General features: G+C 69.3%; 55 protein-coding genes, 1 tRNA gene and 1 pseudogene (2 of these 57 only partly in view). 47 read left to right on the top strand and 10 right to left on the bottom strand.

All coding sequences use genetic code 11. From position 1 onward, the window contains the following. From DAA40_RS02740 to DAA40_RS02710, 7 genes are all read left to right on the top strand, one after another. Positions 1-39, top strand: the 3' end of a protein-coding gene (locus tag DAA40_RS02740; protein WP_106848183.1) for a peroxidase-related enzyme. Its footprint begins 561 nt before the window's first position; only the last 39 of its 600 coding nucleotides appear in the window; its start codon lies off the left edge, out of view; it ends in the stop codon at positions 37-39. Positions 40-251: 212 nt separating this feature from the next. Then, positions 252-1604, top strand: a complete 1353-nt coding sequence (gene ftsZ / locus DAA40_RS02735; RefSeq protein ID WP_106848182.1) for a cell division protein FtsZ — start codon at positions 252-254, stop codon at positions 1602-1604. Positions 1605-1614: 10 nt separating this feature from the next. Beyond that, a complete protein-coding gene (gene pgeF / locus DAA40_RS02730; RefSeq protein WP_106848181.1) occupies positions 1615-2352 on the top strand; it encodes a peptidoglycan editing factor PgeF in 738 nt (245 codons plus the stop codon). Further along, positions 2349-3113, top strand: coding sequence for a YggS family pyridoxal phosphate-dependent enzyme (locus tag DAA40_RS02725; protein ID WP_106848180.1), 765 nt, complete (start codon positions 2349-2351; stop codon positions 3111-3113). Before pgeF ends, DAA40_RS02725 begins: the two co-directional genes overlap by 4 nt. 68 nt (positions 3114-3181) lie before the next feature. Beyond that, the gene (locus DAA40_RS16880; protein ID WP_106848179.1) at positions 3182-3763 is read left to right on the top strand and encodes a cell division protein SepF; all 582 of its coding nucleotides are present in this window, start codon (positions 3182-3184) and stop codon (positions 3761-3763) included. 18 nt (positions 3764-3781) lie between these two features. Further along, the gene (locus DAA40_RS02715; RefSeq protein WP_106848178.1) at positions 3782-4060 is read left to right on the top strand and encodes a YggT family protein; all 279 of its coding nucleotides are present in this window, start codon (positions 3782-3784) and stop codon (positions 4058-4060) included. 79 nt (positions 4061-4139) lie between these two features. Next, entirely contained in the window at positions 4140-5054 is a 915-nt protein-coding gene (locus DAA40_RS02710) for a DivIVA domain-containing protein (RefSeq protein WP_106848177.1), read from the top strand. 81 nt (positions 5055-5135) lie between these two features. Here the strand turns inward: DAA40_RS02710 and ileS are convergent, their stop codons facing one another. Then, positions 5136-8297 carry an isoleucine--tRNA ligase gene (gene ileS / locus DAA40_RS02705; protein WP_106848176.1) on the bottom strand — a complete coding sequence of 1054 codons (3162 nt, stop codon included), beginning with the start codon at positions 8295-8297 and terminating at the stop codon, positions 5136-5138. A 317-nt stretch (positions 8298-8614) separates the two neighbouring features. On the opposite strand from ileS, the gene DAA40_RS02700 reads away from it, so the two are divergent. The 7 genes from DAA40_RS02700 to DAA40_RS02675 all read left to right on the top strand — a co-directional run bounded on the left by DAA40_RS02700 (position 8615) and on the right by DAA40_RS02675 (position 14058). Continuing rightward, positions 8615-9451, top strand: a complete 837-nt coding sequence (locus DAA40_RS02700; protein ID WP_255413442.1) for a cation:proton antiporter — start codon at positions 8615-8617, stop codon at positions 9449-9451. Beyond that, positions 9451-10107, top strand: a complete 657-nt coding sequence (locus DAA40_RS16820; RefSeq protein ID WP_255413467.1) for a cation:proton antiporter — start codon at positions 9451-9453, stop codon at positions 10105-10107. The genes DAA40_RS02700 and DAA40_RS16820 overlap by 1 nt, the downstream gene beginning before the upstream one ends. Positions 10108-10279: 172 nt before the next feature. Then, entirely contained in the window at positions 10280-10942 is a 663-nt protein-coding gene (locus DAA40_RS02695) for a TraR/DksA C4-type zinc finger protein (protein WP_199849473.1), read from the top strand. Positions 10943-10986: 44 nt separating this feature from the next. Beyond that, positions 10987-11550 carry a signal peptidase II gene (gene lspA, locus DAA40_RS02690; RefSeq protein WP_234356212.1) on the top strand — a complete coding sequence of 188 codons (564 nt, stop codon included), beginning with the start codon at positions 10987-10989 and terminating at the stop codon, positions 11548-11550. After that, positions 11547-12470, top strand: a complete 924-nt coding sequence (locus tag DAA40_RS02685) for an RluA family pseudouridine synthase (protein WP_106848174.1) — start codon at positions 11547-11549, stop codon at positions 12468-12470. Before lspA ends, DAA40_RS02685 begins: the two co-directional genes overlap by 4 nt. Continuing rightward, positions 12471-13250 (top strand): CPBP family intramembrane glutamic endopeptidase, encoded by a 780-nt coding sequence (locus DAA40_RS02680; RefSeq protein WP_106848173.1) that lies wholly within the window; start codon positions 12471-12473, stop codon positions 13248-13250. A gap of 76 nt (positions 13251-13326) precedes the next feature. Beyond that, on the top strand, positions 13327-14058 hold the full coding sequence (locus DAA40_RS02675) for an EcsC family protein (protein WP_106848172.1): 732 nt from the start codon (positions 13327-13329) through the stop codon (positions 14056-14058). Positions 14059-14061: 3 nt separating this feature from the next. On the opposite strand, the gene DAA40_RS02670 is transcribed toward DAA40_RS02675, so the two are convergent. Then, the gene (locus tag DAA40_RS02670; RefSeq protein ID WP_106848171.1) at positions 14062-14754 is read right to left on the bottom strand and encodes a DUF6882 domain-containing protein; all 693 of its coding nucleotides are present in this window, start codon (positions 14752-14754) and stop codon (positions 14062-14064) included. A 65-nt stretch (positions 14755-14819) separates the two neighbouring features. On the opposite strand from DAA40_RS02670, the gene DAA40_RS02665 reads away from it, so the two are divergent. From DAA40_RS02665 to DAA40_RS16060, 3 genes are all read left to right on the top strand, one after another. Further along, positions 14820-15491 (top strand): GPP34 family phosphoprotein, encoded by a 672-nt coding sequence (locus DAA40_RS02665; RefSeq protein ID WP_106848170.1) that lies wholly within the window; start codon positions 14820-14822, stop codon positions 15489-15491. Between the two features lie 61 nt (positions 15492-15552). Next, entirely contained in the window at positions 15553-19119 is a 3567-nt protein-coding gene (gene dnaE / locus DAA40_RS02660) for a DNA polymerase III subunit alpha (protein ID WP_234356211.1), read from the top strand. A gap of 13 nt (positions 19120-19132) precedes the next feature. Next, complete coding sequence (locus DAA40_RS16060) at positions 19133-19672, top strand: hypothetical protein (protein ID WP_158716190.1); 540 nt, start codon at positions 19133-19135, stop codon at positions 19670-19672. Between the two features lie 11 nt (positions 19673-19683). Here DAA40_RS16060 and DAA40_RS02650 read toward each other — a convergent pair whose 3' ends face one another. Together DAA40_RS02650 and DAA40_RS16925 are read right to left on the bottom strand one after the other, a co-directional pair. Further along, positions 19684-19986, bottom strand: a complete 303-nt coding sequence (locus DAA40_RS02650) for an HNH endonuclease signature motif containing protein (RefSeq protein WP_158716189.1) — start codon at positions 19984-19986, stop codon at positions 19684-19686. Positions 19987-20146: 160 nt separating this feature from the next. After that, positions 20147-20647: pseudogene (locus DAA40_RS16925) on the bottom strand (DUF222 domain-containing protein); the annotation flags it as partial. Positions 20648-21161: 514 nt separating this feature from the next. On the opposite strand from DAA40_RS16925, the gene hisD reads away from it, so the two are divergent. The 10 genes from hisD to DAA40_RS02595 all read left to right on the top strand — a co-directional run bounded on the left by hisD (position 21162) and on the right by DAA40_RS02595 (position 30105). Then, complete coding sequence (hisD, locus tag DAA40_RS02640; protein WP_199849472.1) at positions 21162-22475, top strand: histidinol dehydrogenase; 1314 nt, start codon at positions 21162-21164, stop codon at positions 22473-22475. Further along, entirely contained in the window at positions 22472-23602 is a 1131-nt protein-coding gene (locus tag DAA40_RS02635) for a histidinol-phosphate transaminase (protein ID WP_106848167.1), read from the top strand. Before hisD ends, DAA40_RS02635 begins: the two co-directional genes overlap by 4 nt. Before the next feature lie 208 nt (positions 23603-23810). Further along, positions 23811-24419, top strand: a complete 609-nt coding sequence (gene hisB, locus DAA40_RS02630) for an imidazoleglycerol-phosphate dehydratase HisB (RefSeq protein WP_106848166.1) — start codon at positions 23811-23813, stop codon at positions 24417-24419. Beyond that, entirely contained in the window at positions 24416-25030 is a 615-nt protein-coding gene (gene hisH / locus DAA40_RS02625) for an imidazole glycerol phosphate synthase subunit HisH (protein ID WP_106848165.1), read from the top strand. The genes hisB and hisH overlap by 4 nt, the downstream gene beginning before the upstream one ends. Next, complete coding sequence (gene priA / locus DAA40_RS02620) at positions 25027-25773, top strand: bifunctional 1-(5-phosphoribosyl)-5-((5-phosphoribosylamino)methylideneamino)imidazole-4-carboxamide isomerase/phosphoribosylanthranilate isomerase PriA (protein WP_106848164.1); 747 nt, start codon at positions 25027-25029, stop codon at positions 25771-25773. The genes hisH and priA overlap by 4 nt, the downstream gene beginning before the upstream one ends. Continuing rightward, entirely contained in the window at positions 25773-26537 is a 765-nt protein-coding gene (gene hisF, locus DAA40_RS02615; protein ID WP_106848163.1) for an imidazole glycerol phosphate synthase subunit HisF, read from the top strand. The genes priA and hisF overlap by 1 nt, the downstream gene beginning before the upstream one ends. 195 nt (positions 26538-26732) lie before the next feature. Further along, entirely contained in the window at positions 26733-27518 is a 786-nt protein-coding gene (locus DAA40_RS16310; protein WP_199849471.1) for a hypothetical protein, read from the top strand. Positions 27519-27602: 84 nt separating this feature from the next. After that, positions 27603-27974 carry a phosphoribosyl-AMP cyclohydrolase gene (gene hisI / locus DAA40_RS02605; RefSeq protein ID WP_106849219.1) on the top strand — a complete coding sequence of 124 codons (372 nt, stop codon included), beginning with the start codon at positions 27603-27605 and terminating at the stop codon, positions 27972-27974. Further along, positions 27971-29488 carry an anthranilate synthase component I gene (locus DAA40_RS02600; protein WP_199849470.1) on the top strand — a complete coding sequence of 506 codons (1518 nt, stop codon included), beginning with the start codon at positions 27971-27973 and terminating at the stop codon, positions 29486-29488. The genes hisI and DAA40_RS02600 overlap by 4 nt, the downstream gene beginning before the upstream one ends. Continuing rightward, positions 29485-30105 carry a Trp biosynthesis-associated membrane protein gene (locus DAA40_RS02595; RefSeq protein WP_106848162.1) on the top strand — a complete coding sequence of 207 codons (621 nt, stop codon included), beginning with the start codon at positions 29485-29487 and terminating at the stop codon, positions 30103-30105. The genes DAA40_RS02600 and DAA40_RS02595 overlap by 4 nt, the downstream gene beginning before the upstream one ends. A gap of 12 nt (positions 30106-30117) precedes the next feature. On the opposite strand, the gene DAA40_RS16555 is transcribed toward DAA40_RS02595, so the two are convergent. Continuing rightward, positions 30118-30999, bottom strand: a complete 882-nt coding sequence (locus DAA40_RS16555; RefSeq protein ID WP_106848161.1) for an NUDIX domain-containing protein — start codon at positions 30997-30999, stop codon at positions 30118-30120. Positions 31000-31124: 125 nt separating this feature from the next. Between DAA40_RS16555 and trpC the strand changes: the two genes are divergently transcribed. The 7 genes from trpC to DAA40_RS02555 all read left to right on the top strand — a co-directional run bounded on the left by trpC (position 31125) and on the right by DAA40_RS02555 (position 38105). Beyond that, positions 31125-31934, top strand: a complete 810-nt coding sequence (gene trpC, locus DAA40_RS02585) for an indole-3-glycerol phosphate synthase TrpC (RefSeq protein WP_106848160.1) — start codon at positions 31125-31127, stop codon at positions 31932-31934. After that, a complete protein-coding gene (gene trpB / locus DAA40_RS02580) occupies positions 31931-33145 on the top strand; it encodes a tryptophan synthase subunit beta (RefSeq protein ID WP_106848159.1) in 1215 nt (404 codons plus the stop codon). The genes trpC and trpB overlap by 4 nt, the downstream gene beginning before the upstream one ends. Beyond that, positions 33142-33930: a tryptophan synthase subunit alpha gene (gene trpA, locus DAA40_RS02575; protein WP_106848158.1), complete on the top strand. Its 789-nt coding sequence runs from the start codon at positions 33142-33144 to the stop codon at positions 33928-33930. The genes trpB and trpA overlap by 4 nt, the downstream gene beginning before the upstream one ends. After that, positions 33927-34904, top strand: a complete 978-nt coding sequence (gene lgt / locus DAA40_RS02570; RefSeq protein ID WP_106848157.1) for a prolipoprotein diacylglyceryl transferase — start codon at positions 33927-33929, stop codon at positions 34902-34904. Before trpA ends, lgt begins: the two co-directional genes overlap by 4 nt. Next, entirely contained in the window at positions 34901-35587 is a 687-nt protein-coding gene (locus DAA40_RS02565) for a class I SAM-dependent methyltransferase (protein ID WP_106848156.1), read from the top strand. The genes lgt and DAA40_RS02565 overlap by 4 nt, the downstream gene beginning before the upstream one ends. A gap of 52 nt (positions 35588-35639) precedes the next feature. After that, on the top strand, positions 35640-37052 hold the full coding sequence (gene pyk, locus DAA40_RS02560) for a pyruvate kinase (RefSeq protein ID WP_106848155.1): 1413 nt from the start codon (positions 35640-35642) through the stop codon (positions 37050-37052). Between the two features lie 144 nt (positions 37053-37196). Next, positions 37197-38105, top strand: a complete 909-nt coding sequence (locus tag DAA40_RS02555; RefSeq protein WP_106848154.1) for an acyl-CoA thioesterase II — start codon at positions 37197-37199, stop codon at positions 38103-38105. Between the two features lie 45 nt (positions 38106-38150). Here the strand turns inward: DAA40_RS02555 and DAA40_RS02550 are convergent, their stop codons facing one another. The 4 genes from DAA40_RS02550 to DAA40_RS02535 all read right to left on the bottom strand — a co-directional run bounded on the left by DAA40_RS02550 (position 38151) and on the right by DAA40_RS02535 (position 41920). Continuing rightward, positions 38151-39113, bottom strand: coding sequence for an NAD(P)/FAD-dependent oxidoreductase (locus DAA40_RS02550; RefSeq protein ID WP_158716188.1), 963 nt, complete (start codon positions 39111-39113; stop codon positions 38151-38153). Next, entirely contained in the window at positions 39113-40576 is a 1464-nt protein-coding gene (locus DAA40_RS02545; protein WP_199849469.1) for a pyridoxal-dependent decarboxylase, read from the bottom strand. Before DAA40_RS02545 ends, DAA40_RS02550 begins: the two co-directional genes overlap by 1 nt. Before the next feature lie 20 nt (positions 40577-40596). Next, positions 40597-41823, bottom strand: a complete 1227-nt coding sequence (locus tag DAA40_RS02540; RefSeq protein ID WP_199849468.1) for an LCP family protein — start codon at positions 41821-41823, stop codon at positions 40597-40599. Between the two features lie 21 nt (positions 41824-41844). After that, positions 41845-41920 (bottom strand) — tRNA-Leu (locus DAA40_RS02535). 104 nt (positions 41921-42024) lie between these two features. Between DAA40_RS02535 and DAA40_RS02530 the strand changes: the two genes are divergently transcribed. The 7 genes from DAA40_RS02530 (at position 42025) to DAA40_RS02500 (ending at position 48706) form a co-directional block, all read left to right on the top strand. Next, on the top strand, positions 42025-42630 hold the full coding sequence (locus DAA40_RS02530) for an ANTAR domain-containing response regulator (protein WP_234356209.1): 606 nt from the start codon (positions 42025-42027) through the stop codon (positions 42628-42630). Between the two features lie 180 nt (positions 42631-42810). Further along, positions 42811-44031, top strand: a complete 1221-nt coding sequence (locus DAA40_RS02525; protein WP_106848151.1) for a branched-chain amino acid ABC transporter substrate-binding protein — start codon at positions 42811-42813, stop codon at positions 44029-44031. A gap of 101 nt (positions 44032-44132) precedes the next feature. Continuing rightward, positions 44133-45140: a branched-chain amino acid ABC transporter permease gene (locus DAA40_RS02520; protein WP_234356208.1), complete on the top strand. Its 1008-nt coding sequence runs from the start codon at positions 44133-44135 to the stop codon at positions 45138-45140. After that, complete coding sequence (locus DAA40_RS02515; RefSeq protein ID WP_106848149.1) at positions 45137-46429, top strand: branched-chain amino acid ABC transporter permease; 1293 nt, start codon at positions 45137-45139, stop codon at positions 46427-46429. The genes DAA40_RS02520 and DAA40_RS02515 overlap by 4 nt, the downstream gene beginning before the upstream one ends. After that, positions 46429-47334: an ABC transporter ATP-binding protein gene (locus tag DAA40_RS02510; protein WP_234356207.1), complete on the top strand. Its 906-nt coding sequence runs from the start codon at positions 46429-46431 to the stop codon at positions 47332-47334. Before DAA40_RS02515 ends, DAA40_RS02510 begins: the two co-directional genes overlap by 1 nt. A 2-nt stretch (positions 47335-47336) precedes the next feature. Next, on the top strand, positions 47337-48053 hold the full coding sequence (locus tag DAA40_RS02505; RefSeq protein ID WP_106848148.1) for an ABC transporter ATP-binding protein: 717 nt from the start codon (positions 47337-47339) through the stop codon (positions 48051-48053). A gap of 77 nt (positions 48054-48130) precedes the next feature. Then, positions 48131-48706: a GNAT family N-acetyltransferase gene (locus DAA40_RS02500; RefSeq protein WP_106848147.1), complete on the top strand. Its 576-nt coding sequence runs from the start codon at positions 48131-48133 to the stop codon at positions 48704-48706. On the opposite strand, the gene DAA40_RS02495 is transcribed toward DAA40_RS02500, so the two are convergent. Next, a complete protein-coding gene (locus tag DAA40_RS02495; RefSeq protein WP_106848146.1) occupies positions 48703-49158 on the bottom strand; it encodes a PaaI family thioesterase in 456 nt (151 codons plus the stop codon). The genes DAA40_RS02500 and DAA40_RS02495 overlap by 4 nt on opposite strands. 23 nt (positions 49159-49181) lie before the next feature. Here DAA40_RS02495 and polA point away from each other — a divergent pair, with 23 nt between their 5' ends. The 6 genes from polA to DAA40_RS02465 form a co-directional block, all read left to right on the top strand. Further along, the gene (polA, locus tag DAA40_RS02490) at positions 49182-51872 is read left to right on the top strand and encodes a DNA polymerase I (RefSeq protein WP_199849665.1); all 2691 of its coding nucleotides are present in this window, start codon (positions 49182-49184) and stop codon (positions 51870-51872) included. 44 nt (positions 51873-51916) lie between these two features. Continuing rightward, positions 51917-53188 carry an alpha/beta fold hydrolase gene (locus DAA40_RS02485; RefSeq protein WP_199849467.1) on the top strand — a complete coding sequence of 424 codons (1272 nt, stop codon included), beginning with the start codon at positions 51917-51919 and terminating at the stop codon, positions 53186-53188. Next, the gene (locus tag DAA40_RS02480; protein ID WP_106848145.1) at positions 53185-54369 is read left to right on the top strand and encodes a cysteine desulfurase family protein; all 1185 of its coding nucleotides are present in this window, start codon (positions 53185-53187) and stop codon (positions 54367-54369) included. The genes DAA40_RS02485 and DAA40_RS02480 overlap by 4 nt, the downstream gene beginning before the upstream one ends. 12 nt (positions 54370-54381) lie before the next feature. Then, complete coding sequence (gene mnmA / locus DAA40_RS02475; protein WP_106848144.1) at positions 54382-55467, top strand: tRNA 2-thiouridine(34) synthase MnmA; 1086 nt, start codon at positions 54382-54384, stop codon at positions 55465-55467. After that, a complete protein-coding gene (locus DAA40_RS02470) occupies positions 55464-56459 on the top strand; it encodes a methionine synthase (RefSeq protein WP_106848143.1) in 996 nt (331 codons plus the stop codon). The genes mnmA and DAA40_RS02470 overlap by 4 nt, the downstream gene beginning before the upstream one ends. 109 nt (positions 56460-56568) lie before the next feature. After that, positions 56569-57671, top strand: partial view of an HNH endonuclease signature motif containing protein gene (locus DAA40_RS02465; protein WP_106848142.1) — the 5' portion only. Its footprint extends 625 nt past the window's final position; the window shows 1103 of its 1728 coding nt (coding positions 1-1103); the start codon lies at positions 56569-56571; its stop codon lies beyond the right edge, outside the window.

Genomic DNA, 57671 nt, shown 5'->3' with positions numbered 1-57671 from the left:
GAGTTCTTCACCATGGGCCGCGAACCGAAGCAGAAGTAGCCCGCCGAATTCCGCGACCGTGAATCGGGCGTGTCGGGGCGTGTCGTCCCACGATCCACGGGGGTGCTGACCTACCTTTCTAGACAGCGCCAGGTTGACATAACTATAAACCTCTACCTGAGGTTGACGGTTGGTTCCTGGGGAAGGGGGCCGTCGCCGGGCGCTAGGCAGGCCATGGAACGCACGCACTCAACGCAGGAAGGAAGGTCGCGATGACCTCCCCTAACTACCTCGCCGTCATCAAGGTCGTCGGTGTCGGCGGCGGCGGCGTGAACGCCGTCAACCGCATGATCGAGGTCGGCCTCAAAGGGGTCGAGTTCATCGCGATCAACACCGACGCCCAGGCGCTGCTGATGTCGGACGCCGACGTCAAGCTCGACGTCGGCCGCGAGGCCACCAAGGGGCTCGGCGCCGGCGCTAACCCCGAGGTCGGCCGCACCGCCGCCGAGGACCACCGCGAGGAGATCGAGGAGGTCCTCAAGGGCTCCGACATGGTCTTCGTGACCGCTGGCGAGGGCGGCGGCACCGGCACCGGCGGCGCCCCGGTCGTCGCCAGCATCGCCCGCAAGCTCGGCGCGCTGACCATCGGTGTGGTCACCCGCCCGTTCACCTTCGAGGGCAAGCGCCGCTCCACCCAGGCCGAGGCCGGCATCCAGGAGCTGCGCAACGAGTGCGACACGCTCATCGTGATTCCGAACGAGCGGCTGCTGCAGCTGGGCGACCGGAACATCTCGATGATGGACGCCTTCCGGCTGGCCGACCAGGTGCTGCTGCAGGGTGTGCAGGGCATCACCGACCTCATCACCACCCCCGGTCTGATCAACCTCGACTTCGCCGACGTCAAGTCGGTCATGTCCGGGGCGGGTTCGGCGCTGATGGGCATCGGCTCGGCGCGCGGCGAGAACCGGGCCGTCACCGCGGCCCAGCAGGCGATCGCCAGCCCGCTGCTGGAGGCCTCGATGGACGGCGCCCAGGGCGTCATCCTCTCGATGTGCGGCGGCAGCGACCTCGGCCTGTTCGAGGTCAACGAGGCCGCGACGATCATCGCGGACGCCGCCCACCCTGATGCGAACATCATCTTCGGCGCCGTGATCGACGACGCGCTCGGCGACGAGGTGCGCATCACGGTGATCGCCGCCGGGTTCGAGGAGGAGCCCGTCTCCGCCGTCAAGCCGGGCGCGATCTCGGGTCGCGCGAACGCGATCGGCACCCAGCAGGGCGGGCCCGGGCAGGGCGGTGGGCTGCCGGCCTCGGCCGCGGCGTCCCGGCCCAGCGCGCGTCCCCAGGGGGATCGTCCGCAGGGTGGCGGCGAGCGTCAGCCCGCGGACCGTCCGCTCGGCGGGGTCCGGATCAGCCCGCCGGCCAACGGCGATCGCGACCCGCGCGAGCAGCGCGGCGCCGCACCCGTCCGCGACAACGGCCGGCGCGAGGTGCCCGCACGGCCGCCGGTTCCGCAGGAGGCGATGTCGCACTCGGGCCCGGCTGCCCGCCCGACCAGCCGCCGGCCGCTGCCGATGGACGAGTTCGATGACGAGCTCGACATCCCCGACTTCATGAAGGACTAGCCTGCGCCGCATGAGCGAGCAACAGGCCGACAGCACCCGCCGCATCCGGCGGGTGCTGTCGACTCGACAGGGAGGCGTCAGCGCCGCGCCGTACGACGCCTTCAACCTCGGTGACCACGTCGGCGACGACCCCGACGCGGTCCGCCGCAACCGGGACCGCCTGGGCGCGGCGATCGGGCTCGGCGCACCGCGGCTGGTGTGGATGGAGCAGGTGCACGGACGCGGCGTGCAGGTGGTCGACGAGCCCGTCGAGCAGCCGGCGCCGATGAGCGACGCGCTCGTGAGCAGCACGCCAGGCCTTGGGCTGAGCATCCTGACCGCCGACTGCGTCCCGCTGCTGATGTGGGACGACGCTGCGGGGGTGGTCGGCGCCGCGCACGCCGGCCGGCAGGGGGTTCGGCTGGACATCGCCCGGGCGACCGTCGAACAGATGGCAGAGCTGGGGGCGCAGCCCGAGCGGATCGAGGCGCTGCTCGGCCCGGCCATCTGCGGGGGCTGCTACGAGGTGCCGCCGGCGATGCAGGCCGACGTCGAGCAGGTCGCGCCGGGAAGCGCCGTCCGCACCCGTCAGGGCACGTCGGGCCTGGACCTCCGGGCCGGCCTCCGTGCCCAGCTGGCGGCGCTTGGCGTACACCGCGTGCAGGTCGATCCCCGCTGTACCGCCGAGGAGCCGAGCCTGTACAGCTACCGTCGTGATGGGCGCACCGGGCGTCAGGTCGCCGTCATCTGGATCGAGGAGCCGGCATGAGCGAGGTCAGCGAGCAAGAGCTCGGTGCGATCGACGAGCGGATCGCGGCATTCCGCGCGCGCCTGGATGCCGCGTGCGTGCAGGCCGGGCGTGAGCCGAGCGAAGTGGCGCTGATCGCGGTCACGAAGAACCACCCGCCCGAGTACGCGCTGCAGGCGCTGCGCAGCGGCCTGCTCGAGCTCGGCGAGAACCGCCCGCAGGACCTGATCGCCAAACGCGACGGCGTCGAACAGCTCGATCCCGGGCTGGCTGCGCGGGCGCGCTGGCACTTCATCGGCCGGTTGCAGCGCAACAAGGCCAAACAGGTCGTCGCTGCCGCGGACATGGTGCACTCGATCGACCGGGTGGCGGTCGCCGAGGCGGTCGCCAAGGCGGCGACGGGCTCCGACCGCTGGTCCGCAGCCACCCCGCTCCCGGTGCTGCTGCAGGTCAACCTCGACCCCGCGGCGCCCCGCGAGGAGCACGACTCGACCGCCTCGCGCGGGGGAGTCCACCCGCTGGAGATGTCGCAGCTGGCCGCGCGGGTCGCCGAGCACGACGAGCTGCGGGTCGCCGGGCTGATGGCTATCGCCCCGCTCGATCACGACCCGGGCGAATGCTTCGCCCGGCTGGCCGAGCTGAGCATGCAGCTGCGTCTGGATCACCCCGCCGCCGACATCATCTCCGCGGGCATGACCGGCGACTTTCCCGCAGCCGTCGCGAATGGGGCCACGCACGTGCGTGTCGGAACCGCACTCTTCGGAGAGCGGCAACTAGCCTAAAGCGAGCAGAAGCTGACCCCTGCGGCGTCCGCGCCGCACCCGCTAACGATGCGAAGAAGGTGTCCTGAGTGACTGGTGCCATGCGAAAGATGGGTGTCTACCTCGGCCTGGTCGAGGATGACGAGCGCGAGCTCGAGACCCACGGGTCGGCTGCCCGGGCACGCTCCTATGAGGACGACCGCGACCTCCGCGGCCGCCGCGAGGATCGTTACGACTACGACGACGAGCCGGCCTATCACGAGGCCGACGACGCGCACGAGGCCGACGACGAGCCGATCGCGCGGCGCCCGCACCTGGACTCCGAGGAGCTCTACGAGTCGCCTACCGAGCGCATCGCCGCCATCCGCGATGCTGCACCGGCACCGCGCGCGGAGCACCGCATCACCACGCTGCACCCGCGCACCTACAACGAGGCTCGCGCCATCGGCGAGCAGTTCCGCGAGGGCAACCCGGTGATCATGAACCTGACCGACATGGAGGACGCCGACGCCAAGCGCCTGGTCGACTTCGCGGCCGGGCTCACCTTCGGGCTGCGCGGCTCGATCGAGCGGGTGACCACCAAGGTCTTCCTGCTGTCGCCGCAAAAGGTCAAGGTCACCGCTGAGGACAAGGCCCGAATCGCGGACGGTCGCTACCCCTCACGCGGCTAGTTCTCGCACAATCATTACGTGAGCATTTTCTGGCAGACCCTGCACCTGGCGCTGTTCGTCCTGCTGATCCTGCTGTGGACTCGCTTGGTCCTCGACTGGGTGCGGGTCGGTGCGCGCCGGTGGCTGCCCTCCGGCCCCGCAGCGGTCGCGATCGACGGGGTCTACACGGTCACCGATCCACCGGTGAAACTAGTGAGACGGGTGATACCTCCCGTAGCCATCGGGGGCGCCCGGATCGATATAGGCTTCATGGTTCTAGTATTGGTTCTCAGCCTGCTGTTGAGATTCACCCGATGAGCGCGCGGACAGGACGCTTGTGCCGTAGGCTGCATGACTGCCTGTCGTCAAGCCCGCACTGAGTGAAGAAGGACGTACCATGCCGTTGACTCCCGCCGACGTCCATAATGTGGCGTTCAAGAAGCCGCCGATTGGCAAGCGCGGATACGACGATGAAGAGGTTGATGCCTTCCTTGATCTCGTCGAGGCCGAGCTTGCCCGTCTGATCGAGGAGAACGCCGACCTTCGCTCGCAGGTGGCCGACCTGGAGAACCAGCTTGCCGGGCGCCCGGCAAGCGAGAGCGCCCCTTCGAGCTCGACCGGTCACTACTCGGTGCTGGCCGACAACGCCGCCGAGGCCGACCGCGCCCAGGAGCCGGCCGCGCCCGCTCCCGAGCCCGAGCCGGCCCCCGAGCCCGAGCCTGCTCCCGACCCGGAGCCCGAACCTGAACCGGAGCCGGCCAAGCCCGCCTCGGCGATGGACGAGCACATCCAGGCCTCACGGATCCTGGCGCTGGCGACCGAGACTGCCGACCGTCACGTCAACGAGGCGAAGGAGAAGGCCGACCGCGAGCTGGCCGAGGCCCAGGCCAAGGCCGAGGAGTTGCGCACGACCGCTCAGCAGGAGCACGACGACACCGTCAGCCGGGCCAAGAAGGAGGCTGAACGGCACCTCACCGAGGTGCGTACGAATGCTGCGGCCCTGCTCAGCGACTCCCAGAACAAGGCTGCCGCGACCGAGAAGGCCGCCCAGGAGCGGGCCCAGGAGCTCACCGCCGCCGCCGAGCGCAAGCAGGCCGACATTCTCCGGGCACTCGACGAGCGCAAGAGCGCCCTGGAGCGGCGGATCGAGGGTCTGCGCGAGTTCGAGCAGTCCTACCGCACCCGGATGCACGGCTACCTGTCCAACCAGCTCAAGGAGATCGACGAGCTGCCTCCGCTTGCCCCGGACGGCGCCCCCGGCGCCGGCAACGGCCAGGTCTCCGGCTTCGTCGGCTCGAGCGACAGCCGCTGAGCACAGCAGCACCCCGGACCACGCTAGGGCCGCACCCGTCGGGTGCGGCCCTGCCTGGTTGCGGGCATTGTCGTCCTGCGGCTACTGCTGCTTGGTGACCCAGACGCGCAGCGCATCGTCGGCGCTGTCAGGATCGCGCTCCAACGCACCCTCGCTCACCGAGGTCGCCAGCACCTCGTCGGCGATCCGGTCGGCGTGCTCGCGGACGGCGGTCGCCAGCTCGCCCTCGGCGCTCCACGTCAGCGCGATCCGGTCCGAGACGTCCAGGCCCGCGTTCTTGCGGGCGTCCTGGATCAGCCTGATCGCCTCTCGGGACAGACCGGCCGCACGCAGCTCGTCGGTGATCTCCAGGTCCAGCGCGACGCTCTCTCCGCCCTCGCTGTGCACCGCCCACCCTTCCTGCGGCGTCTCGGTCACGATGACATCCTCGGTCTCCAGCGCGAACGGTGCGCCGTCGATGTCGATCGTGGCCGTGCCGGCCCGCAGCTCGCCGGCCAATGTGGCCGGGTCGGCGGCGGCGATCTGCTTCGCCGCGTCCTGCACCTTGCCGCCCAGTCGCTTGGCCAGGCTGCGGAAGTTCGCCTTGACGGACACGTCGACGAGCTCGCCGGAGGCATCGCCCAGCGGCTGCACCGACAGCACGTTGAGCTCGTCGGCGACCTCCGCCTTGAGCTCCTCGGACAACCGGGCGTAGCCTGCTGCGCCCACCAAGGCGCGGCCCAGCGGCTGACGGGTGCGCACCTTCGACGCGGTGCGGGCCGAACGGCCGAGGTCGACCAGGCGGCGCACCTGCGCGAGGTCGGCCGACAGGTCGGCGTCGATCAGCGCCGGGTCGTGCTCCGGCCAGTCGGCCAGGTGCACCGAGTCCGGAGCCTCGGGGCGGGCAGCCCGCACGATCGAGTCCCACACCTTTTCGGTGATGAACGGCACGAACGGCGCCATCACCAGGGTGAGCCGCTCGATCGCCTCGGTCAGCGTCGCCATCGCAGACAGCTCGCCGTCCCAGAACCGGCGCCGCGAGCGCCGCACGTACCAGTTCGACATGTCGTCGATGAACTGGGTGATCCGGCGTCCGGCGCGGGTGGAGTCGAACACCTCCAGCGACTCATCGACCACCTTGATCGTCTCGTGCAGCTCGGAGATCAGCCATCGGTCCAGCGAGGGCCGCTGCGCGACTGGGGGCGCGTCGCGCAGCACCTCGGCCAGGTCGAGGTCGTTGGCGTCGGCGTACAGGGTCAGGAAGGACGCCGTGTTCCAGTAGGTGAGCAGCACCTTGCGTACCACCTCGCTGATCAGCTCGTCACCTACCCGCCGGGTGGCCGAGGGGTTGCCGACGCACAGCATCAGCCACCGCAGGCCGTCGGCGCCGTGCTTGTCCATCAGCGGGATGGGCAGCATGATGTTGCCGAGATGCTTGCTCATCTTCTTGCCGTCCTGGTCGACGATGTGTCCCAGGCACAGCACGTTCTTGTAGGACGAGCGATCGAAGACCGTCGTCCCGACCGCCATCAGCGAGTAGAACCAGCCGCGGGTCTGGTCGATCGCCTCGCAGATGTAGTCGGCCGGGTAGGTCCGCTCGAGCTCCTCGGCAGAGCCCGGCGCGTGCGGAAAGCCCAGCTGCCCGAACGGCATGGAGCCGGAGTCGTACCACGCATCGATCACCTGCGGGACGCGGCGGTAGGTTCCCTCCTCGCCGTCGATGGTGAAGGTGACCTCGTCGATGAACGGGCGGTGCGGGTCGAGCTCGGACAGGTCGCGGTCGGCGTACTCGCCGAGCTCTGCCAGTGAGCCGATGCAGACCATCTTCGTCTCGTCCGCGTCATTGACCCAGATCGGCAGCGGCGTTCCCCAGTACCGGTCGCGGGAGAGCGCCCAGTCGATGTTGTTGGTCAACCAGTCGCCGTAGCGGCCGTGCTTGACCGACTCAGGCACCCAGTTGGTGCGCTCGTTCTCGCGCAGCAGCTCGTTCTTGCGGGCCGTGGTGCGCACGTACCAGGAGGGCAGCGCGTAGTACAGCAGCGCCGTGTGGCAGCGCCAGCAGTGCGGGTAGGAGTGCTCGTACTGCTGGAAGCGGAATAGCAGTCCGCGCTGTCTCAGGTCGCGCATCAGCGCCTTGTCCGCGGTCTTGAAGAACCCACCGCCGATGAGATCGAGCTCGGGCTCGAAGGTGCCGTCGGGCCGCACCGGGTTGAGGATCGGCAGCCCGTACTGCTTGCAGATGGCCATGTCGTCGGCCCCGAACGCCGGCGCCTGGTGGACCAGGCCGGTGCCGTCGTCGGTGGTGACGTAGTCGGCCAGGACGACGTAGTGCCCGTCGGCGCCCTCCGGCCGGGCCAGCAGCTCGACCGGCCGCCGGTGGCGGGCGCGCTCCAGGTCGCGACCCGGCAGCGACGACAGCACCTCGGCGCCCTCGCCGAGGACCGCCTGCAGCAGTGGGCGGGCCAGGACGACCGAGCGGTCCGCTGCGGTGAACTCCGCGCCGCGGGCGACGACGTACTCGACGTCGGGGTGCACCGCGACGGCGGTGTTCGAGACGAGGGTCCACGGGGTGGTGGTCCACACCAGCAGGTCGGCGTCCTCGATCTCACTGGGCGCCTCGGTCAGCTGGAAGCGGACGGTGACCGAGGGGTCGGTGACCGTCTCGTAGCCCTGCGAGACCTCGTGGTCGGACAGCCCGGTGCCGCACCGCGGGCAATACGGCGTGATGCGGTGGTCCTTGACCAGCAGACCCGCCTCGAAGGTCTGCTTGAGCGCCCACCACACCGACTGGACGTATGACGGGTTCATCGTCCAATAGGCGTCCTCGATGTTCGTCCAGTAGCCCATGCGGTGGGTGAGGTCGACGAAGGCGTCGACGTGACGCTGCACGGACTCGCGGCACTTGGCGTTGAAGGCCTCGATGCCGTACCGCTCGATGTCGGGCTTGCCGGAGAACCCGAGCTCCTTCTCCACCGCGATCTCGACCGGCAGCCCGTGGCAGTCCCAGCCGGCGCGGCGGGGGACCGAGTAGCCCTTCATGGTGCGGTAGCGCGGATAAAGGTCCTTGAAGACGCGGGCCTCGACGTGGTGCACGCCCGGCTGGCCGTTGGCCGTCGGCGGTCCCTCGTAGAAGACCCATGGCGCGCCGTCCTTGGTGCGCTCGACCGAGCGGGCGAAGACGTCGCCGGACTCCCAACGCGCCAGGATTTCGTGATCAAGCGCGGGCAGGTCGACCTTGTGGGGAAGGGGCGTGGCTTTGGCCATCGGTGATGCGTCCTCTAGCGATCAGTGCTCGTGATCGAGGGACGACGCCCGCCGGGCCGGCGGGGGTGGCCGCGGTACCACCCTCGTTGGCCTGCCGTGGCAGGCCCGCTTGATTCACGCGATCGTGGCCGGTTCTACTCGCCTGGCGGCTTTCCTCCGGCGGCTCCCGGGTGATGTTCACCGTGGCCGGCTGCCAGGCTCACACCAACCCTGGTCGCTCTTCAGCCGGAAACGCGGCTACTGTCCCGATCGACACCGTCGCACTTCGCGCTACACACGATACCCGCCCGGGCTCGGACGGCGATAATGTCCCGGGCATGGGGTTGACGGTGACGCTGCTGATCGCGACCGTCGTCGTGCTCGTAGCGATCCTGGCCGTCCGCATCACGACCTATCTCGGGTTTCCGTCGTTGCTGCTCTACCTGGCGCTCGGTGTCGTGGTCGGCTCCTCGGGCATCAGCCCGGAGTGGCACGACGCCGACGTCGCGAAGGACCTTGGCACGCTTGCGCTCGTCGTGATCCTGGCCGAGGGCGGGCTGACCACCCGGTGGCGTGACGTCCGACCGCATCTGGCCCTGGGCCTGGCGCTGTCCACGGTCGCGGTCGCGGTGAGCGTCGTCGTGATGGCGACGTTCATGATCGCCGTCCTCGGGATGAGCTGGCAGGTCGCGGTGGTGATCGGCGCGGTCATCTCCTCGACGGACGCCGCCGCGGTGTTCTCGGTGCTGCGCCGGCTCGGCCTGCCGCCGAAGGTGACCGGCGCCCTTGAGCTCGAGTCGGGCCTGAACGACGCGCCGGTGATCCTGCTGGTGACCTTCCTGTCGGTTCCGCTCTCGGAGGTGCTGCCGTGGTGGCAGATCGCGCTGCTGATCGGCTACGAGCTCCTGGCCGGCCTGCTGATCGGCCTGCTGATCGGCAGGGCCGGTGCCTGGCTGATGCGGCGGGGAGCGCTGCCGTCGGCCGGGCTGTACGCCCTGATGGCGGTCGCGCTCCTGCTGCTGGCCTACGAGGTGGCGGCGGTCTCGCACGCGAGCGGATTCTTGAGCGTCTACGTGGCGGGCGTGGTCCTGGGCAACGCGAACCTGCCGTTCAGCGCGCGGTCATCGGCTTTGCCGAGGCGCTCGCCTGGCTGGCGCAGATCGGCCTGTTCGTGATGCTGGGGCTCCTGGTGTACCCGCGGGAGATCCCAGAGGTGCTGGTGCCCGCCTTGCTGGTCGGCATCGTGCTGCTGGCCGTGGCCCGGCCGATCTCGGTCGCGATCGCCTCGCTCGGGCGCCGGGTGACCCTTCGTGAGCAGGTGTTCTTCTCCTGGGCCGGCCTACGCGGCGCGGTGCCCATCGTGCTGGCCACCATTCCGATATCGAACGGGCTCGATGGAGCGTGGCCGATCCTGCACATGGTGTTCGTGCTCGTGGTCGTCTTCACTCTCCTCCAGGGGACCACGCTGCCGTGGGTCGCCTCCCGGCTGCGGCTCACCGGCTCGGCGCAGACCCGTGATCTCGAGGTGGAGGTCGCCGTGCTGGACGAGATGGCCGCCGACCTGATGACGGTGGATGTGCCGGAGGCGTCCCGTCTCAGCGGCGTGTACATCGCCGACCTTCGGCTCCCGCCGGCGTCGATGGTGAGCCTGATCATCCGCGAGACCAACCGCATCGTCCCGGACCGCGCCACGATGATCCGTACCGGTGACCAGCTGCTCGTCGTCGTGGCCAGCGACCAGCGCGAGGCGACCGAGCGGCGACTTCGTGCGGTTGCCCGCTCGGGTCGGCTGGCCGGGTGGTTCGGCGATGACGGCGCTGAGCGGCCGTAAGGCGAGCGCGCGTCACACGAGGCGGTCGGGATGTGCGGTCGACTGTGATCCATGGCAACCCACCCGCGTGGGCCATTGAAGAATCGCTATGCGATGCGTACCCTCCACGTCAACAGTGACATCCCGACGCCGCCTGGCGCGGGATGTCTGTCTACGTAGATGGGGATCCCGCGTGGCAGCGCAGACCAAGACCACCAAGGCCGCGGCCAAGTCGCCGGCGAAGAAGGCAACCGAGAAGGTCGGCTCTGCGGCCACGAAGTCGCCCGCGAAGAAGGCGCCGGCTAAGAAGACGGCTGCCAAGAAGACGGCTGCCAAGAAGACCGCCGCAAAGTCCACTGCCAAGGCCCCCGCGAAGAAGGCGCCGGCCAAGAAGACTCCTGCGAAGGCACCGGCCAAGGCCAGCTCGTCGAAGGCCCCCGCGAAGAAGAGCGCTGCCGCGACCGCCGCGGCCCCGGCAGACACTCCCAAGTCCACCCTCAGCGCGGCCGACATCAAGGAGTTCACCGGGCTGATCACCGCCGAGCTCGACCGCGTGCGGCAGGAGTACCAGGAGTCGATGGCGGTGCTCGAGGAGCTCAAGACCGCCGGGCAGGACTCCGCAGGCGACGACCCGGCGGACGCCGGTGCGAAGACGTTCGAGCGAGAGCAAGAGATGTCGATCGCCAACAACCGGCTCGATCTCATCTCGCAGATGGAGCGCGCGCTGTCGCGTATCGAGGCCGGAACCTACGGGGTCTGCGAGAGCTGTGGGGACATGATCCCCAAGGCGCGGTTGCAGGCCTTCCCGCAGGCCACGCTGTGCGTGAAGTGCAAGGCACGCGAGGAGCGTCGCTAGCGGCACCGCGCCGCTGCTGGTCGTCCTAGGCGATAATCGACGCCGTGCCCTCATCTGCCGAGACCGACGCGTCCCCCGCCGTCACATACCGCCGCACCATCCTGCTGCTGAGCATCGCGGCGGTGATCCTGGTCGTCGATCTGGCCACCAAGCTGTGGGCGGTGGAATCGCTCACCGGACGCGAGCCGTTGCGTCTTGCCGGAGGGGCGCTCTATCTCACCCTCGCGCGCAACACCGGCGCGGCGTTCTCGCTGGGCACCGACTTCACCGTGATCATCACGATCATCATGCTCACGGTGATCGCCGGGATCCTTTTCATATCGCGCAAGGTGCGCTCGACACCGTGGGCATGGGCGCTCGGCCTGATCCTGGGCGGCGCGGCGGGCAACCTCATCGATCGGCTGTTCCGCCATCCCGGGCCGTTCCGCGGTGCGGTGATCGACTTCTTCAGCGTGCTCGATCCCTACGGGCAGTTCTTCCCGATCTTCAACGTCGCCGACATCTGCATCGTGTGCGGCGGGATCCTCGCCGGGTTGCTGGCTGTTCTGGGGCTCGACATCGACGGCACCCGCGCAAAGGACGCTGAGGCTGAGGCAGCAGGGTCGTGAGCTCCCGTTTCCTGCCGGTGCCCGACGGGCTCGAGGGCATGCGCGTCGATGCCGGGCTGTCCCGACTGCTGGGGATATCCCGGACCCTCGCCGCGGAGATCTGCGCGACCGGCGGGGTGCTGCAGGACGGCGCCGAGGTCGGCAAGTCAGACCGGCTGGTCGCCGGCAGCCTGCTCGACGTGACCCTGCCGGACGCCGACCGCGGCGCACTGCTGGACGAGTCGCCGGTCGACGGGATGAGCCTGATCTACGCCGACGACGACATCGTCGTGGTCGACAAGCCGGCCGGCGTCGCCGCGCATCCCAGCCCCGGCTGGGACGGGCCGACGGTCATCGGCGGAGTGCTGGCCATGGGGCATCGCGTGTCGACCAGCGGCGCGGAGGAACGGCGCGGCGTCGTGCACCGGCTCGATGCGGGCACGACGGGTCTGATGGTGGTGGCGAAGTCCGAGCGGGCCTACACGGTGCTGAAGCAGGCATTCAAGCAGCGGACCGTCGAGAAGGTCTACCACGCGATCGTGCAGGGTCATCCCGACCCGACGAGCGGCACCATCGACGCGCCGATCGGCCGGCATCCTCGGCATGACTGGAAGTTCGCCGTCGTCGCCGGAGGGCGCGACTCGATCACGCACTACGAGGTGATCGAGGCCTTCCCGTCGGCGAGTCTGGTCGAGATCCACCTCGAGACCGGACGCACGCATCAGATCCGGGTGCACTTCTCCGCGCTGAGACATCCGTGTGTCGGGGATGCCATGTACGGCGCCGATCCGAGCATCAGTGCCCGCCTCGATCTGCAGCGGCAGTGGCTGCAGGCGCATCGTCTCGCGTTCGCGCATCCGGCGGACGGCCGGTGGGTGAGCTTCCAGAGCCCGTACCCGCCCGATCTGCAGCATGCGCTCGATGTGCTGCGCGAGGACTAGATGATCGATCGCTCCGTCGTCCCGGGTGGGCTGCCGGACTTCGGGTCGGCTACCGCAGCCGCGCTGATCATCACCGGGTATCTCATCGTGGCCGAGCCGTTCGTGGGGCTGGTGCTGCACCGTCGCTTCGAAGCCGCGGAGCGTCGGGTGGACAGCGCGCGCCGCTGGTTGTATCGGCGGCTGCTGATCCTGGAGTGGGCGCTGGCCGGCCTGTGCCTGGCGACCGTGGCGCTGGCGCCGGCGGTATCTCGGGACTCGGTCGGCATCCGATTGCCCACCGGGTGGCCCGGCATCCTCGGGAGCGTCGCCGCGATCGGGCTGGCCCTCGCCGTGCTCCTGGCCACCAGCAGGCAGGCGACGCGCGTGCCGATCGGCGCCGACCTTCCCACGGCGGGGGAGGGGGTGCTGGCGATGCTCCCGCGCACCCCGGTCGAGCGGCGGCTGTTTGCGATCGTGTCGGTGACGGCGGGACTCTGTGAGGAACTGGTCTTCCGTGGCTTTCTCGTCGCCGTCCTCGCGGCCGTGCTGCCGGCCGCGCCGGTGTGGGTGTGCGTGGTGGGTGCGGCCGTGGTCTTCGCGCTGGCACACCTCTACCAGGGGGCGCCAGGGGTCGTCGTGACCTTCTTCGTCGGGCTCGCCCTGGGCGGGCTCTACATCGTGACCGGCTCGCTGCTGGCCCCCGTGCTGGTGCACGCTCTGATCGACCTGCGCGCGATCAGCCTGGGCCGCCTGGTGGTCGGAAACACCGCACGCGACGTGGCTCGCCCGGGGAGGATCTGAGCCGCGTGATTGAGATCTCGCCCGGGTGGGCATGACTGCTGGGCTGGGTCACCGCGAAGGAAAAAGGAGTCGCTTCATGGGCCTGTTGGATCTGTTCAAACCGCGAAAGGACCAGCTGGAGAACACCACCTCAGCGCTGGAGGCCGCCAAGGACGGGACGGCGGACGACGGCGCGGTCAACCGTCTGGTGCGGGGACTGCTCGACATCGGCATCGACGGGCTGGGGCCGCTGGAACCCGCTGCGACGGTGGCACAGGAGGCGGCCAAGGACGCCAAGGGTGACGTCGAGGAGGCGATCGACAAGGTCGTCCGCAAGCACGTCATCGGCGGTGGGGGCGGCGGGCTGCTGACCGGCCTCGGCGGCTTCTTCACCATGCCGCTGGCGATCCCGGTCAACGTCTTCGAGTTCTACGTGCAGGCCACCCGGATGACCGCGGCGATCGCCTCGCTGCGCGGCTATGACCTCGCGGAGCCGCACATCCGCACCGCGGCCCTGCTGACGCTCGTCGGCGCCAACTCCGAGCAGGTCCTCAAGGACGCCGGGATCCCGGTCGCTGCCGGAGGCGGCCGGCTGACGGCGATGGCCCTCAAGCAGGTGCCACCGGCGGGCACCATGGTCATCAACAAGGCGATCGGCTTCCGGCTGCTGCGCAGCTTCGGCGAGAAGCTCTTCTCCCGGTTCGGCCGGGCCGTGCCGATGCTTGGCGGCATCTTCGGCGGGGGCCTGGACGGCTACATGATGAAGAAGATCGCCGACCAGGCACGTCGCGAGTTCCCGGTGGCCGCACCGGCCGCGGCGACCTCCTGAGACTCAGTCACCCGCCTCGACCGACACCACGCGGTCGAGGTCGTCGAAGGTGAAGGTGACCGGCCCGTCCGGCAGCTGCGCGATCAGCTGGCTGCCGCGTTCGCTGGCGGGCAGGCCGTGCACCCCGAGGTAGGTCTCCACGGTGAGCCGGCCCTGGTGCGGGAACATCGTCGTCGCGGCCGCGATCAGCCGCACCGCTTCGCCGGCTGCCGGCCGGGGTGGGGCGAGATGGTCGTCGTCGATGAGCAACCACGCGGTGCCGCCGTCGTACGGCGCCGGGTAGTAAGCGTCGGCAGCCAGCAGCCCGCACGCCGCGAAGGCGATCGTGTGCCCCGGCCCGTGCCCGGCGTCGTACACGCCCGAAAGGCGGATGGTCCCGGTGGCGAGCTCGGGGACGTCGAACTCGCGCCCGATGTCGACCAGCGCGGTCGCTGCCTGCGCGGCGGGATGCTGCGGCCCGTACCGGGTGGAGTCCCACGACCACTGCCAGGTGCCGGCCCGGTCGTCGCTGCTGGCGAGCAGCTGCACCCGCAGCGCCCGTCGACCGAGCGTCAGCTCGCAGCGATCCAGATCGGCGCCCCATTCGCCGAGCTCGACCTGCGACTCCAGCTGCAGCTGCCGCTCCACGACGACGGCTGCGTAGGCGGCGGCGATGATGTCGAGAGTGGGGCGGCTGAAGGTCTCCGGCGAAATCACGATCTCAGGCTATCCAGGCGGCGTGCTGGCTCCCGCTCGGGATCGGCGCTGGCTACGGTGAGCGCATGCTGATCTGCGAGGAGCTGTTCTTGCTGCTGACCAAGGACGACGGCATGCCCGAGAGCCTGGGGGTCTACAAGCCCTACGGGATGGGCGGGGCGGTCATCGGTGATCTGATGCTCGCCGGCCGGCTGGAGCTCGAGGACGGCGACGACCCGCGGGGGCGGGTCAGGTCGCCGGAGCCGACCGGCAACCCGGTGCTGGACCGCTCGCTGGCGCGGATCGTCGAGCGTGACGGCAAACGGCTCTCCACGCTGCTGATGGACCGGCGCGTCAATCCCGAGAAGGCGGTGGTCAGCTCGTTGGCCGACGCCCGGATCATCACGATCAGGCCGCGAAAGATCCTGGGACTGATGCCCGAGCGGCACCCGGTGGTCGACCCGGCCCCGGAACGGGCAATCCGGGCCCGGCTGGCGGGCGTGCTCGCCGGTGACGAGCCGCGGCCCGCTGACGTCGTCCTGCTGACCCTGCTGCAGGGGGTCGGGCACGCACCGAAGGTGCTTCGCGAGGAGGTGGGGCAGCTGTCGCCGGCGGAGCTGGAGGAGCGGATCGACACCGTCGCCGACCGGCTCCCGGACGCCGACGCGATCGGGCGGACCATCACGCAGATGACGGGCGCGCTCGTGGGGTCGCTGGCGGTGGCGGCCAACGGCGGCGACGGGACCGACACCGGCTGAGGCCTCCCGGCGAGCGTGCTTCGTCGGTGCGACAATGGTGGCTCGGTTCGATGAGGGAGCGGTGAGCAGTACGGTGGGCCAGGCGGATTCTTTCGTTCATCTGCACACCCATACCGAGTACTCGATGCTCGACGGCGCCGCCAAGATCGGGCCGCTGATGAGTCGCGCAGCCGAGCTCGGCATGCCCGCCATCGCGATTACCGATCACGGCAACGTCTTTGGCGCCTATGACTTCTACAAGCAGGCCCACGACGCCGGGATCAAGCCGATCATCGGCATGGAGGGCTACTACACACCCGGCTCGCGTTTCGACCGGGTGCCCTACGAGTTCGGCACGATCGTCGATGACGAGACCTCCGAGGAGGGCTCGAGCAACAAGGGGCGGGCGGCGTACAACCACATGACGCTGCTGGCCTACAACACAACCGGAATGCACAACCTGTTCCGGTTGAGCTCGCTTGCCAGCCTCGAGGGCCAGTACCGCAAGCCGCGCTTCGACCGCGAGATCCTCGAGCGCTACCACGAAGGCCTGATCGCCACCACCGGCTGCCCGTCGGGGGAGGTGCCGATGTGGCTGCGGGCCGGCAAGGCCGAGCGAGCGCGGCAGGCCGCAGCCGACTTCCAGGACATCTTCGGCAAGGAGAATTTCTACTGCGAGCTGATGGACCACGACCTCGCCGTCGAGAAGTCCTACCGCGCCGGGCTGATGGACATTGCCCGCGACCTGCAGATCCCGTTCGTGGCCACCAACGACCTGCACTACACGAACAAGGAGGACGCCAAGGCGCACGGCGCGCTGCTGTGCATCCAGACCGGCGACCGGCTCTCCAACCCGAACCGCTTCCACTTCAACGGAGATCACTACTACCTCAAGTCCGCAGAGGAGATGCGCTCGAAGTTCCGTGAGCTGCCCGAGGCCTGCGACAACACGCTCGTGATCGCCGAGCGGGTCGACATCACCTTCAACGAGTCGGCCAACTACATGCCGCGCTTCCCGGTTCCGGAGGGGGAGTCCGAGGAGTCCTGGTTCGTCAAGGAGGTCGAGAAGGGCCTGCACCAGCGCTACCCGAACGGCATTCCCGACGAGGTGCGCAAGCAGGCCGACTACGAGGTTGGGGTCATCGCCCAGATGGGCTTCCCGGGTTACTTCCTGGTCGTCGCCGACTTCATCAACTGGGCCAAGAGCAACGGCATCCGGGTAGGTCCGGGCCGCGGGTCCGGTGCCGGGTCGATGGCGGCGTACGCGATGCGCATCACCGATCTCGACCCGCTGAAGCACGGTCTGATCTTCGAGCGCTTCCTCAACCCCGACCGCGTCTCCATGCCGGACTTCGACGTGGACTTCGACGAGCGCCGGCGCGGCGAGGTGATCAACTACGTCGTCGAGAAGTACGGCAGCGAGTACGTCGCGATGATCGTCACCTTCCAGACGATCAAGGCCAAGAACGCCGTGAAGGACGCCGCCCGCGTGCTCGACAAGCCGTACGCCGTCGGTGACATCCTCACCAAGGCGATGCCCCCGGACGTCATGGGCAAGGGCGTGCCGCTGTCGAAGATGTGGGACTCCAGCCACGAGCGCTACAACGAGGGCCAGGAGTTCCGCGGGCTGTACGACGGGAATGCCGAGTACAAGGAGGTCGTCGACACGGCGAAGGACCTCGAGGGGCTGCGGCGCGGTACCGGCGTCCACGCCGCGGGGGTGATCATGTCCTCCGAGCCCCTGATGGACGTCATCCCGCTGATGAAGCGCGAGGCGGACGGCGCCATCATCACGCAGTTCGACTACCCGACCTGCGAGACGCTCGGCCTGATCAAGATGGACTTCCTGGGCCTGCGCAACCTGACGGTGCTCGACGACGCCCTGGACAACATCAAGATCAACCGGGACGAGAACGTCGTCCTGGAGGACCTGCCCTTCGACGACGCGCTCACGTACGAGCTGATGGCGCGCGGCGACACTCTCGGCGTATTTCAACTCGACGGCGGTCCGATGCGGGCGTTGCTGCGCTCGATGCGTCCGGACTGCTTCGAGGACATCTCCGCGGTCGGCGCGCTGTACCGACCCGGCCCGATGGGTGCCGACTCACATAACAAGTACGCCCGCCGCAAGACCGGCCGCGAGCCGGTGGTGCCAATCCACCCCGAGCTCGCCGAGGCCTTCGAGGACATCCTCGGCGAGACCTACGGGCTGATCGTCTACCAGGAGCAGGTCATGGCGATCGCGCAGAAGGTCGCCGGCTACACGCTCGGCCAGGCGGACCTGCTGCGCCGCGCGATGGGCAAGAAGAAGAAGGCCGAGCTGGACAAGCAGTTCGAGATCTTCTCCGGTGGGATGCGCGAGCGGGGTTACTCGAACGCCGCGATCACCACGCTGTGGGACATCCTGCTGCCGTTCTCGGACTATGCCTTCAACAAGGCGCACTCGGCGGCGTACGGCGTGGTGTCCTACTGGACGGCCTACCTCAAGGCGCACTACCCCTCGGAGTACATGGCCGCGCTGCTGACCAGCGTGGGGGAGAACAAGGACAAGATGGCGGTGTACCTGGGGGAGTGCCGCCGCATGGGCATCAAGGTGCTACCGCCCGATGTCAACGAGTCCTACGCGCGTTTCACCCCGGTCGGCACCGACATCCGGTTCGGCATGGCCGCGGTCCGTGGTGTCGGTGGCAATGTCGTCGATCTGATCGTCGGTGCCCGCGACGACAAGGGCGAGTTCACCTCCTTCCACGACTTCCTGCGCAAAGTCGACCAGCAGGCGTGCAAGAAGAACGTCGTGGAGTCCCTGATCAAGTCGGGGGCCTTCGATTCGCTGGAGCATCCGCGTCGTGGCCTGATGCAGATCCATGCGGAGGCCATCGATGCGGTCGCCGACGTCAAGAAGCAGGAGGCGATGGGCCAGTTCGACCTGTTCGGATCCATGGGCGGGGACGATGACAACGAGGCCTCGGACTCGACCAAGTTCGAGGTCGCGATCCCGCCGCATGAGTGGCCCAAGCGAGAGAAGCTCAGCTTCGAGCGCGACATGCTGGGCCTGTACGTGTCCGATCATCCTCTGCACGGGCTCGAGCACGTGCTTGCCAGCGCCGCCGACACCTCCATCGCCGGCCTGCACGAGGAGGGCGCGTACCACGACAAGGACGTCGTCACGGTGGCCGGCATCCTGACCGGCGTCGAGCGCAAGATCAACAAGCAGGGCCAGTACTGGGCCAAGGCGACCGTCGAGGATCTCGAGGGCTCGGTCGAGGTGTTCATCTTCGCCCGCACCTACGAGACGGTCGGCCACCTCGTCGCAGAGGACCAGGTCGTCGTCGTCTCGGGGCGGGTCGCGATCGAGAACGACGAGGCCCCGAAGATCCGGGTCGCCGACCTGTCGTTGCCGGACCTGTCGAAGGACAACACCGGACCCGTGGTGCTGCAGGTGCAGGCGCTGCGCTGCACCCCGCCGGTCGTCTCCCGTCTCAAGCAGGTGCTCGCGGGGCACGCGGGGATGGTCGACGTCCACCTACGGGTCATCAACGGTGAGCGAGTGCACACGGTCAAGCTGGGCGAGCAGCTGCGGGTGAGCCGCTCCCCGTCCCTCGTCGGTGATGTGAAGGCACTGCTCGGCACCGAGGGCTTCGTCCAGTGACCCACCGCGCCTCATGACTGCACGTCGTGATGCAGCTCGAGCGCTTCGCCTCATCCTGCTGGTGCTGGCCGCGGCCGCGATCGTCGCGGCCGTCTGCGCGATGCTGGCGCCCGGTTCGCGCGAGATCAGCACGGAGATCGGTGACCTGCCGGTGAACTCGCAGGACGAGATGCGGGTGAGCGCCGAGGTGTGGTTCACGATCGCGATGGGCGCTCTGGCGATCCTGACGACCGTGCTGTGGTGGCGACGCGGCCTATGGCGCGGACCCCTCGGTCTGGCGGTGGCCGTGGTGGTGGCCGCGCTGCAGACCGGCTTCGGGATCGTGGTCTGGGTCGTGGTCGTGTCGCTGCGGGGCTTCGACTCGGAGGTGGAGCTGGGCTCCGAGTACCTGAAGGCGCCGGTGCTCACAGGGACGAGCTCGATGTGGGTGGCGGCCGTCGCGGCCACGCTCACGTACATCGCCCTGGTCATCCTCGCCGACCGCAGCGACCTCGTCGACCCTTCTCGCGCTGTAGGAGACGGTGGGACGGCCGATCCCGCCGAGGCGAGCTGAGCGGAACGGGGTCATCCGCCGGGCCGGGTGGTGGCGGTGATGTCCAGCAGGTTGTTGCGCCAGACGATGCTGCCGTCGGGCTGCATCCGGACCTCCCACCGCAGCTGATGCTTGGCGCGGTGATGCTCGCGGCACAGCGACTGCAGGTTCTCCGCAGCGCTCTGCCCGGCCGCAGGACGATCGTCCCGCCACGGACGGATGTGATCGAGGTCGAGCGAGGCCACGCGTTCGCAGTCGGGATAGCGGCAGCGACCGTCTCGGTTCAGGACGGCGTCGCGCACCTTGGCCGTGGGTTGTCGATGGCCGACCTCCAACGTCGGCATTCTGCCGCTGGTCCACGACGGTGTACTGCCCGGCCTCGTCGTAAGCGGGTGCGCCCTGCTCTTCGGACGGCCGGGCGGCCGGTGACAGGGCGGCCGGCCCGCTGAACAGCGTCAGGAAGGCGTCTGCCCGCCGCTGCTCGTGGGTGCGGGGATCACCGTCGGGGGCAGTGCGGGCCAGGTCGTCCAGCAGGGTGTCGATCGCGCGAGCGGCGGGCGCCGGCAGCGAGCCGAACAGGCCCATCATCCCGTCGTCGGTCGGCTTGCCGAACTCGATGTGCCGGCCGGTGTGCCCCTGCTTGCGCTTCGTCTGGGTCTGAGTAGGGGCATCGAGCTGTTGCAGGGCGGCGTCGATCCGCTTGTTTACCACGCGGACCGCGGCGCGGTGCCCGCCCAGCCCGGCGACCCCCGCGGCGAGCGGTGCGCCGCAGACCATCCGGTCGAGATCGGGGCGGTCGTCGTGCGACACGGTGAGCGCGGCGTCCGTGACGAGCTTCGCGTGCCACCCGCTCAGCTCACCGGACTGCAGCCGTCCCAACGTGAGGGGCAGGTCACGCGTCAGTGTGACGGCCCGCGTGACCAAGCCAGCCGCGGGCCCGGGGGTCATGCGCAGCACCGGCCCGAGCTGGGCGGCGGTGATCTGGGTCCGGGTCATGACCCGATCGCTCGCTCCGTCGGCGTGCCGGATCACGTCGCCGGGGGCGACCTCGCCGTCGGCGAGGGCCTGCTCCGCGCAGGCGTGTGCCTGCCCGATCAGCCGCATCTTGCCGGCCTCCGCCGCGGAGACGAGTGTCTCGATCGCGTCGATGCCGGCGATCGCCGCCGAGAACCCCTCTCGGCCGTCCAGGCCGGTGGCGAGCTCGAGCAGGCGGTGTGCGAGCCGCGCGAGCTCGCTCTCCGCCGCGTTGCCGGCCTCGAGCCCGGCGAGCCGGACGGCGGCGTCGCCACTGCCGGCGTCCGCGCTGCTCTCGTGCTCGATCAAGCTCATGCAGCGCAATCTACGGACGGTAGCCGACTGTCCCGGTGTTGGCGAGTACGGGTGTGGACAACCCAGCCGCTGTTCACAGGTCTCGGCCCGTCCACTTGACAAGCCGATGGGTCGACGTCCGCGACGGCGTCATCCGGGACTGTGAGGCAGGCAATCCTCCGGCCGGTCGTAACCTGATGAGATGAGCCAGATCCTACGCACCATCGACCTGCGCGGCCAGCAGCTGCGCACCGCGCAGCTGCGACGCGCTGTGCCACGGGCCGAGATCGACGTCGAGCGCGCCATCGCGACCGTCGAGCCGATCGTCGAGGACGTCGAGGCGCGGGGCGCCCAGGCGGTCAAGGAGATCACGGCCCGCATCGACGGTGTCGTGATCGATCACCTGCGGGTCGATCCCGCCGACATCGCCGCCGCGCTGGAGAACCTCAACCCCGACGTGCGTGCCGGACTCGACGAGGCGATCGCCCGGGCCCGCAAGGTGCACGAGGACCAGCGGCGCGCGGAGACGGTGACCGAGCTCGGTGCCGGGGCGACGGTGACGGAGAAGTGGATCCCGGTCGACCGCGTCGGGTTGTACGTGCCGGGCGGGCTGGCGGTCTACCCGTCGAGTGTCGTGATGAACGTCGTCCCGGCGCAGGTTGCCGGCGTCGGGTCGATCGCCGTCGCATCGCCCCCACAGCGGGAGTTCGGCGGCAAGCCGCACCCGACCATCCTCGCCGCGTGTGCGCTGCTCGGCGTCGACGAGGTGTACGGCGTCGGCGGCGCGCAGGCGGTCGCGATGTTCGCCTACGGCACCGAGGAGAACGAGCCGGTTGACATGGTGACGGGCCCCGGCAACATCTATGTGACCGCGGCGAAGCGGATGCTGCGTGGCCTGATCGGCATTGACTCGGAGGCGGGGCCGACCGAGATCGCCGTCCTCGCCGACGACACCGCGGACGCCGCGCACGTCGCCGCAGATCTCATCAGCCAGGCCGAGCACGACCCGCTGGCCGGCTCGGTGCTCGTGACCCCCAGCGAGGCGTTCGCCGGGAAGGTCGACGTGGCGCTGCAGGCGCAGATCGAGCAGACCAAGCACGTCGAGCGGATCCGCACCGCGCTCGGCGGCGAGCAGTCCGGCGTCGTCCTGGTCGACGACATCGAGCAAGGCCTGAAGGTCGTCGATGCGTATGCCGCGGAGCACCTGGAAGTGCAGACCGCCGACAGCAAGGGCGATGCGGCCCGGGTGCGCAACGCCGGCTGCATCTTCGTCGGCCCCTACTCGCCGGTGCCGCTCGGTGACTATTGCGCGGGCTCCAACCACGTGCTGCCGACCGGTGGCTGCGCGCGGCACTCGTCGGGGCTGTCCGTGCAGTCCTTCCTGAAGGGGGTGCACGTGGTCGACTACGACGAGCAGGCGCTGCGCGCGGTCGCAACCCACATCGTGAACCTCGCGGACGCCGAGGACCTGCCCGCCCACGGTGCGGCGATCCGCGCCCGGTTCCCCGAGCTATGAGCGAGTCCCGCTCGGCCAACGCCGGCCTCGCGCGCGAGCTGCTGCGTCCGCAGTTCCGGGGGATGTCGGCGTACGGCGCCCCGCAGCTCGACGTCCCGGTGCGGCTGAACACCAACGAGAACGCCTTCGACCTGCCGGCCGTCGTCGTCCGGTCCATCGTGGAGGCGATCGAAGCCGAGGCCGTCACCCTGAACCGGTACCCAGACCGCGAGTTCACCGAGCTGCGCACATCGCTCGCCTCCTACCTCGAGCAGCAGGCCGGGGTACGGCTGCCGATCGAGATGCTCTGGGCCGCCAACGGGTCCAACGAGGTGCTGCAGCACATCCTCATGGCGTACGGCGGCCCGGACCGCACCGCACTGGGATTCGTCCCGTCGTACTCGATGCACGAGCTGATCTCACTTGCCACCGGCACCCGCTGGGTGTCGGGGGAGCGTGACGAGCACTTCGACCTCGCCGCGGACGCCGCCGCGCAGCAGGTGCGCGAGCACGATCCGGACGTCGTGTTCCTGTGCTCGCCGAACAACCCGACCGGCACCGCGATGGCGCCGGAGGTGATCTCGACGGTGCTGGAGACCTCCCGCGGCATCGTCGTGGTCGACGAGGCCTACTTCGAGTTCGCGCGGCCGGGCACCCCGAGCGCCCTGCAGCTGCTCGCCGAGAACCCGCGACTGATCGTCAGCCGGACGATGAGCAAGGCGTTCGCGTTCGCCGGAGCGCGCGTGGGCTACCTCGCCGCCGACCCGGCGATCGTCGACGGCCTACGGCTGGTGCGTCTGCCCTACCATCTCTCGACGCTCACGCAGGCAGCCGCCAACGCGGCGATAGCGCACAGCGACATCCTGCTGTCGAACGTCGCGGCGCTGAAGGCCGAGCGTGACCGGATCGTCGACACGCTCGCGAGATGGGGGCTCGAGCCGGTGCCGAGCGACTCGAACTTCGTGCTGTTCGGCGGGCTCGACGACGCCCAGGCGACCTGGCAGGCGCTACTGGATCGCGGCGTGCTGATCCGCGACGTCGGCATCCCGGGCCATCTGCGAGTCAACGCCGGCACGCCCGAGGAGACCACGGCATTCCTCGACGCGCTCGCCGATGCGCTGGGCTTCGACGGCTCACTGGCTGGCTGACCGGGGCGACACTGGACCATGATTCTCGTCAGGGAGTCACAGAAGCCACGCAGCCGGTTCGATGACCATCCGCGCGGATTCCATCCCCCTGACGGGATGGACGTCTCCGTCGGCACCGGTTGGCGCACGACCGCGCTCGTCGGGGAGAATGGATCCTCGGCGGCAGCACGAGGCTGCGGCCAGATCGCACGATCAGGGAGCACACACCATGGGGCGCACCGCGCGCATCGAGCGGACGACGAGCGAGAGCAGCGTCACCGTCGAGCTCGACCTCGACGGCACGGGCAAGAGCGAGATCTCCACCGGGGTCGGCTTCTACGACCACATGCTGACCGCGCTGTCGAAGCACTCGCTGATCGATCTGAAGGTCACCACGACCGGTGACCTCGAGATCGACGGGCACCACACCATCGAGGACACCGCCATCGTGCTCGGTGAGGCGCTCATGCAGGCCCTCGGCGACAAGCGGGGGATCCGCCGGTTCGGCCAGGCGACGATCCCACTCGACGAGGCGCTCGCGCACTGCGTCGTCGACGTCTCGGGCCGGCCGTACTGCGTGCACACGGGTGAGCCGGAGGGGCAGCAGTATGTCGCGATCGGTGGGACTCCGCCGCTGTACATGGGATCGCTGACACAGCACATCCTCGAGACGCTCGCGCTGAATGCCCGCATGTGCATCCACATGAACGTCGTCTCCGGCCGCGATCCGCACCACGTCGTCGAGGCGCAGTTCAAGGCGCTCGCCCGCGCCCTGCGTGAGGCGGTCGAGCCCGATCCGCGCACTGACGAGATCCCGAGCACGAAGGGTGCTCTGTGACCGACCGGGACGTCGTCGTCCTCGACTACGGGTTCGGCAACATCCGCTCTGCGCAGCGAGCCCTGGAGCGCGTCGGCGGATCCGTCGAGGTCACCGCAGACCTGGGCCGCGCGCGCGACTGCCACGGGCTGGTCGTCCCGGGCGTGGGCGCCTTCGAGGCGTGCATGGGAGGCATCAAAGCGATCGGCGCTCTGCCGGTGATCCACGAACGCATCGATGCCGGCCGGCCAGTCCTCGGCATCTGCGTCGGCGCGCAGATCATGTTCGAGCGCGGCATCGAGCACGGCGTGGAGTGCGATGGCGTCGCCGCGATGCAAGGACAGGTCGCCCACGTCAAGGCCGAGATCCTGCCGCACATGGGATGGAACATCGTCGACGCACATCCCGAATCCCAGCTGCACAAAGGAATGGACGCCGACACCCGCTTCTACTTCGTACACAGCTACGCCGCGAAGTCCACATCGGACGACGCGGTGGTCACGACCTGCACCTACGGCGAGACATTCATCGCCTCATACGAGCGCGGGTCGTTGAGCGCGACGCAGTTCCACCCCGAGAAGTCCGGCGACGCCGGAGCCCACCTCCTCGCCAACTGGATGGAGACCCTGTGAACACCTCTGCGCCCACTGCCGGCCCCCGTCTCGAGCTGCTGCCTGCCGTCGACGTCGTCGAAGGCAAGGCCGTGCAGCTCGTCCGCGGGAAGGCCGGCTCCGGCAAGACCTACGGTGATCCTCTCGACGCCGCGATGAACTGGCAGAACGACGGTGCCGAATGGCTGCATCTGGTCGACCTCGACGCCGCGTTCGGACGCGGCGAAAACCGTGAAGTCATCCGCGAGATCGTCGGCCGGATGGACATCAAGGTCGAGCTGTCCGGCGGCATCCGCGACGACGAGTCGCTCGAGGCCGCGCTCTCGACCGGTTGCACCCGGGTCAACATCGGCACCGCCGCTCTGGAGCATCCCGAGTGGTGCAGCCGGATCATCGGGGAGCACGGTGATCGGATCGCGATCGGTCTCGACGTCCGCGGCGAACGCCTCGCCGCCCGCGGGTGGACCGCAGAGGGCGGCAATGTGTGGGAGGTCCTCGACCGCCTCGAACGCGACGGCTGCGCGCGCTATGTCGTCACGGACGTCGAGAAGGACGGCATGCTCAAGGGGCCCAACGTGCACCTGCTGCGCCAGGTCTGCGAGCGGACGAACAAGCCCGTCGTCGCCAGCGGCGGCATCACCACCCTCGACGACATCCGGCAGATCGCCCAGCTCACCGGGATCGGGGTCGAAGGAGCGATCGTCGGCACCGCGCTCTACGAGGGCAACTTCACCCTGCCGCAGGCGCTCGCGGCGATCGACTGATGTCCCTGGCCACCAGGGTCATCCCCTGCCTGGACGTCGATGCCGGACGCGTCGTCAAAGGCGTGAACTTCGAGAACCTCCGCGATGCCGGCGACCCGGTCGAGCTGGCCGCCCGGTACGACGCGCAAGGCGCCGACGAGCTGACCTTCCTGGACGTGACGGCATCCTCGGGCAACCGCGAGACGACCTACGATGTCGTGCGCCGTACGGCAGAGTCGGTCTTCATCCCGCTGACGGTCGGCGGCGGAGTGCGCACCACGGCGGACGTCGACAACCTGCTGCGGGCCGGCGCCGACAAGGTCGGGGTCAACACCGCCGCGATCGCCCGCCCCGAGCTGATCAGCGAGATCGCGCATCGGTTCGGCTCGCAGGTGCTCGTGCTCTCCCTCGATGTGCGGCGCGAGGCCGGCCAGCCGTCCGGATTCGGCGTCACGACCCATGGTGGCCGGAAGTCCGCGGGGCTGGACGCGATCGAGTGGGGGATCCGAGCGGCCGAGCTAGGCGCCGGAGAGATCCTGCTGAACTCGATGGACCGCGACGGCACCAAGGACGGCTTCGACATCGAGCTGATCGAGACGATGCGACGCGAGGTTCGGATCCCGATCATCGCCAGCGGTGGGGCCGGCGCGGTCGAGCACTTTGCCCCGGCGGTGCAGGCCGGCGCGGACGCCGTCCTCGCCGCGAGCGTCTTCCACTTCGGCGAGATGACGATCGGCGAGGTCAAGGCCGACATGGCAACGCGCGGCATCACGATCCGCGCCTGAGTGGCGGGCGGGGAACGAACCCGCGCCCCTCGGCAGTCGGACGGCAGTACGACAAACATCGTGGGAGTGACGACTGCGCGAACACGCCTCGACACGCGTGCTCTGGTGCGACATGTACTGCCGATGCCATTACTGTTAGACCTACGCCGAAGCGGGTGCCCGTTCGGCACGGAATACGAGGAATTGAAGGTCCCCATGAGCTTCCCGAATACCGGCTCCACCCCGAGCCAGGATCCCGCCGGCTCCAACCAGCACGGTTATTCGAGCCCGTCGACCGGCTCGCAGCCCACCACGGGCGGTCAGCCGTCCTACGACGGCCAGCAGACCCAGCAGTACGGCCAGGGTGGCTACGGCCAGGGTGGCTACGGTCAGCAGTACGGCGGTCAGCAGTACGGCGGTCAGCAGTACGGCGGTCAGCAGTACGGCGGCGCGCCCCAGTACGGCGGTCAGCAGGGCTACGGCCAGCAGTACGGCGGATTCCCGCCCGCCCCGCAGGGCTACGGTCAGCCGCCGTCGGGCAACCGACCCGGTACCGCGACCGCTGCGGCCGTGCTCGGCTTCGTCTTCGGCACCATCGGCTTCTTCATCTCCGCGTACGCATTGATTCTGTTGACCGGCGCCGCCGAGTCGGGCCTGTTCGGTTCGGGTTCAATCGACGGCTTTCCGCTGGTCCTGCAGTTCGTCTCCGTGATCGGCATCGTGGTCGCCTCGCTGATGGTGTTCTTCGGCGCGATTCAGCTGCTCGGCGGCAAGACGAACAAGTGGATCGTGCTCGCAGCGATCATCTACATCGTCTCGCAGCTGCTCGGCCTCATCTCGTCGCTGATCGCTCTCGAGGGCGAGGGCATCGCGACCCTACTGGTCTACTTCATCATCTCGATCCTGCTCGCCGGGCTGCTGATCTTCCTGGCCAAGAGCAAGGACGTCGAGAAGTGGCTGGCGCGCAAGGAGGCGGCCCGCGCCGCCGGCTACGAGGACTAGTCACCACCTGAGCCACACGCTGCAGCCGCGTCCGTCACGGGCGCGGCTGCAGCCGTTCGTGCGGCAGTTGCGACAATGGTCGGCATGTCTTCTCGCATTCCCGCTGAGCGCTCCGCGCTCGACCCCGCCATCGCCTCGCGGCTCAAGCGCGATGCCGCTGGCCTCGTCGCCGCCGTCGTGCAGCAGCACGACACCGGCGAGGTGCTGATGGTGGGCTGGATGGACGACGAGGCGCTGCACCGCACCCTCACCACGGGCCGTGCCACCTACTGGTCACGTAGCAGGCAGGAGTACTGGGTCAAAGGCGAGACCAGCGGGCACGTACAGCAGGTGAGGTCCGTGGCGCTTGACTGCGACGGTGACGCCGTGCTGGTCAAGGTCGCCCAGACCGGGCCCGCCTGTCACACCGGTGATGCGACCTGCTTCGACTCGGGCGCGCTGGAGGTGGGCGCGTGAGCCGCATCGGCGCGGTCACCCCCACGCGGGAGGAGTTCGCCGCGCGGATCGCCACCCACCGCGTCATTCCCGTCACCCGCACCCTGCTGGCCGACGGCGAGAGCCCGGTGAGCGTCTACCGCAAGCTCGCCGGCGGAGTGGGCACCTTCCTGCTGGAGTCCGCCGAGCGCGGCCACTCCTGGTCGCGCTACTCCTTCGTCGGCGTCCGCGCGATCGCCACGCTCAGCGAGCGCGACGGCCAGGCGGTGTGGAACGGTAGGCCACCCGCCGGCGTCCCCACCGAGGGACCCGTGCTCGACGTGCTCGCCCAGACCTGGCGGGCGATCCGCTCGCCGCACGACGAGGGCCTGCCCGCGCTCGCCGGTGGGCTGGTCGGCTACCTCGGCTACGACGTCGCCACGCTGATCGAACCGGTCGGCGACAAGGCCGTCGACGATCTCGGCATCCCGCTGCTGTCGATGCTGCTGGTCTCCGACCTCGCCGTGGTGGACCATCACGACGGCACCGTCATGCTGGTGGCCACCGAGTTTGTGTCCGCCGAGATGACCGAGGCGCAGGTCGATGCGGCGTACGCCGACGCGCTCGCGCGTCTTGACGCGATGGCGGCGGACCTCGCCCGCCCGGCGTCCGCCTCGTTGCTCGAGGAGGATCCCGACGCCGACGACGTGCTCGTGCGCTCCCGGACGCCGGAAGGTGACTACCAGCCGGCGGTGCAGCGGGCACTCGAGCACGTGCGGGACGGCGACGTCTTCCAGGTGCAGATCAGCCAGCGCTTCGAGGTCGACACGGACGCCGAGCCGCTCGAGGTGTACCGGGTGCTGCGGTTGCTGAACCCGTCGCCGTACATGTACCTCGTTCGCGCCGACGGGTTCGACATCGTGGGCTGCTCGCCCGAGGCGCTGGTGACGGTCAAGGACGGCGAGGCGGTGCTGCACCCGATCGCCGGCACCCGCAAGCGGGGAGATACACCGGAGCGCGACCAGGAGCTCGCCGACGAGCTCGTGAACGACCCCAAGGAGCGGGCCGAGCACGTGATGCTCGTCGACCTCGCCCGCAATGACCTCGGCCGGGTGTGCGCGCCGGGCACGGTGAAGGTCACCGAGCTCGGGGCGGTCGAGCGCTACAGCCACGTCTGGCACATCGTCTCGACCGTCGTAGGCGACGTCGCCGAGGGCAAGGACGCCTTCGACGTGCTGCTGTCCTGCTTCCCGGCCGGCACGCTCACCGGCGCTCCGAAGGTACGGGCGATGCAGATCATCGATGACCTCGAGCCGGTCCGCCGCGGCATCTACGGTGGGGCGGTCGGCTACCTCTCGGCAGCCGGTGACCTCGACATGGCGATCTGCATCCGCACCGCTCTGCTGAAGGACGGCAAGGCGTACGTGCAGTCGGCCGGGGGAGTGGTCGCCGACTCCCAGCCGCATCTGGAGGAGCTCGAGACCCAGAACAAGGCGCGCGCGGCCCTCACTGCGGTGCAGACCGCCTCGCGGCTGCGCCCGGCGGTGCGCCGATGACCGACGACGGCCGGCGCTCGCGGCGTCTGCTGACGATCCTGCTTGGTCTGCTGGTCCTGGGCGGCGCAGTGCTCCTGTGGAGCTCGTCGCTGGTGTGGCGGGTAGAGCTAGTCGAGCGGGAGGCGCCGCTGCCTGCCGTGGCCTACTCCATGACCGGGGCGGACGCCGTCCCGATGACCCTGGCGCTCGGGCTGCTCGCGCTCGCCGCGGTCGTCGCCGTGCTGGCGACCGGGCCGCTGGGCCGGCGGATCGTGGGCACGATCCTGCTCATCACCGCGGTCTGGACCGGCGTGGCGCTCTACCAATGGGTGGCCACACCCGCTGCGGAGGCCAGCGCGGCGATGAGCGAAGACGGCGCCCGGCACTCCGCGGACGACGCGCCGGAGGCATCGGCGATCGCCGGTCCGCTGGCGATGCTGGGCGTGGCGCTCACCGCGGGCGCGGGGCTGGCCGTCGTCCTCACCAGCCGCCGGCTTCCCCGGATGGGCAGCAAGTACGAACGGCCCCGGGCCCCAACCGGCCCGGCGAGTCGTACGCCGGAGGAAGCCCAGGATGGCGCGGTACGCGATCGAAGCATGTGGTCCTCGATCGATCGCGGCGAGGACCCGACCGAGTAGTCACGCGACTGCTCACTCGGCGAGCTGGCCGGCCTCCAGGTGCAGGGTGCGCTCGGGCTTCTGCGGGATCAGCAGCGGCAGCCGGCGCGCGTTCAAGGGCGACACCACCGAGGCGATCTCGTCCACGGCGAACCATGCCGCCTGCTTGATCTCGCGGGTGTCGCACACCAGCCGGGAGACCAGGTCGACGTCGTGCTCGCCCCCGTCGTACAGCACCTCGATCGCGTCGCTCCAGCCGAGGTACGGCGGAAGCCAGTCCAACGCCAGCAACCGGCCCAACGAGAGCTCGATGCCGATCTCCTCGGCCACCTCTCGCCGCGCCGCGAGTACGGGGGACTCACCCGGCTCGACGATGCCACCGGGCAGCTCCCAGTCCTTCTTGAAGGTGGTCTGGCACAGCAGGATCCGCCCGGCCGGGTCGGTCATTACCACGTGCGAGATCAGCCGCTTGAGCGGCATCACCGAGTCGAGCATGTAGGTGTACCCGCCGGGGGAAGTCGGGGCCGGGTCCCCGGCGACGCCGGCGAACAGCGCGCCGTCCACCATGACGTCCTCGCGGCGCAGACCGCCGCGCAGCACCCCCTCGCGGCGCAGACCGGTGCGCATCGCGATCTGCACCTCGCGGGGGTCGGCGTTGTCGACCACGACCTCGACCCGGCTGATCGCCTGCCGGGTGTAGAGCGCCTCGATCAAGACCCGCACCGCGTGAGCGGTGGTGCCGACCGACCCGGCGGTCAGCTCCCAGCTCAGCCGGGCCACCGAGGCATCCCGGACCTCGACACCGCACACTCCTAGATACCGACCGCGGTCGCTCAGCTCGAAGGTGGGCGGCTCGCCCGCGAGACGGTCGATGCGCACGTCCCCGGAGGTGTGCGCCAGGTCCGACCAGTCCACGTGCGATCCCTTCCCGAGGCCCTAGCACTCTGTCTACCAGAGCCAGCGCAACGGGTGCGTGACATGAGCCGCGGCGTCGTGACTACCGTTGTAGGTCACGTGACGAGCAGATGTGAGGTTTCCAGGTGACTGTTCTCGACGAGATCATCGCCGGTGTCCGCGAGGACGTCGCGGCGCGCCAGGCGCAGGTGACCCTCGATGAGCTGAAGAAGCGCTGCCAGGAAGTCCCCGCGGCACTGGACGCGTACGCCGCGCTGGACAGCGGCGGTGTCGCGGTCATCGCCGAGGTCAAGCGCGCCAGCCCGTCGGCCGGCCCGCTGGCCGACATCGCCGACCCGGCCCACCTGGCCGCCGAGTACGAGGCCGGGGGAGCCCGCGCGATCAGCGTGCTGACCGAGCAGCGGCGCTTCGGTGGGTCGCTGGAGGACCTCGCTGCCGTCCGCAAGACCGTGTCGATCCCCGTGCTGCGCAAGGACTTCGTCGTCTCCTCCTACCAGGTGCACGAGGCGCGGGCGTACGGCGCCGACATCGTGCTGCTCATGGTCTCGGCGCTCGACCAGGATGCGCTGGTCGGTCTGCGTGAGCGCGTCGAGTCGCTGGGCATGACCGCGCTGGTCGAGATCCACGACGAGCAGGAGGCCGATCGAGCGCTGCAGGCCGGCGCCACCGTCATCGGCGTGAATGCCCGCAACATGAAGACCCTCGAGGTCGACCGGTCCACCTTCGAGCGCATCGCGCCCGGCCTGCCGAGCAGCGTGCTGAAGATCGCCGAATCGGGGGTGCGCGATCCGCGCGACCTGATCGCCTACGCCAAGGCCGGCGCCGACGCGGTGCTGGTGGGGCAGGGCCTGGTCACCGCCGGCGACCCGCGGCACGCAGTCGCCGCACTCGTCACTGCGGGAGAGCATCCCGCCACGCCTGGAAAGTCCCGATGATCAACAATCCCTCCGTCCCCGACGGTCGTGGCTACTACGGCCAGTTCGGCGGGCGGTTCATCCCCGAGGCGCTCGTCGCGGCGATCGACCAGCTCACCGAGTTCTACGAGAAGGCCAAGACCGATCCTGAGTTCAACGCCGAGTACGCCGAGCTGCTGCGCGGGTACGCCGGGCGGCCCAGCCTGCTCTATCACGCCAGGCGGCTCTCCGCCGAGCTCGGCTGTCGCATCCTGCTCAAGCGCGAGGACCTCAACCACACCGGTGCGCACAAGATCAACAACGTCCTCGGTCAGGCGTTGCTGACCAAGAAGATGGGCAAGACCCGGATGATCGCCGAGACCGGCGCCGGGCAGCACGGCGTTGCCACCGCGACGGCCGCAGCCCTCATGGGACTGGAGTGCACGGTCTACATGGGCGAGGTCGATACCGACCGCCAGGCGCTGAACGTGGCCCGGATGCGGCTGCTCGGCGCTGAGGTCGTCGCCGTCCGCTCCGGATCGCGGACCCTCAAGGACGCGATGAACGAGGCCTTCCGCGACTGGGTGGCCAGCGTCGATTCCACTCACTACTGCATCGGCTCGGTGGGTGGCCCGCATCCCTTCCCGATGCTGGTGCGTGACTTCAACTCCGTCGTCGGCGAGGAGGCCCGCCAGCAGTGCCTCGAGCAGTACGGCGGTCTGCCGGACGCCGTCCTGGCCTGCGTCGGCGGCGGCTCCAACGCGATCGGGATCTTCGCCGGCTTCCTTTCCGACCCCGGCGTCAAGCTCTACGGGCTGGAGGCCGCCGGTGACGGCGCCGAGACCGACCGCACGGCGGCGACCCTGACCAAGGGCGGGGTCGGCGTCCTGCATGGATCGAAGTCGTACGTGCTGCAGGACGCCGACGGCCAGACCCTCGAGTCGCACTCGATCTCCGCCGGCCTCGACTATCCCGGGGTCGGCCCCGAGCACGCCTACCTGAAGGACTCCGGGCGCGCCGTTTACGAGCCGGTCACCGACACCGAGGCGATGGATGCCTTCGCGCTGCTGTGCCGCACGGAGGGCATCATCCCCGCGATCGAGTCCTCGCACGCGCTCGCGGGCGCCATCCGGCTCGCCCCCGAGTACGGTCCGGACGCGACCCTGCTGGTCAACCTGTCCGGACGCGGCGACAAGGACGTCGCCACCGCGGGCAAGTGGTTCGATGTGATCGGGGTGACCCACACGACATGAGCGTCACCCCCACCCTCGCCGACGTCTTCGCCGGCACCAAGGCCGAGAACCGCGCCGCCCTCGTCGGCTATCTGCCCGCCGGCTTCCCGTCACGGGCTACCAGCCCCGACGCCTTCCGCGCGCTGATCGACGGCGGGTGCGACATCGTCGAGGTCGGCATGCCCTACAGCGACCCGGTGATGGACGGCCCCACCATCCAGGCGGCCGCCGACAAGGCACTCGCCGACGGCACGAAGATCGCCGACCTGCTGCAGGTGGTCGAGTCCGCCGCGCAGCACGGCGGCGTACCCGTCGTGATGACCTACTGGGCGCCGGTCACCCGGTACGGCGTGGACGCGTTCGCGCGCGACCTCGCCAATGCCGGCGGCCGCGGCCTGATCACCCCCGACCTCATTCCGGACGAGGCAGAGGAGTGGCTGGTCGCCAGCGACGCGCACGGCCTCGACCGGATCTTCCTGGTCGCCCCGTCGTCCACCCCCCAGCGGCTGCAGATGACCGTCGAGCAGTGCACCGGCTTCATATACGCCGCCTCCACGATGGGCGTCACCGGCGCGCGTCAGGAGATCGGCCAGCTCGCCCCGCAGCTGGTCGCCCGCACCCGGCAGTGCACCGACCTGCCGATCGGCGTCGGCCTCGGAGTCCGTACCCCGCAGCACGTCCGCGAGGTCGCGTCGTACGCCGATGCCGTCATCGTCGGCTCGGCCTTCGTCACCGCGGTCGACCGAGACCTGGACGAGGCGCGCGAGCTGGTCGCGCACCTACGAGAGGCAACTTCCCGCGCATGAGCGTTCTCGCTACCATCCCCAGCCCGACGCAGAACCAGATCGAGATCTTCGGCGTCCCGCTGCGTGCCTACGCGCTGTGCATCCTCGCCGGCATCATCGTGGCGATCTGGCTGTCCGGACGCCGATGGGTCGCCCGCGGCGGCAAGCAGGGGGAGATCCTGGACCTGGCGCTGTGGGCGGTGCCGTTCGGCATCATCGGAGGCCGTCTCTACCACGTGATCTCCACCCCGCAGCCCTACTTCGGCGAGGGCGGCGACCCGATCAAGGCGCTGTACATCTGGGAGGGTGGCCTCGGCATCTGGGGCGCGATCGCACTCGGCGCGGTCGGCGCGTTCATCGCCGCAAAGCGCCAAGGCCTGCGCATGAGCTCAGTCGCGGACACGGTCGCGCCCGGCATCGTTCTCGCGCAGGGCGTCGGCCGGCTGGGCAACTGGTTCAACAACGAGCTGTACGGCGGACCGGACGACGGACCGCTGGGCCTGAAGATCCACGACCTCGATGCCAACGGCGTCGCGCGCACCGATCCCTCGACCGGCGATCCACTGGTCGTCGGAACCTTTCAGCCGACCTTCCTGTACGAGCTCGTCTGGTGCATCATCGTCGGTCTGGCTCTGCTCTGGATCGACCGGCGCTTCCGGATCGGGCGCGGCCGGCTGTTCGCGATGTACGTGGCGTTGTACTGCCTTGGCCGGTTCTTCATCGAGCAGATGCGTACCGACTTCGCGGTGCACGTCCTCGGACTGCGGATCAACGTGTGGACGGCGCTGCTGGTCGGTCTCGGCGCGGTCGCCTACCTGATCATCGTCAAGGGCGGCCGCGAGCCGACCCCCTACACCGACGACCGCCCCGCGTTCGTCGACGCCGACGGCAACCCCACCGGGGACCTCGACGGCGATCCCACCGGGGACCCCGACGGCGATCCCACCGGGGTCCCCGACGGCAACCCCACCACCGAGGACGACGCTCGCGGGTGAGGGGCGTTATCCCGTCGCCGAACATCTGGCAGCACACCGCCGCGTACGAGACCGAGAACCTGGCGCTCGACCCGCACGGCACCGTGTGGCGCACCATGACCGCCCACCACCCACTGGCTGGTCAGCGGGTGGTGGACATCGGTTGCGGCACGGGGTTCTATCTCCCACGCTTCGCCGCCGAAGCTGCGCAGGTGATCGGCATCGAGCCGCACCGGCCGCTGCTGCAGGCGGCGGCCAGGCGGGTCGCCGACGTCGCCAACGCCTGGGTCCGGGAGGGCACCGCGCAGCAGCTCCCGCTGCCTCCGGCGAGCATCGACGTCGCACATGCCCGGTGGGCGTACTTCTTCGGACCGGGCTGCGAGCCGGGCCTGGCGGAGCTGGACCGGGTGATGCGCCGCGGCGGCACCGCGTTCATCATCGACAACGACCTCACCCGCTCGACCTTCGGCAGCTGGTGCCGGCGGGCGTGGTCGCACTACCGGCCGGGAGTCGTGGAGCGCTTCTTTTCCGCACGGGGGTGGATCCGCGAGTCGATCGACATGGACTGGCGCTTCGAGTCACGCGCCGACCTCGAGCGAGTCGTGCGGATCGAGTTCCCCGCCGAGTACGCCGACGCCTTCCTCGCCGAGCACCCCGGCAACGGCGTGGACTACGCGGTCAACCTGTGGCGGAAGACTTACTGAACACCGGGTGCGCACGCTGCATGGGTGCTCGCGATTCCCCTACGCTTGTCGGGTGAACAGAAGCGCCAAGATCGTCTGTACCCTCGGCCCCGCGAGCGCATCGCTCGAGCAGATCACTCAGCTCTCCGCGGCCGGTATGGACATCGCGCGGATGAACTTCAGCCATGGCACCCACGCCGACCACCAGTCGAACTACGACAACGTGCGCGCTGCTGCCGAGGCGACCGGGCGCACCATCGGCGTCCTCGCCGACTTGCAAGGCCCGAAGATCCGGCTCGGTAAGTTCGCCGACGGCGCGGTGATGTGGGCCGAGGGCGACGACGTCGTCATCACCACCGAGCCGGGAGCCCACCAGCACCGGCGGATCGGCACCACCTACTCCCAGCTCGCCGAGGACGTCGAGGTCGGCGACCGGCTGCTGATCGACGACGGCAACGTCGCGGTCGTGGTGACGGCGGTGGCCGGCCGCGACGTGCACGTCCAGGTCGTCGAGGGCGGGACTGTCTCCGACAACAAGGGGCTCTCGCTGCCCGGTGTGAACGTCAGCGTCCCCCCGCTGAGTGAGAAGGACAGGGCCGACCTGCGCTTCGCCCTGCACCTGGGGGTGGACTTCGTCGCGCTGTCGTTCGTGCGCAAACCGGAGGATGCCGAGCTGGTCCGCGACGTCATGCGCGAGGAGGGCATCCTCGTCCCGGTCATCGCCAAGCTGGAGAAGCCCGAGGCGATCGAGAACCTCGACGCGGTCATCGAGTCCTTCGACGGCGTGATGGTGGCCCGCGGCGACCTCGGGGTCGAGCTGCCGCTCGAAGAGGTCCCGCTCGTCCAGAAGCTGGCGATCCAGATCGCCAGGGAGAAGGCGAAGCCGGTCATCGTGGCCACCCAGATGCTCGAGTCGATGATCCATCACTCGCGGCCCACCCGGGCCGAGGCATCCGACGTCGCGAACGCCGTCCTGGACGGCGCCGATGCGGTGATGCTCTCGGGTGAGACCAGCGTCGGGCAGTTCCCGGTGCAGGCCGTTCAAACCATGGCCCGGATCATCCAGGCCGTCGAGAGCGGCGACCTGCGGGTGCCCGAGCTGCGCACCCAGCCCCGCACCAACGCGGGGGTCATCGCACGATCGGCTCGCGATGTGGCCGAGGCGATCGGGGCGAACGCGATCGCCGCGTTCACCCAGAGCGGCGATACCGTACGACGGCTGGCGCGCCACCACTCCCGCATCCCGGTCATCGCCTTCACGCCGATGGACAAGGTGCGCAACCAGCTCGCGCTGAGCTGGGGAGTGCGCACCTTCCTCGTCGATCCCGTCGAGCACACCGACGACATGGTCGCGCAGGTCGACACCGCCCTGCGCGAGATCGGCATGACCGACCACGAGGATCTCATCGTCATGGTGGCCGGCAGCCCGCCGGGCAAGAGCGGTTCGACCAACCTCATCCGGCTGCACCGCCTCGGCGAGGAGTAGGGCATCGCGTGGCCGGCGGGTGGGGTGGCCCCACCCAGTCCCGGTGGAGATGAACCAGCTCGGCGCACCACTGAGGTCGGCGACGACGTGCGTCGGCCCGGACATCGTCTCACTGCCGGCGTGGCCGCTCGCTAGGATCACCGCATGGCACACCCCCAGGAGTTCTCCGCCCTCCGGCACGCTGCCGCGCCTGGGCAGGACGGTCAGCTGGCCGTCGACATGCTGGTCAAGCTGCTCGACCTGGAGAAGCTCGAGGAAGACCTCTTCCGGGGGTTGAGCCCCGCCGTCACGCTGCAGCGCACCTTCGGCGGGCAGGTTGCCGGGCAGGCGCTGGTCGCCGCAGGCCGGACCATGGGCCCGGACTGGGAGGTGCACTCCCTGCACTCCTACTTCCTGCGCCCGGGTGACCCGGCGATCCCGATCATCTACCACGTCAACCGCGTTCGCGACGGCCGCAACTTCTCGACCCGCCAGGTCGAGGCGATCCAGCACGGCAAGACGATCTTCACGCTGTCCGCGTCGTTCACCATCCCGAGGGTGGGCAAGTTCGAGCACCAGGACCCGATGCCGGACGTCCCGGCGCCCGAGACGCTCACCCCGTACCGCGAGCTCGTGGCAGGCAAGGAGGACGTGATCGGGCCCGGCATCACCCTCCCGCGGCCGGTCGAGCTGCGGTACGTCTCGACGCCACCGTGGGAGCGCACCGCCGGCAGCGACGAGACCTACAACCGGATCTGGATGAAGGTCGACGGGCACCTGCCAGACGACAAGTTCCTGCACATCTGCGCGCTGACCTACGCCAGTGACATGACGCTGCTGGACTCATCACTGACCCGGCACGGGCTGACCTGGATGCGGGACAACGTGCAGGGCGCGAGCCTCGATCACGCCGTGTGGTTCCACCGCCCGTTCCGTGCCGACGAGTGGTTCTTCTACCAGTCGGGATCCTCGAGCGGCGGAGGCGAACGCGGCTTCTCCACCGGCCAGATCTGGTCGCACGACGGTCGCCTCATCGCCTCCACGGCCCAAGAGGGCCTGCTGCGGGTCGACTAGCACCTGCTGCCAGGACGGGCGTGCTGCCAGGACGGCCGCCTGAACTCACAGGCCCTTCGTGCCCGCGATCGCCTCCGCGACGAGCTCCGCGGTGAGGTCCGCACTCAGCGCGATGGCGGCGCGGACGCCGTGCCCGACGGCGTCGACGACCTGGATGTTGCAGTCTCGCAGGTTGCCGGTCACATAGACGCCTCGGACGTCGGTCAGACCGCCGTCGTCCGAGGGGACCTGTACCCCGCACTCGTCCGGTTCGTCGGCCACGCTCACGCCGAGCTGATCGAGTAGCTCCCGATTCGGGCAGGTCGAGGGCGAGACGAGCAGCTCGTCGATCGGGAGGGTCTGATCACCGACGAGGACGCCGGCGATCCGTCCGTCCTCGACCCGCACGGCCCGGACCGGTCCTGCGTGCAGATCGATGCCCCGGGCCCGCAGTCCCGCCTCGTCGTCCGGTGTCGGATCGACGCAATCGTTCGTGAGCAGGACGACGTGATCGGCCCACTGCAGCAGCAGGTGCGCCTCAGCCACCGACTCGGCACCGCACCCCACGACCCCGACCACCGCGCCGGCGCGGATCTGCACGCCGTGACAGTAGGGGCAGTGAAAGACTTCCTTTCCCCAGAACGGCTCGATGCCGTCGATGGCGGGCAGCGCATCGGTCAGGCCGGTCGCCAGGACGACGCGCCGGGCCTCGAGTACGGTGCCGTCGTCGACGGTGAGGGTGAACCGCGGCCACCCGCCGTCCTCCTCCCGGCGCTCGGCCCGCGTCACGGTGCCGCTACGAATCTCCCCGCCGAAGCGCGCCACCTCCTCGCGTCCCATCGCGAGCAGCTCGGCGGGATCGGTCCCGTCGCGGGAGATATAACCGTGCATGTGGTCGTCGAACCGGTTGCGCGGACGTCCACCGTCGACCACGAGCACCTGACGGTTGGCCTGGGCGAGCACCAAGGCCGTGCTGAGACCGGCTGCTCCGCCGCCCACGACGACCACATCCCACGTGCGCCGGTCCATCACGCCTCCGTCTCGAGCAGCTGATCGACAGTCTGCTGGATGGCCTGCCAGGTGTGATCGATGTCGGCCGGCGTCGTCCATACTCCGCCGATGCTAGCCCGGATGACGAACCGTCCCTGGAGCCTGGTGTGGGTGAGGTACGCCACGCCCGAGGCGTTGACGGCGTTCATGAGCTGCTCGGTACGGTCGGCGTCCTTCAAGGCGAAGCAGACCAGGCTCAGCGCGCGGGGGAGGACCAGCTCGAAACGGTCGTCCTGCAAGATCAGGGTCTCGAGCTGCTCGGCCATCGCGATGCCGGAGCGGATGTGCGCCTGCAGACCGGTGATGCCGTAGGTGCGCATCACCGCCCAGAGCTTCAGCGAGCGGAACCGGCGGCCGAGCTGGGGGTGCCAGTCCCGGTAGTCGACCACGTCTCCGCTGGCGGTCGCGGCGTTGCGGAGATACTCGGGCAGGATGCTGAGCGCGCCGGTCAGCGCGGATCGGTTGCGCACCCAGAACGCCGAGCAGTCAAAGGAGGTCAGCAGCCACTTGTGCGGGTTGGTGACCAGCGAGTCGGCGTACTCGTCCACCCCCGCGAGGACTCGGCGATGCTCCGGGCAGACGGCCGCCACTCCGGCGAACGCCGCGTCGACATGCAGCCAGATCCCGTGCTCGGCTGTGATCCGGCCGATGGCCAAGGTGTCGTCGATCGCGCAGGTGGCTGTGGTTCCGACCGCGGACACCACCATCACCGGGCAGATGCCCTCGGCGACGTCACGTTCTATCGCCGTCCGCAGCGCCGTCGTGTCCATCTGCTGCGTACGGGGGTCAACCGGTATCTGGCGTACGTTCTGATACCCGATGCCGGTCATCATGGCGGCCTTCAGCAGCGACGAATGCGCCTCGGTCGATGCGTAGACCGCATACGCCTTGCCGTCCTGCACCCCGGCGTCGCGTGCCCGGCCGGCCGTCGCGCGATGCAATGCCGCGAGCAGCGCGGTCATGGTCGCAGTCGAGGCGGTGTCCTGGATGACACCGCCGCCGCGGCCGTCGTTGCGCGACCACGCGCCCAGGCCGATCGCCGCACTGAGCCAGTCGGTGACGCGCTGCTCGAGCTCGGTGACCGCAGGCGAGGTCGACCAGAGCATTCCTTGTGCGCCGATGCCGCTGGAGATCAGGTCGCCGAGGACGGCGGCAGGAGAGGAATTCGCCGGGAAGTAGGCGAAGAACCGGGGGTGCTGCCAGTGCGTGAGACCGGGTAGCACCACGTCGTCGAGGTCGGAGAGCAGCGCCTCGAAGGCCTCCCCGTTCATCGGTGCCTCGGTGGGCAGACGGTCACGGACCGACCCCGGGCTGAGCTGAGACAGCACGGGCTGCTCCCCGACGCGCTGCCAGTAGTCGGCGATCCAGTCGATGACGGCGTGACCCTGACGGCGGAACTCGTCGGGGCTCAGGTGCGGGGGTGTGACGTACCGCTCGGACATGCGGTCACCCTAACCCCGCATCAGCCGCCGGTGATCAGCTCCGCCGGAATGGGCTGGTCGGCGCGCAGGGCATCGAAGAACGCGATCGCTGCGTCCTCGTCCCAGACGACCACCGAGCCGATGTCGGTCGTCGGGGTGCTGGCGATCGGGACCGTCGTCGTGACCAGTTCGCCCGAGCCCATCGCCATACCCATGCTGCCCAGGTGCCAGAGGTGGCATCCGTCGTCCACGATCAGCGTCCCGGTCGACTTCAGCGCGAGTGGGACCGAGCGCAGCGGGTTGGCGAGCGTGCCCGGGCTGGAGGCCTTCGAGAGCAGTGCCGAGAGGAACTGGCGCTGCCGGTCGATGCGATCCAGGTCGGCATTGGCGCTGGCGCGGGTGCGGACGTACGCCAGAGCCTGGGCGCCGTTGAGCGTCTGGCATCCGGCCGGCAGGTCCAGTCCGGCCTTCGGGTCGTTCATCGGCTCGTCGAGACACATCTCCACGCCACCCACCGAGTCGACGACCCCGGCGAAGCCGCCGAAGCCGATCTCGGCGTACCGGTCGATCCGCATGCCCGTGAGCCCCTCGACGGTCTGCGTGAGCAGCGCGCCCCCGCCGTAGGAGAAGGCCGCGTTGAGCTTCTGCTCGCCGTGGCCAGGGATCTCGGCCACGGTGTCGCGGGGCAGGCTCACGAGCGTGGGCGGCGCGTCCGAGTCCGGCACGTGCAGCAGCATGATGGTGTCGGTGCGCTTGCCCTCGACGTCGCCGGTCGAGTACTCGGCCTGTTGTTCGGGGGTGAGGTCCTCGCGCGAGTCCGACCCCACCAGCAGCCAGGTCGTGCCCGGGGTCTCGGCCGGTCGACCCTCGTAGTCGGAGAGGACGTCCTGGCGGTTGAGGGAGAAATCGAGGTAGACCACGAACCCGACGACCACCAGCAGCAGCGCCGTCATCAGCCAGGCGAAGATCCGCAGCCCCCGGCGCTTGCGCCGCGGTCGCGGGGCTGCCGGGGGAGCACCGCGACCTGGGGGCGGGACCGGCGGATACCCGCGCTCGCCCGGTGGCGGGCGATAGGCCGGCTCGGCGGGGGGCAGCGGACGCTGGCGGTCATAGCGCGGGTCGTACGCCGCGCCCCGGTAGGGATCGCGAGGCCCGGGCGGCGGCGGGAGGGGACGCGTCCGGTCGTACGGGTCGGCGTCGGGGACGCCGCGGGGATCGAGGCTGGCCGGAAGCTCGCGGGTGCGATCCGGATCCTCGGAATAGGACATCGTTGCGCCTCGCTGATCGGTTGGTAGCCCCGGTCGGATTCGAACCGACACTTGCGGTGGTTTGAGCACCGTGCCTCTGCCGTTGGGCTACGGGGCCGTCTCGCGTCTCGACGATTCCGCCGAGTGCCGCAGACTAGAGTATCGAATGACACGTCACCTGCGCGTACGACGACGCGCGAAGCCGAGGATTGTTTGAACCAAGTGCAGACCGAGCCCGAGGACGGCAGACCCGCTCGCCTGCGCGTTCTGATCGCCGAGGACGAGGCGCTCATCCGTCTGGACCTGCGCGAGATGCTCCGTGACGAGGGCTACGAGGTGGTCGGTGAGGCGCGTGACGGCCAGGAGGCGATCGAGCTGGCCGAGGCGCTGCAGCCGGATCTGATCATCCTCGACGTGAAGATGCCCCGGGTCGACGGTCTCAGTGCGGCCGAGGTCATCGGCGAGCGGCGGATCGCGCCGATCGTCGTCCTGTCGGCCTTCAGCCAGCGCGACCTCATCGACCGGGCACTCAAGGCCGGCGTGATGGCCTATCTGACCAAGCCCTTCTCGCAGGCCGACCTGACGCCCGCGATCGAGATGGCCTACGCCCGCTTTGCCGAGATGCGCGCTCTGGAGGCGGAGATCGGCGACCTGAACGAGCGGATCGAGACGCGCAAGCTCATCGAGCGGGCCAAGAGCTACCTCATGACGGTGCACAAGCTCAGCGAGCCGGAGGCGTTTCGCTTCATTCAGCGCAGTGCGATGGAGCGCCGCACGTCGATGAGGCTGGTGGCCGAGGCGGTGCTAGACCACTCACTGCGCGGTTGACCCATATCACACCTACTCGCAGGTAACGCGACGCCGGTCACATTATTGCTGTTGCATAACGGAGCAGTGCCACTTAACAAATTGGTAATCGTGCGACGCTAATTTGTTCTCCTTGACGATGCCGGAAGCTGCCCGCGACGTGCGCGCACCCAGCACCGTCAAAGTGATCAGGAGGTGCGCGTGGCGCGTCATTCGGTCCGCGGAGTCATCGCCGTGAGCGCAGTCGTCGCTCTGGCGCTGACCGGGTGCGGCGAGAAGGAGACCGGTTCCGGTGGCAACGGCGGGGGTGGCGGCTCGTCCGACGAACTCACCATCCAGCCGCTGCAGCAGATTGACAAGGAAGGCAAGCCCGTCGAGGCCGGGGAGGACGCCGAACCGGCCGACCCGGCAGGCGATGGCAGCGCCAAGTGCGAAGGCATCGCCCTCGGCTTCGCGGGTGCCCTGACCGGTGACAACGCCGCGTTGGGCAAGAACATCCGCTGGGGCATGGAGGTGGCGATCAAGAAGCACAACGACGCCAACCCCGACTGCCAGGTCGAGGTCAAGGAGTTTGACACCGAGGGCGCCCCGGAGAAGGCCACCCAGGTCGCACCGTCGATCATCGGCGACGCGTCCGTCATCGCGCTGCTCGGTCCCGCGTTCTCCGGCGAGACCAACGCGGTCAGCGGCCAGTTCGCCGACGCCGGCCTGCCCGCGCTCAGCGCCTCGGCCACCAACCCGGACCTGTCGAAGAACGGCTGGAAGACCTTCTTCCGCGGCCTGGCCAACGACGCGGTGCAGGGCCCGGCGCTCGCGGCATACGTCAAGAACGAGATGAAGCCCGAGAAGGTTTGCCTGATCAAGGACGACTCGGACTACGGCAAGGGCTTCGCCGCCGAGCTGAAGACCGGTCTCGGTGACCTGGTCACCTGCGAGGCGGACACGAAGACCAAGGACAAGGAGTTCTCGGCGATCGTGACCCAGGTCAAGGACGCCGACGTGGACGCCGTCATCTACGCCGGTTACTACGCCGAGGCCGCGCCCCTGGCCCAGCAGCTGAAGGAGGGCGGCGTGGAGGCCACCTTCGTCTCCGGAGACGGCGTGAACGACCCGGCGTTCGTCGACGGCGCCGGATCGGCGTCCAAGGGCGCCATCCTGTCCTGCCCGTGCGGGCCGGCCCCGGAGGACTTCGCAGCCGAGTACGAGGAGGTCTCCGGCGGCGCGGTACCCGGCGTCTACTCGACCGAGGGCTATGACCTGGCCACGATCATGCTGAAGGGAATCGACTCCGGCGCCACGACGCGCGAGGCGATGCTCGAGTTCGTCACCAACTACGACGGTGACGGCCTTGCCCGCCACTACAAGTGGGACGGCACCGGCGAGCTCGAGGAGAACAACATCTGGGTCTACGAGGTCAAGTAGCCCTTGCCTGCCCAGTAGCCAGCACGCTCCGGGGCGTAGCCGCATCGGTTACGCCCCGGACGCGTGCGGGCCCGTCAGCCAGCGACCCCACGGAGCACATGGTGCTAGAGGCATCGTCGGCGAGCCTGCTCGCCGTGGACTGGATCACCTTCAACGTCGAAGGCCTGTTCAACAACTTCATGCAGTACACGGTCAGCGGCCTGACCGTCGGAGCGATCTACGCGCTGGTCGCGATCGGGTACACGCTCGTGTACGGCGTCCTTCGTCTGATCAACTTCGCCCATTCCGAGGTCTTCCTCGTGGGCCTGTTCGTGCAGTACTTCGTGCTGCAGGCGCTCGGCTTCTCACCCAGCGCCGATGCTTACGACCAGGGCGCCGGCCTCACCCTCGGGTACCTGCTGCTGGCGATGCTGATCTCGATGCTCGCCGCAGGCGGCACCGCGCTCGCGGTCGAGCGGATCGCCTACCGGCCGCTGCGCAAGAAGGGTGCCCCGCCGCTGGTCTTCCTGATCACGGCGATCGGCGCGTCCTTCGTCATCCAGCAGATCTTCTTCGTCTGGCGTGGCGCCGTCCCCGAACGGCCCATCCGCCTCGTCGAGGCCCAGACCCAGTTCACCTTCCTGGGCGCCGAGGTCACCAACCTACAGCTGGTCATCATCGGGGCCGCGGTGCTGCTGATGGTGATCGCCGACTACTTCGTCAATCGCACCAAGCTCGGGCGCGGCATCCGCGCGGTCTCCCAGGACACCACCACGGCGACCCTGATGGGCGTCAACCCCGAGCGGGTCATCATGATCACCTTCTTCTTCGGTGGCGTGCTCGCCGGCGCCGCGGCGCTGCTGTACAGCGTCTACGTCCCGCAGACCATGGTCTACAACGCCGGCTTCCTGCTCGGCCTGAAGGCCTTCGCGGCGGCGGTGCTCGGCGGCATCGGCAACTTGCGCGGGGCGCTGCTGGGTGGCCTGCTGCTGGGCATCGCGGAGAACTGGGGCCAGGTGCTCTTCGGCGCCCAGTGGCGGCACGCGATCGCCTTCGTCCTGCTGATCCTCATCCTGATGTTCCGGCCCACCGGCATCCTCGGTGAGTCGCTCGGAAAGGCTCGAGTATGAGTGCGACCAACGCGGCACCGGTCCGCAGCACCCACCCGAACCCGGTCGTGCGCTGGTGGGACGACCTCGGCAAGGGCCCCAAGATCGCCCTCACCCTGGCGGGGGTGGCCTTCCTGGTCGTCCTCCCGATCCTGCGTCCACCGGGCCTGTCCGGCGGCCCCAACGACTTCGCGCTGGTCATGGCCGAATGCGCACGCATGGCACTGATCGCGCTCGGGCTGAACATCGTGGTGGGGCTCGCGGGACTGCTCGACCTCGGGTACATCGGCTTCTACGCGATCGCGGCCTATGTGGTCGCGCTGCTGACCAGCTCAGGCAGCGACTGGGCCGACACGATCAGCATCAACTGGTTCGCCGCGGTGCCCATCGCCGTCGTGATCACGGCAATCAGCGGCCTGTTCCTCGGCATACCCACGCTGCGGGTCAGAGGCGACTACCTGGCGATCGTGACGCTCGGCTTCGGTGAGCTCGTGCGGCTCGCGGCCGACAACATCCCGTGGCTGAAGGGCAACGGCGGATTCAAGCAGATCGACTACCCGCGGGTGCTCACCTCCGACGAGCTGCCCAACGGCGTGTTCTCGACCGGCAACGTCAACAAGGGCGCATTCAACTACGGCGTCTGGTGGTACTGGGCGCTGCTGCTGATGATCGCGCTGGTCATCTGGGCGACCAACAACCTGGAGAAGTCCCGCGTCGGCCGTGCCTGGATCTCGCTGCGCGAGGACGAGGACGCCGCCGAGATCATGGGTGTGCAGACCTTCAAGTACAAGGTGTGGGCGTTCGCGATCGGCGCGGGAGTCGGTGGGCTGTCCGGTGCCTTCATGGCCGGACAGGTGCAGTTCGTCAACAACCAGAAATTCGATGTCGTGTCGTCGATCTTCTTCGTTGTCGCGGTCGTGCTCGGCGGTCAAGGCAACAAGTTCGGCGTCATCATCGGCGCCTTCCTGGTCGCCTACATCCCGGCTCGCTTCGCCGAGATCGCCGAGTACAAATACCTGATCTTCGGCGTCGTTCTGATCATCATCATGCTGTTCCGTCCGCAGGGCCTGCTGCCGGCGCGGCACCGCCTGATGGGTGCCGGGCCCGACATACCCCCGGTGACAGACCCCGTGATCACCGGACACACCGAGCCCGACACGGACGTCGAGGGTCAGAGCGCCCACGTGGTCCCGGGCACCTCGCCGATGCACAAGTACGAGAGCGGGCCGCCCTTCGACGACGGTCCCGGGGACCTGGACGGCATCGCCGGCGACGACCGACCCGGCCTGCCGAAGGGAGGAGACCGCTGATGAGCATGTCGACCAACCCCGACGACATCGGCGCGATCAAGCACCCCGTCGACACCTTCACGCAGGTCGACCAGTCGGAGATGGACGTCCACCTCGAGCGCGATGTGAATGCCGCTGTCGGCGAGACACTGGTGAGCCTGCAGGACGTCACCATGCAGTTCGGCGGCCTGAAGGCAATGGACTCGGTGAGCTTCGACATCAAGCGCGGTGAGATCCTCGGCCTGATCGGCCCCAACGGGGCCGGGAAGACCACCTGCTTCAACGCGATGACCGGTGTATACACGCCGAGCTCGGGCCAGGTCATCTTCGACGGGACGCCGCTGCGCCGGATGAAGCGCAACCAGATCACCCGAATGGGCATCGCGCGCACCTTCCAGAACATTCGGCTGTTCGCGTCCATGACGGCCCTGGAGAATGTCGCCGTCGGCATCGACGCGCGGCACAAGACCTCGATCGCCGGCGCGGTCTTCCGCTCGCCTCGACACCGCCGCGAGGAGCGGATCGCCTACGACAGGGGAATGGAGCTTCTGGAGTTCGTCGGCATCGCCGACCGCGCCCACGAGCCCGCCCGATCGCTTCCGTACGGATACCAGCGCCGCCTGGAGATCGCCCGCGCGTTGGCCACCGAGCCCAAGCTGCTGTGCCTCGACGAGCCTGCGGCCGGGTTCAACCCGGCCGAGAAGGTGCAGCTGATGGGGCTGATCCAGGAGATCCGCGACCAGGGCTACACCGTGCTGCTGATCGAGCATGACATGCGGGTGGTCATGGGCGTCACCGACCGGATCGTCGTCCTTGAGTTCGGGCGCAAGATCGCCGAGGGGGTTCCCGAGGACATCCGCAACGACCCCGCCGTCATCGCGGCCTACCTCGGCGTGGACGACGACACCGACCAGGACGGGGAGTAGGAATGCTCGAGCTGAAGGACGTCGTCGTCAACTACGGCGCCATCGAGGCGCTGCACGGCATCGACTTGCAGGTCAACGAGGGCGAGGTCGTCTCCCTCATCGGCGCCAACGGAGCAGGCAAGACGACCACCATGCGCGCGATCTCCGGGGTGCGTCCACTTACCCGCGGCTCGATCGTCTTCGAGGGCGAGGACATCTCGAGGATGGCGCCGCACCACCGCGTGCAGGCCGGGATCTGTCAGGCGCCCGAGGGACGCGGCATCTTCCCGGGGATGACCGTCCTGGAGAACCTCGACATGGGCACCTACGCCCGGAAGTTCGAGTCGAAGCAGGCCTACAACCAGATGGTCGAGCACGTCTTCGAGCTGTTCCCGCGGCTCGCGGAGCGCAAGGATCAGAAGGGTGGGCTGATGTCCGGCGGCGAGCAGCAGATGCTCGCCATCGGCCGCGCGCTGATGTCCCGGCCCCGGCTGCTGCTGCTCGACGAGCCGTCGCTGGGCCTGGCCCCGAAGATCATCCAGCAGATCCTCGAGATCATCTCGACCATCAACCGCGAGGGCGTCACCGTGCTGCTTGTGGAGCAGAACGCCAAGGGCGCGCTGTCGCGCTCGCACCGCGCCTACATCCTGGAGACCGGAGCGGTCACCAAGTCCGGCACCGGCAAGGAGCTGCTGCACGACCAGAGCATCATCGACGCCTACCTCGGCGGGCAGGGCTAGCATTCCGGTCGACCGGCCCAGCGAGACGACCGGTGCTAGGTTGTGTCGGTCAGGTGCTCAGGACGGTCGAGGTGCAAATGACCAGGGGATCGCTACTCATCCGAGACGCGACCGCGCAGGACGCGGACGCGATCACTTCGATGGTGCGGGACGCGATGGCCGCCGAGGCCCGCCTGCCCTCGGGTTCGCGACTGGTCCTCGATCCGCCCGGCGGTCCGACTCCCGACTTCACCGCCGTCATCGCGAGCCCGGAGTTTCGCACCCTGCTCGCGATCGAGACCGGCAGTGGGCAGATCGCCGGCTTCGCGGTCACCTCCGAGAACCTGTTCAGCTCGCTGGTCGGGCGCCCGGCGATCGACGTCCACTATCTGGTCGTGCCCGACCAGCGCCGGCACCGCGGAGTGGGGCGAGAGCTGCTCGCGGCGGTCACCCGGTTCGCGGAGGAGCTCTCCGCCGAGTACGTCATCGTCGGCGTGGCCAACGAGTCACGCGACGTCAACCGGTACTTCGCCAAGGCCGGCTTCATGCCCATGGAGCACCGCCGGGTCACGACCGTCGGCACCCTGCGACGGACCCTCGGCCTCGGTCAGCCGGTGGCCGCCCGTGAGACCGCCCGGCGCCGGATCCGCGGCCGCTCCTCCTCGTTGGGCTAGCTGCGTGCCCCCGGCGCCTTCGGCAGCGCCATCGCGGTGAGCTGCGCCGAGCACACCAGTTCGTCGTCCTCGTTGGTGATCTCGATGGCGATGGTCTTCAACGACCGGCCCGAGTGCACCGGCCTGGCGACCGCGGTAACGACGCCCGCGCGGGCCGCGCGGTGATGGTTGGCCAGCACCTGAACGCCCACGCAGACCGCCCCGTCGGAGTTGAGCACGGCGCAGGTCGAGCCGATGCTTTCCGCGAGCGCGGCCGATGCGCCGCCATGCATCAGGCCGTACGGCTGGAGATTTCCCGCTACGGGCATGGTCGCCACGGTGCGCGCGGGATTGTAGTCGAGGTACTGGATGCCGAGCTTCTCGTCCAGCTGCCCCGCGGGCACGGTCCGCTCGTCGAAGACCTTCGGTCGCGGATGAGGCGGGTTGCTCGCTTCGGGTGCGTCGCTTGTCATACGACAACCCTAGACTCGACCAGGTGAGTGACAACAAGCGCCTGCTCTTGCTCGATGGGCATTCCCTGGCCTACCGCGCCTTCTTCGCCCTACCCGCGGAGAACTTCCAGACCACGACCGGGCAGTCGACGAACGCGGTCTACGGCTTCACGTCGATGCTGATCAACTTGCTGCGTGACGAGGAGCCCACCCACGTCGCCGTCGCCTTCGACCTATCCCGCGTCTCGTTCCGGACCGAGTCCTACGCCGAGTACAAGGCGAACCGCTCGAAGTCACCCGACGAGTTCAAGGGCCAGGTCTCGCGCATCCAGGACGTCCTGGACGCGATGGGCATCAGCTGGCTGACGAAGGAGGGCTTCGAGGCCGACGACATCATCGCCACCCTTACCCGCCAGGCGCGAGCCGACGGCATGGACGTGCTCATCTGCTCCGGTGACCGGGACGCCTTCCAGCTGGTCGGCGGCGGGGTCACGGTGCTCTACCCGAAGCAGGGCGTCTCGGTGCTCTCCCGGATGGACTCCGCCGAGGTGGAGGGAAAGTACGGCGTCCCGCCCGAGCGGTATCGAGACCTCGCCGCGCTCGTCGGCGAGACTTCCGACAACCTCCCGGGCGTCCCCGGCGTCGGCCCGAAGACGGCTGCGAAGTGGATTACGGCGTACGGGGGCATCGACGGGATCATCGAGCACCTGGGCGAGATCAAGGGAAAGGCGGGAGAGTCACTGCGCGAGCACCTCCCGTCGGTCGAGCGCAACTATTCGCTGAACCGGTTACGTGACGACCTCGAGCTCGAGATGGGCCCGCAGCAGGCGGTCATCTCCGGCATGAACGCCGATGCGCTGAACAGGACCTTCGACGAGCTGCAGTTCCGGGGCCAGATACGCGACCGGCTCAATGCCGTCCTGGCCTCCGACGAGCCGGTGACCGCCGATGCGATCGACGTGGATGTCGTCACGATCCCACCGGGCACGCTGGGTGACTGGCTCGACCAGCACACCTCCTCCGAGGCGTCGACTGCCGTGTCCTTCCGTGGGGAGTGGGGGCGGGGCACCGGCGAGCTCACCGGGATCGCGCTGAACGGAGCCGAAGCGGCGTACGCCGACATCACCAGCGACACCATGGACCCGGCGGACGAGCAGTCGCTCGCCCGCTGGCTGGCCGATCCCCGGCGACCGAAGATCGGGCACGACATCAAGGGCCCGCTGCTGGCGATCGCGGCGCGCGGATGGGCTCTCGACGGTCTCGCGGGCGACACGGCGCTCGCGGCCTACCTGGTCAACCCCGGCCGTCGCACCTTCGACCTCGGCGCGCTCACCACGGCGTACCTGCACCGCGAGCTGCAGGCCGAGGCCGCCGCAGGCGCGGAGCAGCTCACCCTCGACGGAGGTGAGGAGGAGGCCGACCATCAGATCGCCGCCGAGCAGATCTCCCGCGCGGTCGGCACCACGCAGCTTTTCGACGCGCTCGAGCCCGAGGTGCAGAACCGGGGTGCTGCAGCGCTGCTCACCGAAATGGAGCTGCCGCTGGCGCAGTTGCTGGCGGAGATGGAGATCCGCGGCATCGCCGTCGACGGACCGTACCTGCAGGAGCTGTCCAGGCAGTTCGCTGACGAGGTCGCCAACGTCGCGTCCGAGGCGTACGCCGTCATCGGGCACGAGATCAACCTCGGCTCGCCGAAACAGCTGCAGGTCGTGCTGTTTGACGAGCTGGGGCTGCCCAAGACCAAGAAGATCAAGAGCGGGTACACCACGGACGCCGACTCGTTGAAGGGGCTGCTGGAGCAGACTGACCATCCCTTCCTGGTGCTGCTCATGCGCCATCGTGACATCAGCCGCCTGCGCAGTGTCGTGGACGGCTTGATCCCGCTCGCGGACGACGCCGGGCGGGTGCACACGACCTTCCAGCAGATGGTCGCGGCCACCGGCCGGCTGAGCTCCACCGACCCCAACCTGCAGAACGTGCCCGTGCGCAGCGCGGAGGGGCGCCAGATCCGCCGCGCGTTCGTGCCGGGCGCCGGGTACGAGTCGTTGATGACCGCCGACTACAGCCAGATCGAGATGCGCATCATGGCCCACCTCTCCGGGGACGCCGGGCTCATCGAGGCTTTCACCTCCGGTGAGGACCTGCACACCTTCGTCGCGGCCCGCGCCTTCGGCATCGAGACCACCGATGTCGACCCCGAGATGCGTCGCCGGATCAAGGCGATGTCCTACGGCCTGGCCTACGGCCTGTCGGCGTACGGCCTGTCGCAGCAGCTGCGCATCCCCCCGGAGGAGGCCCGCCTGCAGATGGAGGCCTATTTCGAGCGCTTCGGCGGCGTCCGCGACTACCTGCGCGATGTCGTCGAGGAGGCACGCGTCGTCGGTTACACCGAGACGATCATGGGGCGGCGGCGCTATCTTCCCGACCTCACCAGCGACAACCGGCAGCGCCGCGATGCTGCCGAGCGGATGGCCCTCAACGCGCCGATCCAGGGATCGGCCGCCGACATCATCAAGGTCGCGATGCTCGGTGTCGAGCAGGCGTTGCGCGATGCGGGGGTGCGCTCGCGCATGCTGCTGCAGGTCCATGACGAGCTGGTGCTCGAGATCGCGCCGGGGGAGCGCGAGCAGGTGGAGGAGCTGGTGCGCAAGCAGATGGGTGCGGCGGCGACCCTCGATGTGCCGATGGAGGTGTCGGTAGGCGTCGGCCCGAACTGGGAGGACGCCGCGCACTAGGTCTGGCCGTCCGGCCGGACACCAGCGAACGAACAGGAGCGCCCGTGAACCCGTACCACCTTCTCGTGCCCGGCATCCGGGCCCGCGACCACTCGGTGCGGGCACCCCTGCGGTACGCCGACCCGGACGGCGAGTCCATCGAGGTCTACGCGCGGGAGGTGGTCGGCGCCGAGCATGACGACCCGGGATCATTGCCGTGGCTGTTGTTCCTGCAGGGCGGCCCCGGCGGGGCGGCGCCCCGCCCGACGAACCGGGCCGGATGGCTGGACGCGGCGCTGCGTCGCTACCGGGTGCTGCTGCTGGACCAGCGTGGAACCGGCTCCTCGACGCCGCTGCTGCCGTCCGTCGTGACCCGGCGCGGTGCGGAGGGTGCCGCGCGATATGTCTCGGCGCTCCGAGCCGACGCCATCGTGCGAGACGCCGAGCTGTTCCGCGCCGAGGTGGCCGGTGGCGGGCGGTGGAGCACTCTCGGGCAGAGCTACGGCGGCTTCATCACGTTCAGCTATCTGTCGTTCGCGCCCGAGGGGCTGCAGCGATGCCTGATCACCGGCGGCGTCCCTCCGATCGGGCTGAGTGCCGAGCAGGTCTACCGACGTACCTGGATGCGGGTCATCGCCAAGAACGGCAACCACTTCCGCGCCTTCCCGGGCGACCGGCGCCGCCTCGATGCTCTCGTTCGCAGGCTGCAGCGTCCCGTGATGCTGCCGGACGGCGGACGGCTGACCACTGATCGGCTGCTGGCGATCGGCATCGCGCTGGGGCGCAGCGACGGCAGCGCCGGTCTGCACTACCTGCTGGAGAACGCGCTGGTGGCCGACGAGCTGACGCCGGCCTTCCTTGCCGACGTCGCGGCGCGCACCGACGATGCGGCGTCGCCGTTGTACGCACTCCTGCAGGAGGCGATCTACTGCGACGGCCCTGGCGCGTCGTCCTGGGCGGCCACCCGCACCCGCGGTGAGATCCGCGCGCTGGCGCGCGATGCAGCGCACCCCCTGCTGACCGGCGAGATGATGGAGCGCTGGCGGTTCACCGATGTGCCCGGACTTGCGCCGTACGCCGAGGTCACCGATCTGCTGCATGGCAAGCAGGACTGGGATCCGCTGTATGACACCGAGCGACTGGCAGGCAACGAGGTCCCCGTCGCGGCCGCCGTCTACTACGACGACATGTACGTCGACGCCGACGCCTCGCTCGACGTCGCTCGGCGTACGCCGGGGGTGCGGGCGTGGATCACCAACCAGTACGAGCACGACGGGCTGCGTGCCGACGCGGCGGTCTTCGAGCGACTGGACCGGATGGCGAGGGGCATGGAATGAGTGAGGTCTACCTGGATCACGCCGCCACCACCGTGGTCCGCGACAGCGTCATCGAGGTGATGGCGGCCGCCCTGCGGGAGACCGGCAATCCGTCGTCCCTGCACGCGGCCGGTCGCCGGGCGCGACGGGCGATCGAGGAGGCGCGCGAGCAGATCGCCGAGACGCTCGGTGCGGATCCGGTCGAGGTGATCTTCACCAGCGGGGCCACCGAGGCGGACAACCTGGCGGTCAAGGGAGGTTACTGGGCAGCACGCGACGCGAACCCGGCCCGCACGGCGATCGCGCTGCCGCCGACCGAGCACCACGCGGTGCTGGACTCGGCGCACTGGCTTGCCGCCCGCGAGGGCGCGACGTTGCGGTGGGTCGAGGTCGACCAGCACGGGACTGCCCATCCTGACGTGCTCGCCGAGGCACTGGCAGGCGACGACGTCGCGGTCGCGGCCGTGATGTGGGCGAACAACGAGGTCGGCACCATCAACGACATTCCTGCTCTCGCGGCAATCTGCGCAGAACGCGGGGTCGCGCTGCACGTCGATGCGGTGCAGGCGATCGGGCGAGCAGCGGTCGACTTCGGTGGTCTGCCGGTGACCAGCCTGGCGTTGTCCGGGCACAAGATCGGCGGGCCAGTAGGCGTCGGCGCGTTGCTCGCCGTCCGCGGGTTCGCACCGGTGCCGACGGCGCACGGCGGCGGCCAGGAGCGCAAGATCCGCTCGGGCACCCTTGACGTGGCCGGAGCAGTGGGCCTGGCGACCGCGGTGCGAGAGGCAGAGGCTGAGCGGGTCGCCGAACGCGCCCGGCTGATGACGCTCCGGGAGCGGATCGTGCGGGAGGCTTCCGGCATCGGCGGCGTGGAGGTCAACGGGCACGCCGTCGACGGGGCCGGCACGCATCCGGCGATCGTGAACCTGCACGTTCCGGGGGCGGACGCCGAATCGCTGCTGATGCTGCTCGACGGCGAAGGCGTCGCCATCTCGACGGGCTCGGCCTGCACGGCGGGGGTGTCCGAGCCTAGCTACGTCGTCCTCGCGATGACCGGTGATGATCGGCGCGGACGCCAGAGCATCCGCGTATCGATGGGACGCACGACCACCGAGTCCGACATCGAGCGACTGCTCGCGGCGCTGCCTCTCGCTGCCGCGCGCGCCCGCCGCGCGACCGGCTACCGGGGGACACGCGGGTAGACTCCTCCGACTGTGAAGATCCTTGCCGCGATGTCCGGAGGCGTCGACTCCGCCGTCGCGACCGCGCGCGTCGTCGACGCCGGCCACGACGTGACCGGCGTCCATCTGGCGTTGTCGCAGACGCCCGAGGCAGTCCGGGCCGGTTCCCGCGGATGCTGCACGATCGAGGACGCGCGCGATGCGCGCCGTGCGGCTGACATTCTTGGGATTCCCTTCTACGTGTGGGATCTGGCCGAGCAGTTCCGTGAGGACGTGATCGACGACTTCGTCTCGGAGTACGCCGCGGGGCGCACGCCCAACCCGTGCCTGAGGTGCAACGAGAAGATCAAGTTCGCTGCTGTGCTGGACCGCGCACGGGCGCTGGGCTTCGACGCGGTCGTCACCGGGCACCATGCCCGGCTCCAGATCGGCGAGGACGGCGCCCCACGGTTGACTCGCTCGGTGGATGAGGCGAAGGACCAGTCGTACGTGCTCGCCGTGCTCACGCCGGAGCAGCTGCGCTACGCGATGTTCCCGCTCGGTGACACCACGAAGGAGCAGGTGCGCAAGGAGGCCGCCGAACGCGGCCTGTCGGTGGCCGACAAGCCCGACTCGCACGACATCTGCTTCATCGCCAATGGCGACACGATGGGCTTCCTGCGCTCGCAGCTGGGCTCGCAGCCAGGCGAGATCGTGGACGGCGACACCGGTGCAGTCGTCGGTACCCACGACGGCGCCTATGCGTACACGATCGGGCAGCGCAAGGGGCTGCGACTGGCGAATCCTGTGAATGACGGCAAGCCCCGTTACGTCCTGAGCATCGAGCCGGTCCAGAGCCGGATCACCGTCGGCACCGCCGAGCAGCTCGACGTGACGACCGTCGTGGCGAAGCGGCCGGTGTGGACCCACGGCGAGCCGCCCGCCTTTCCGTGGCGCGGCACGGTCCAGATGCGCGCCCACGGGGGACTGGCGGAGGCCACGGCCGAGGTCGACGCCGACGGGCGGCTGATCGTCGGACTGCTGACCCCAGCGCGTGGGATCGCTCCTGGGCAGGCGATCGTGCTATACGACGGCGATGAGGTCGTCGGCTCCGCGACGATTATCTCGGCGTCCGCATGATCATCGGATCGACAGGCGTCGGGTCACTACCTGGCACCTCTGCCGACGAGGCGATGCGGCTGGCGTTCGGCGAGGGCCTCGATATTCCATATATGGCAGAGATCCCCGATCGTGGCGCGGGGGCCGACATGATCGGCCGGACTGCGGCCCGGCTGGTCGACATGCCGGTCGAGATCGTACCGTCGGCCTGGCGCGTCGCCCGGCGTCCTGGAGTCGACATGCGTCGCGCAGCCGACTTCTGGTCCCGGGATCTCGACGCGCTGCAGGTCGCGGCCGACGGCTATCGGGGGCCGTTGAAGGTGTCGATGGCCGGGCCGTGGACCCTGGCCGCGACGCTCGAGCTAGCCAACGGTCACCGCTTCCTGACCGATGGGGGAGCGCTGCGCGACCTGCAGGCGTCCCTGGGTGAGGGGGTCGCCGTCCTGCTGGACGAGGTGCGGCGACGGATTCCTGGTGCCGAACCTGTACTGCAGCTCGACGAGCCGTCGTTGCCTGCGGTGCTCGCCGGATCGATCCCCACCGCGAGTGGGTTCGGCCGGCTGCCCGCCATCGGCTCCCACGAGGTTGGGCTCGGCCTGCAACGGGTGATCGACGCCGCAGGTGTGCCGGTCATCGTGCACTCCTGCGCGCCGCGCGTCCCCTTCGGTCTGCTGCGCCAGGCCGGCGCGGCGTCCGCCATGATCGACGCTGCACTGCTGACCGAGCGCGAGTACGACGACCTCGGTACGGCCGTGGACGAGGGGCTCGCCGTGTTCGCGGGAGTCGTTCCCTCGGCCCGCGCCGTACGCCGTCACGACATCGACGAGGGGGCCGCCCGCGTCCGCCAGATCGCCTCTGCAGTGGGAATCGCGAGCGCTGAGCTGGGTGCCCGCGTGGGGGTTACGACCGCGTGCGGTCTCGCGGGGCGGACCTTCGACGAAGCGGTGGCGGCGACCCGGGCGGTCCTCGCGGTTACCCGCCAGCTGCAGAACGCCCCCAACGTCGACGAGTAACCCCGCGCCGCCCGCACTCGGAGATCGCTAAAGAGTTTTTCGTTCGACCCCTTGCACGGTGACTCGAACAAATGTACGATAAAGTGACTCAGTCAAGAAGGTGAGCGCAGTGGACGACCGGCCAACCGACCCTCCGGTGGACGCCGCGACGGAGCCGGATTGGGCGATCGCTGCTGCCGCGTCGCCGGGTGATGCGGAGCGGTTGTGGTTGGCGAGTGATTCTGCTCGGGAGCTGGACCGCGATCTGGATGAGGCGTTCGCGCATCTGCAGCGTGGGTATGAACTGTTGCTGGGGATCGGGGAAGAGGGCGATCTGGCCGCGTTGGGCCCGGACCGCCTGATCACGATGGCGCAGCGGTTGGAGGCGCACCGCACGCGGCTGATCATGGTCGATTCGTACGTGATCGAGGCGGCGAGGGAGGATCGGTTGCAGGATCACGTGTGCGCCAGCAGCATCCCCCTCGCGCTGTGTCAGACGCTGCACATCTCCAGTGGTGAGGCGAACGCGCGCGCGAAACGCGCCGAGCAGTTGTTGCCGCAGAACGCCTTCAGCAGCGGCACCACCCCACCGCGCCTGCCGCTGCTGGCCGACACGGTCCGCCAGGGTGGCTCGGTGAGCACCGGTCAGGTGGATGTGATCTGCAAGGCCATGACGCGAGTGGCGCAGAACCCCGACCTCGACCCGCACAACCTCGAGCTGGCCGAGCGGCTGCTGGTCCACCAGGCCGCCGGGCTCACGCACAAGGAACTGGAGACCGCGGCGGAGAAGGTCGAGGAGGTCATCAACCCCGACGGCACCCTGCCCAGTGACGAGGTCGCCACGGCGCGGCGCGGGGTGATGATCGGCCCCGAAGGCCGCGACGGCACCCACAAGATCTCCGGCGCCCTGACCCGCGAGGGCAAGGCCCTGTTCGATGCCGCGATCGGGCCATTCGCCGCACCCCACCCCGCCGACGCCAACGGCCCGGATGACCGCACCGCCGCCCAGCGCACCCACGACGGCCTACAAGACGCCTGCCAACGCCTCCTCGAGCTCGCCGGCGCGCCGGCGTCCGGAGGGACCGCGGCCACGGTGCACATCACCATCGACCTCGACCGGCTCATCGAAGCCATCGCGCGGCTACGCGACGACCCCTCCGGCCGCACGACCGCGCAGCAGGCCGCCGGCCGCATCGCCGGCGGCGGGCAGCTCACCATCAACGAGATCCTGCG

Origin of the sequence: Blastococcus sp. Marseille-P5729 (assembly GCF_900292035.1) — a bacterium.
Lineage (GTDB): Bacteria > Actinomycetota > Actinomycetes > Mycobacteriales > Antricoccaceae > Cumulibacter.
This window is presented reverse-complemented; position numbering and strand designations above follow the sequence as displayed.

Excerpts from the sequence above, each read along its gene's own strand:
- ftsZ (WP_106848182.1), top strand. The coding sequence starts at position 252 with ATGACCTCCCCTAACTACCTCGCCGTCATCAAGGTCGTCGGTGTCGGC.
- pgeF (WP_106848181.1), top strand. The coding sequence starts at position 1,615 with ATGAGCGAGCAACAGGCCGACAGCACCCGCCGCATCCGGCGGGTGCTG.
- DAA40_RS02725 (WP_106848180.1), top strand. The coding sequence starts at position 2,349 with ATGAGCGAGGTCAGCGAGCAAGAGCTCGGTGCGATCGACGAGCGGATC.
- DAA40_RS02710 (WP_106848177.1), top strand. The coding sequence starts at position 4,140 with ATGCCGTTGACTCCCGCCGACGTCCATAATGTGGCGTTCAAGAAGCCG.
- ileS (WP_106848176.1), bottom strand. The coding sequence starts at position 8,297 with ATGGCCAAAGCCACGCCCCTTCCCCACAAGGTCGACCTGCCCGCGCTT.
- DAA40_RS02700 (WP_255413442.1), top strand. The coding sequence starts at position 8,615 with ATGGGGTTGACGGTGACGCTGCTGATCGCGACCGTCGTCGTGCTCGTA.
- DAA40_RS16820 (WP_255413467.1), top strand. The coding sequence starts at position 9,451 with ATGCTGGGGCTCCTGGTGTACCCGCGGGAGATCCCAGAGGTGCTGGTG.
- DAA40_RS02680 (WP_106848173.1), top strand. The coding sequence starts at position 12,471 with ATGATCGATCGCTCCGTCGTCCCGGGTGGGCTGCCGGACTTCGGGTCG.
- DAA40_RS02675 (WP_106848172.1), top strand. The coding sequence starts at position 13,327 with ATGGGCCTGTTGGATCTGTTCAAACCGCGAAAGGACCAGCTGGAGAAC.
- DAA40_RS02665 (WP_106848170.1), top strand. The coding sequence starts at position 14,820 with ATGCTGATCTGCGAGGAGCTGTTCTTGCTGCTGACCAAGGACGACGGC.
- DAA40_RS16060 (WP_158716190.1), top strand. The coding sequence starts at position 19,133 with ATGACTGCACGTCGTGATGCAGCTCGAGCGCTTCGCCTCATCCTGCTG.
- hisD (WP_199849472.1), top strand. The coding sequence starts at position 21,162 with ATGAGCCAGATCCTACGCACCATCGACCTGCGCGGCCAGCAGCTGCGC.
- DAA40_RS02635 (WP_106848167.1), top strand. The coding sequence starts at position 22,472 with ATGAGCGAGTCCCGCTCGGCCAACGCCGGCCTCGCGCGCGAGCTGCTG.
- hisB (WP_106848166.1), top strand. The coding sequence starts at position 23,811 with ATGGGGCGCACCGCGCGCATCGAGCGGACGACGAGCGAGAGCAGCGTC.
- hisF (WP_106848163.1), top strand. The coding sequence starts at position 25,773 with ATGTCCCTGGCCACCAGGGTCATCCCCTGCCTGGACGTCGATGCCGGA.
- DAA40_RS16310 (WP_199849471.1), top strand. The coding sequence starts at position 26,733 with ATGAGCTTCCCGAATACCGGCTCCACCCCGAGCCAGGATCCCGCCGGC.
- hisI (WP_106849219.1), top strand. The coding sequence starts at position 27,603 with ATGTCTTCTCGCATTCCCGCTGAGCGCTCCGCGCTCGACCCCGCCATC.
- DAA40_RS02595 (WP_106848162.1), top strand. The coding sequence starts at position 29,485 with ATGACCGACGACGGCCGGCGCTCGCGGCGTCTGCTGACGATCCTGCTT.
- trpB (WP_106848159.1), top strand. The coding sequence starts at position 31,931 with ATGATCAACAATCCCTCCGTCCCCGACGGTCGTGGCTACTACGGCCAG.
- trpA (WP_106848158.1), top strand. The coding sequence starts at position 33,142 with ATGAGCGTCACCCCCACCCTCGCCGACGTCTTCGCCGGCACCAAGGCC.
- lgt (WP_106848157.1), top strand. The coding sequence starts at position 33,927 with ATGAGCGTTCTCGCTACCATCCCCAGCCCGACGCAGAACCAGATCGAG.
- DAA40_RS02555 (WP_106848154.1), top strand. The coding sequence starts at position 37,197 with ATGGCACACCCCCAGGAGTTCTCCGCCCTCCGGCACGCTGCCGCGCCT.
- DAA40_RS02550 (WP_158716188.1), bottom strand. The coding sequence starts at position 39,113 with ATGGACCGGCGCACGTGGGATGTGGTCGTCGTGGGCGGCGGAGCAGCC.
- DAA40_RS02545 (WP_199849469.1), bottom strand. The coding sequence starts at position 40,576 with ATGTCCGAGCGGTACGTCACACCCCCGCACCTGAGCCCCGACGAGTTC.
- DAA40_RS02540 (WP_199849468.1), bottom strand. The coding sequence starts at position 41,823 with ATGTCCTATTCCGAGGATCCGGATCGCACCCGCGAGCTTCCGGCCAGC.
- DAA40_RS02515 (WP_106848149.1), top strand. The coding sequence starts at position 45,137 with ATGAGTGCGACCAACGCGGCACCGGTCCGCAGCACCCACCCGAACCCG.
- DAA40_RS02510 (WP_234356207.1), top strand. The coding sequence starts at position 46,429 with ATGAGCATGTCGACCAACCCCGACGACATCGGCGCGATCAAGCACCCC.
- DAA40_RS02505 (WP_106848148.1), top strand. The coding sequence starts at position 47,337 with ATGCTCGAGCTGAAGGACGTCGTCGTCAACTACGGCGCCATCGAGGCG.
- DAA40_RS02500 (WP_106848147.1), top strand. The coding sequence starts at position 48,131 with ATGACCAGGGGATCGCTACTCATCCGAGACGCGACCGCGCAGGACGCG.
- DAA40_RS02495 (WP_106848146.1), bottom strand. The coding sequence starts at position 49,158 with ATGACAAGCGACGCACCCGAAGCGAGCAACCCGCCTCATCCGCGACCG.
- DAA40_RS02480 (WP_106848145.1), top strand. The coding sequence starts at position 53,185 with ATGAGTGAGGTCTACCTGGATCACGCCGCCACCACCGTGGTCCGCGAC.
- DAA40_RS02470 (WP_106848143.1), top strand. The coding sequence starts at position 55,464 with ATGATCATCGGATCGACAGGCGTCGGGTCACTACCTGGCACCTCTGCC.